Here is a 55,956-nt window from a genome sequence, read left to right on the forward strand (position 1 = left end):
GCTTTCTTAGCTGCAGTTTTTCTAGTAGCTTTTCTCTTTGGAGCTGCTTTTGTTGCTGCCTTTCTCTTTGGAGCTGCTTTCTTAGCTGCAGTTTTTCTAGTAGCTTTTCTCTTTGGAGCTGCACTGGTAGACTTTTTAGTTGATCTACGTTTAGTTGCAGCTTTTCTTTTTGTAGCCATAACTGAATCCGCATTTTCATCGTTTTTCAGTGGTTAAACTAAAGAAATTTACACAAATTGATTACTATTTATCGAGTAAATTTTTTTATTTTTTTTATTTTAGATCGTATTTTTTATTTCAATTTTTTATTTCAATTTTTTGATTTGATTTTTTATTTTTAGATCATATGTTTTTTTAAAAAATAGATTAACTGTGCCATATTTCATTCGTAAACGTGTCTTTTTTTAAACGCTGTTGTTTTATTTCATTTTTTTAAAATTTTAGATCTGATATTTTTTCTATTTCTTGATATCTTTAACTAAACACCACGTCTTTTGATGATTGTAAGTACGTCTTCATCAAGTAAAACATGATTCAAGCCTACTCTTTGACCTCCAAACTTTACACTCTTTCCCCAGACTAAACCATATCTGAACTCTTTTCTCAATCGTCTGTGCATTTTATTACAAATATCTTCTACAGTGTCTCCTTCTCTTGCAATAAATGGTTCTTTGAAATCTGTTTCACCTCCTTTTGGCCGCATGTAAATTCTAATGAATTTTAATTTTTCATAAATTTTCTCTTTTAGTATTTCAATATTTATGTCTGAATTTGCGGATACTTCTACCACGTCTGATTTAATTTTTGTTTTCAAATCTTTTAGAAATGCGTCATCAACCAAATCTATTTTGTTTAATACTGTAAGTGCTTTGGAATAACTAATGTTGCCTGCAATATGATCAGCTAGCTGTTCAGATGTTATGTCTTCTCTTATTACTACTCTGGCACTAACTAATCCATACAGATGTAAGATGTCCTTCAAATGTTTCTCTGTAATTTTTGTTAACTTTACTTGCTGTGCAATTGCAATTCCTCCCATTGATGCTTTTTCAATTGTTATGTTTGGCGGTAATTGGTTTAATCTAATTCCTATGTTTCCTAATTCATTTGTTAAAACATCTTCATGATATGGCTGAAACACATCTAATACTAATAGAACTAAGTCTGCGGTTCTGGCAACTGATAAAATTCTTTTTCCTAATCCTTTGCCCGTAGATGCACCTTTGATAATTCCTGGCAAATCCAATACCTGGATCTTCGCACCTCTGTATTCCATCATTCCTGGAACTACAGTTAATGTTGTAAACTGAAAAGCGCCTATTGTAGATTTGGCACCCGTCATTTTGTTTAATAGCGTTGATTTTCCTACACTTGGCAATCCTATGAAAACAACAGTTGCATCTCCTGTACGTCTAACATCGAATCCATCTTGCTTCATTCCTGATTTTTTTGCAACTTCTGATTCTTGCTCTCTTTTCAGTTTTGCAATCTTTGCCTTTAGTAATCCAATGTGGTGCTCAGTCGCTTTATTGATCTGAGTTTTTGCCATCTCGTCTTGAATTGCTTTGATTTTTTCAGGAATTCCCATCACTAGTCAAATCCGTTTACATTCTTTTCAAATAAAACCGTATTACTTGGGTTAGTAGCAAATATTATTCGGTTCTAAAAACAGTTTTTGTGAAAAAGAGAACGTTTGCAGTGGATATTGATGGTACTATTACTGAAAACGGTGGTGGTCGAATTCATCTGGATGCTCTAGAGGCATTACGACGTTTAACCGTCATGGGTCATAATGTCATTTATGTCACAGGACGTTCTTCTGTTGAAGGATTTCTACTTTCTGTTTTTGGTGGGACCACAAAAATTGCTGTGGGTGAAAATGGGGGTTGTATTACATTAGGTTCTAATGATCATATTTTGTTGGGTAAAATTGATGAATGTAAAAGTGCTTTTGATATGATAAAAAGTAATATTGACAATGTGAAAGAGAAGTGTGTCTTTCCTAGGATGACTGAAGTTGTTTTGGAACGGACTTTTGACTTAGATCTTGCTAGAAAACTGCTCTCCGAAAAAAATATTTCTGTAGAATTGTCTGATAGTCAATATGCATATCATATCAATTCTTCCGGTGTTAACAAAGGAACTGGTTTTACAAAGATTATGGAGAAATTATCTATTTCACGTGACGATGTAATTGCAATTGGTGACAGTGCAACTGACATTCCTCTGTTTAAAATAGCAAAAACTAGTATTGCTTTAGGGAATGCATCCGATCAGGTAAAATCTGAAGCAAATATGGTGGTGTCTGCAAGTGCAGGTGATGGTGTTCTTGAAGCATTAGATAAATTAGCACCTATACTATCTAAGATATAGTAATGACATTCAAATCAATACTGGATGAAATTGAGAATAATCTGAACAAAATACTATCTGATCTATTCTTGTCTGACGTACAGTTCTCCGTTGAACCTGCCAAACCTGGATTTGGTGATGTTAGCTCTAACATTGCTTTCTTGCTTGCAAAACAACTCAAAAAAAGCCCTCAAGAAATTGCTAAAATGCTCTCTGAAAAATATTCTTCTTGTAGAAATACTCTTGTTTTAAAATCTGAATCTCATCCATCTGGGTATCTTAATTTCTATGCAAATTGGGACAATCTAAACCAGTTGATTTTATCTGAATCTCATCTTGAAACTTGTGGTGATGTTGATATTGGAAATGGATCAACAATAGTGGTTGAACACACAAGTGTAAATCCAAACAAGGCGCTTCATATTGGACATGTCAGAAATATAATAATAGGAGATACTATTTCTCGAATTCTACAAAAAGCAAAATACAAAGTCAATGTGTTAAACTACATTGATGATTCTGGACTTCAAGTTGCAGATATCATAGTCGGATTCACACATTTTGATTATGATCAAGAACCTCCAAATGGAAAAAAATTTGATCATTACTGTGGTGATAATGTTTATGTTAAAACGACTGAAAAATACGAGGCTGATCCTGGTCTTGAAGATATTCGAAAAAATGTTCTAAAAGAACTTGAAGATGGAGATTCTGAAATTGCAAAATTTGCAGATACCATAACTAGGAGGGTATTGGCAGGACAACTTGAAACTTGTTGGAATCTTGATGTCACATATGATTGCCTAAATTTTGAATCTCAAATAATTCGTTCTGGTTTATGGGATAAAATATTTGAAAAACTAAAAGAAATGAAACTCATTGAATTTGAAAATGAGGGAAAAAACAAAGGCTGTTGGGTAATTCGTGGCGAAGGTAAGGAAGAGGACAAAGTAATTGTCCGTAGCAATGGGACTGCTACCTATATTGCCAAAGATATTCCATATGCTGCCTGGAAACTAGGCTTACTTGCAGATCCGTTCAATTATGAAAAATATCCCTCAGAACAGCCAAATTCACGTATTTTGTGGCAAACTACTTTGGATAAAACAAATCCCATCTCCAAAAATTTTACTGGAGAAAAAGTTGTCACTGTAATTGATTCTAGACAGGCTAGATTACAAAAAATAATCACTAGTTTGATGGGGAAATTTAAATCGACACCAGACGCATATAGTCATCTTGGGTATGAGTCAGTCACTCTAAGTTCTGAAACTGCAAAAACTCTTGGTTTGGACACTGATGGGAAACAAGCTCAAATGTCTGGACGTAAAGGATTGTATGTAAATGCCGATTCCGTATATGATATTCTAAAAGAGAAAACAAAAGACGAAACTAAAAAAAGACATCCTGAAATGAGTGATTCTGAAATTGATTCCATTGCTCATTTAGTATCTGTTGGAACTTTGAGATATGAAATGATAAAACAAGATTTAGATAAAATTATCACTTTTGATTTGACAAAATCTCTTAGCTTAGAAGGTGACACTGCACCTTACATTCAATATACTTATGCAAGAGCATCTCGAATTCTGGAAAAATCTAATCGTACTCCGACAATTGATGTGAATTTCTCTTTGTTGAAAGAAAAACATGAATTGGACCTGATCAAAAACATTGGGCTTTTTAATTTACAAGTTAGAGATGCTACAAACAATCTTTCGCCTAAAGTTATTGCAAGATATTGTCATGATCTGGCAGTGGCGTTTAATTCATTTTATGAAAAATCAAAAGTGTTGGATTTGAACAATGTTGATCTTGAAAATGCTCGGTTATGTTTGGTGACTTCTTTTAAAATCGTTTTAGAAAAAGCATTATCTCTTTTAGGAATCAAAGCTCCTGACAAAATGTAATGTTCTAGAGAGATAAGGATATTATCTCTCTAGGGATGCTTTACTGAGTCGAAACTCTGTAAAGTATCTTGGCGTGCAAACCAATTATTGTTTGGCAAGTTCAATTGAGCCATAAATGTTTGGTTTTAGTGCGTTATTTTCTGAAAATCCATATTTTACAATAATCATTATTATTTTTTTACAGAATTTTCATAGTTGGCTTATTGGCGCTAAAACCAGCCCTACTAAGTTCATAAAAAATATCTTGATTTACGTATGGATGATTTCAAATATGAAGACTAACATGACCCACTTTAAAATTCAATATTACGTCAATGATGATTCCAAATTATGCCCTTGTCTTCTTATCTTTGAACAATAACAAAATTTCAAAAAATTACCTACAGTTGCAGAATGTAGAATAGTTCCAACTAAAGAAAAACATGTGAAACCACAGAGAGATAATGCAAAAAGCACAGGCTGCAAAAAATAATGTTGGTCACATTCAAAAACTGTCTCAAATCGTTGAGTAGGTGATTATTTCCTGGGTTTTCGAGGGTTTTTCTCATAAAATTTCTCGATATTCTCATTCCATTCTTTGTTATCTGGAAGTTTTGTACGATCATGAGGTCTTTTTCCATTGATTGACAATGTCGTACTGTTATCTTGATAAAATCTGTCTGTTTCATTTATGAGGATTTCTAGAAATCCTGATGCCCCTTTGGCTTCTTCCCCTTTAGGTTCTCTATGATTCAAAATGAATTTTGCAAGTGTCTCGATCTTTGCTATTTTTATTCTGTATTCACTAAGAATTCTATGCTCTAAAGAAATCATTTCATTTTGATGGTATTTTACTAGTGTATCTTCATTTCGGTTTGGTTTTTCTTGAAAAATTGACTGTTTAACCATACATTGATTTGTCAATTGTAGCATCTGTTGTATTGCCTTGTGTTGAAAATCCACTAAAATTTGAACGAAGAATTTTTTGAATATGTGCTGAAACTCTTGCTACATTATCCCACGTATTGTGAAATGAAACTCTATCTAGAATCTCTTCATCCACATGAGAAAATATGGCCAATCCTGCAATGTTTTCACCCTCTTTGATCCATTGATGGCCTACGTGGCATATGGTGCAAATTTCACTTATCTCCATTATTGCTTTTGAAAATGATGGATTTTTAATTACTAATAATTTTGAATCCTGAGATGGAAAACGCATATTTACATTCACATGGATTCTATCCATTCTGTTTGCATTTTTACTAATTATCACATTTGCACCTACGTGAAATTGCCAGTCTATGATCTTACTTTTTTCTTGAATTTTCTTGGTTTGATCTTCATAATTGATGTTTGTTACTTTGATATATTCTTCAACTAGGTCTTTCATTTGTTCTGATGTTTTTGCCATAATCTTAATCATTATCCGCTGGATATGTGCATAGAAAAAAAGGAGTTAATGGCTGTGTCCACAACCACAGGAATCATGACCTTCATGTCCTTGGGATTCTTTTCCTGCGCATCTGGAACATTTGTCTGATCCCATTGGAGAGAAGAAACTAATCCCACATGACACACATTTCATGTTTGACATACTAAATCTAAAAAATTGCTGTATTTAATGAATACGTATTATTTGGAATAAGAAAAATGATGCCTTTTGAAATCTCTTGGGAAAATTATTCTTCTTTTTTCTGAAATACTCTGTATTCTCCAATGATGGAATTACATTTATGACAAGTATATTGCCCCCTTTCTATCAAAATCAATCCGTCTGCAACTGCCTCATTTGGTTTCTCCTCAATCTGTATTTGTGTTGCTCCTTCAAATTCTGAATTACATTGTTTGCAAAAATGCTTTGACATTTTTGTTGTATCTAGTTTTTCAAGTGATGACAAAAAATGTTTATCAATATTTGGAACAAGTTTTGATTTTGTTACTTGTTCGTCTGTTAGATCTGCATAAATCCATCCTCCTGAACCCTCTAGTTGAATTTCTGTCAATCTGTTCTATTGTTTTGATTGGCATTAAAAAACTGTTTGAATCTATCACTTCTAAAAACTGGTTTTCTTCTGGAAAAAAAGTCAGTCTCCTTTACTTTGGAGACTCTGTAATGCATTAACTAGTTTATGTGAGCATTGGGCTCTTCCAGCTAACGCCGCAAGATGTCTCTGACTCAATACATCAATTAGGGCAATGTTTTTGTTAAAAAACTAGAATCAAAAATTATTACTTTTAGGTTAAATTTCTAAACATCCGATCAATAACATTTAGAAACAACTAATTCTTCCATAATTTTCTCAAATTTGAAGAAATTTTAGAGAATCCCTCATAATAATTGTCAAAACAAAAATGTTCTATGCTCTGATTGAGATTGAATTCTATCATATGGGTAATTTCAGATGTCATATTGGTTATGATATTAATTTGAATGATCTGCTATCTTTTCTTTTGAATGATCATAAAGTATTCTTGCTTGTTGCCATGAATACCATACAAAACTCCATATCAAATCATCTATCTCTTGACGTTGTTTTTCTGTAATTTGCATATTTCGTAAATTATAGATTATTTTGCCTCTCATGGTGCCTAATCTGATTCCTAACATCATACACTCTCTATTGTTTTTGGGCAATGTTTTGCCTCTGAAATTTTCAGGAGCAGAATCAAATGACTTAAAATGTTCTGGTTTCCATTCAAATTTTGACTTATCAAAAACTTCAAGGATTAATGTTACTGTGTCGTAATCTAGTTTTTTCTTATTTAATTTTTCTTTAATTAATTCCTCTGAAATATTTTTAATTTCTCTATTGAGTTTTTTCTCTAATTCTTTGAAAGATTTTGATTTTTCACTCAATGATATGTTGCATGAAATTGTAAACTTAAGCGTATTGGTATCTTTTTGAATCTTGTTTTTTATTTTTTTCTTTTGTTATCTTTTTCATTAAACACAAGATCAGAATCGCCCTCCTTTTTTTTCCATTTCTCAAATTCTTTTTTCTGTTTAATCATTTTCTCTCTATATTCTTCTTCCATTTTGAACTATCTATGATGTTTGCAAACTTAAGCATATTGATACTATCTAAGAATTAATGAATACCTTTGAGTTTGAAACAGTCATCATTTCTACCATTGTAACTGGAATGCATGTCTTGTTGGACACTTCTTCCATTTCCTCTTTGTGTTTTTCTTTTAGATGTTTTAGAAATTCTTCCTCTTCTATGTTGTTTTGTTTGTAATTGCAAGATGGAAAAACACAATTGAAATTCAATGGTGTATTTTGACTATGTTTGTTTTTAAGAATTTACTATTATCTCATGGTGGTATATGAAACATACAAAATGACTGAAACTATGACTGAAATTCCTATGATAATCCCCATTTCTTTTCTTGAAAAGACACTTACTCTAAAACTCATGAATTCTTTTAAAATTTTGACCTTAATAATCTACATTTGAGAGACATTTGATTTTGATGTCTTGTTTTTGGCATGTACAAAAGATAAAGAAAAATCAGCAGGTTGCATAATTGGTTTTAACAACTAACTAGTTGTTGGAGTTTAGAATCTAATCGATATTTTATTTTGAACTTGAAAAACATATATCCAGTTTATTTGCAATTTGAAAAATGGATAGAATTGGATTAATTGAAGGATTAGAACAAGCAAAAGTCAGAGAAACACTAAACGTAATGCTTCGAGACAAAGGGCATGAATTTCAAGAGCTTGCAAAAACACTAAAAATCCCTGAAACCGCTGATGACTGGCAGGTAATTGTCTTAAAGTTCTGTCTTGACTTTGAAGACTGTCTGAAAATTTGGACAGATTCTGAAGAACCAAATTCTATCAAAAACACAAAATGTATGACAATCATGCGAGAGCTTGCAAAAGGCAAAAAGAATTTCTCTGAAATTATCAACATGCAAAACGTAGCTCAAACTTTATTCTCAGAGTTCCATGAGACATACAAAAGAGTGGCATGAAATATTTCTCAAAACTTTTTAGAATCTAGGGTGCACCACTAATTTCATCAAGAAATCCAATTACAAAAATTACTGCAACTACAGAGGCTATTCCCAAATTACGATGTAATTTCAGATTCATTTTCTTTTCTTGGGATGGGCTTGACTCATTACAAACTTAAGCGTATTGACGAGTTTAGAATCTAAGCAGTATAATAGACTTTTTTCATTTGTGACAATCGCAACTGCAACTATTTGGAATACGTCTGTGGTTAAGACATTCCATACAGTCTTTACTTCGTCCACTTTTTACCCTTAACCATTCTTTGTCCATTCTTTTCTAATCCTTGTTATTCCAAATTGTGTGAACTTAAGCATGTTGTCATTCTCAAATTTTTGAAAAATTAGTCGCCATATTGACTAAATCTGCTATTGGTTAAAAGGTCTAATCAGATCAGTAGATTCTTATCTAAAATTTTTAGGAAAAATGCATGGCAAAAATCAAACAAAATTCCCCGGTACTGTTCTTTTATAATAATTCAAAAAAATGGTTGACAAAAATTTCAAAAAATGAATCTTTTCATACTCATATAGGAATACTGAAACATTCTGATGCAATTGGAAAAGAATATGGCTCCAAGTTAATCACAAACAAGGACAAGTATGTCTATCTTCTTGAACCTACGATGTATGATTATGTAATGAGAATTCAACATGGGACTCAAATCGTGTATCCAAAAGATATTGGTTACATTATTGCAAGAGCTGGGATAGGTGATGGTCAAAAAATATTAGAAATTGGAACTGGTAGTGGCTCGTTGACTTCGTTTGTCGCAAGTGTTGTTAAACCTCGTGGACATGTATACACATTTGATGTGGATGAAAATTTTATGAAGATTGCTGAAAAAAATATCAAAAAAGCAGGAGTTTCAAAATATGTGACACAACATAATTTGGATTTGAAGACTGTTAAAAAAATGCCTCTGGAAAACATGGATGTTGCATTAATTGATTTAGGTGATCCTTGGGTTGTTATTCCTCAAGTTAGGCAGATGCTTAAAGGAAGCGGTAGCATATTTGCAATTTGTCCTACGATGAATCAATTGGAAAAATTAACTATGGCTTTAGTTGAAAATGAGTTTACTGATATTGAATCCACAGAACATATTATTCGAAATATTGAAGCTAGGGAAGGAAAAACAAGACATTCTTTCCAAGGTATTGGTCATACGACATACTTGTGCTTTGCAAGAAAGGCCTTTTTTGATAGGGATACTCAAATGTCTCCGGAAAACTCTTCATCTCGTGATACTAAAACAAGCTCAAAACCTGTAAAGAAATCTATCAAAACAACCAAAAAAATAACAAGCACCGTAAAGAAATCAAAAACAACCAAAAAATCCTCTAAAAAATAACTCTGGCTGTCTACATAAAACAAGATTTATTCGGCTATTTCTTAGAAGATAACACATGATAAGAAAGAATCTAACTTTATCCATTGTAAAAAAATTCATTCCTGCTAGAAAAGCAAAATCTAGAAAGGGAGATAATGGTATTGTCCTTGTTGTTGGTGGAAGCTATATCTATCACGGTGCTCCGATTTTATCTTCTATTGCTGCATTGAAATGTGGTACAGATCTTGTTTATACTTCAGTTCCCAAAGTTAACGTTACTCCTACTAGATCAATCTCTCCTAACTTGATTGTAATTCCATTAGTTGATCAAAAACTAACTCTTGGTGCTGTAAACAAGCTAATTGGTGCATTACCTCATAATTTGCATTCAGCTACAATAGGCATGGGTCTTGCAATCCAAGAAAAGAACTCTCTATTGCATTTTGTCAAATCCTTACTTGATAGAGATGTTAGGTTGTCGTTGGATGCAAGTGCATTAATTCCCGATGTGTTGCCTTTACTTGCAAACAAAAATGTTGTAGTTACTCCTCATGCTGGGGAGTTTAAACGATTATTTGGTGAATCTCCATCAAATGCTAAAAATGAAAGAATCAAACTAGTAGAGAATAAGGCTAAAGAGTTTGGAATTACTGTGTTGTTAAAAGGAGCTACTGATGTAATTTCTAATGGTTCTATCACTTATCTTAATGAGAAGAAAACTCCTGCAATGACTGTTGGTGGAACAGGTGATGTTTTGTCTGGATTAGTTGCTGGATTATTATCTGTTAATAGAAATCCTTTGGAATCTGCAGCAGCTGCTACATTTGTCAATGGTTTGGCAGGTAAATCTGCACAAAAAAAATTAGGATTACATATGACTTCTATGGATCTTTTAGATGAAATTCCCATTGTCATGAAGCCTTTTGACAGAATTGTGTGACTAGAATATGTCTTTCACAAAACATATTGATTCTCATATGGATGATCTTGTCGCTGATTTGCAAATGCTGATTCGTCAACCAAGTGTATCTGCAAAAAACGAGGGAATTGAAGAATGTGCAAAATTAGTGCAAAAATTATTAAAAAAATCAGGTGCTAAATCCGAAATTTTGAGATTGAGGAAAGGTGTTGCTCCAATTGTATATGGTGAAATAAAATCAAAACAAAATCCTGAAAAAACCCTGATGTTTTACAATCATTATGATGTGCAACCTGCTGAACCCTTTGATTTATGGGATGATCCTCCATTCAGTGGTGTCAAAAAAGGCAATAAAATTTTTGGAAGAGGAGCATCTGATGACAAAGGAGAACTAATTACTAGAATCAAAGCAGTTGAGGCATATCTTAAAACAACTGGTGATGTTCCATGCAATATTAAATTTGTAATTGAAGGTGAAGAAGAAACTGGTAGTGAACATATTGAAGATTATTTGAAAAAATACAAAAAGAAGTTTTCTTGTGATGGTGTAATTTGGGAATTTGGATATGTTGATGCAAAAAATAGGCCTATTGTTGGGCTTGGCATGAAAGGATTACTCTTTGTAGAACTATCTGTACAAGAATCCGTCCGTGATGCTCATTCAAGTTTGGCAGTTTTGATAAAAAACCCTGCATGGAGATTAATTGAAGCTATAAACACACTTCGAAATTCTGATGGTAAAATTCTCATTAAAGACTGGTACAAAGAAGTTTCATCTTTATCTAAAAATGATTTGGGCATTATTCAAAAAGAACCTTTTGATGAAAACGTATTTAAAAAAGAATTTGGAATCAAATCTTTCGTAGGTAACAAGAAGGGTTTGGAGGCAAAAAAAGCATTGGTTGGAGATGCAACTTGTAACATTGCAGGATTTGTTTCTGGTTACACAGGAGATGGTGCAAAGACGGTTCTTCCTGGAAATGCACTTGTAAAAATAGATTTTAGACTGATTCCTAAAATGGATCCAAAAAAACAAGTATCTAGATTAAAAAAACACCTAAAATCAAAAGGTTTCTCGGATATTCGAATCAAAGTATTTCATGGAGAGGCTGCTGCTAGAACAAAATCTTCACACCCTTTTGTTTCTCAAGTAAAGGCTGCTGCTGACAAATCTTTTGGTAAATCCATCCTAAATGTATCAAATGCAGGAACTGGGCCCATGCATCCTTTTGTAGAAATTCTAAAAGCTCCGTGTATCTCTATAGGAAGCACATACATGTTTTCAAGAATACACTCTCCAAACGAGTTTGCAAGAATTGATTTACTCAAGAAAACTACAAAATGCATGTGTATGATAATGGATAACTTTGGAAAAAACTAATGAAGACATCTAGGTAATTTCTTGATTACTTGTACAAGTGATATTCTGCCAGGACCTGCAATCATTATGAGTAATGCCGATGCAAGTAAAATCAAATCTAATTCTACTCCCCCTTTTCCAGTAATGCTTGATGCTCCTTTTACCATAAAAATTGCCCCCAACATAATGACTGAAATTAACGATGCTGATAATCTACTCAATACTCCAATAATTATCAAAATGCCCGGAATTAATTCTGCCAATGCAATAGGAATTTGCATTTCTGCTGGTAATCCCATGTTAGGTAGATTTTCTGCAAATCCTGGATTAAATTTTGAAATTCCGTGAAGAATGAAGATCACTCCTAAGGCTGATCTTAATCCCATAAAGACAATGTCGTTTAGAAATTTCTCCCTAATCTCTGCAGTTGTCAATGCGTTCTTCTTCAATTTTCAGTATAATTATTTTGCCCATGAATTACACGTTAAATGTAGAAAGCCCTTTATTATGCGGCAAAATTATTTCAAATATGTCAATGTATATGCCAGGAGCAACTGCTGTTGGAATTACTTTTGATGGTGGTGTAGTTTTTGCGAGTGAAAAAAGGATCGCATTTGGAAACTTTTTGGTAAGTAAAACTACAAAGAAAACATTCCCTATTACTCCTAAGGTTGGTGCAACTTGTGCTGGTCTTGTGGCTGACATGCAAATTTTGACATTACAAATTGCAGCACTTGCCAAAATTAGAAAGATGGAACTAAAAAGAGATGTTCCTCCAAATACTGTAGCCAAAATGATGTCAAATATGATGTATGAAAGAAGATACTTTCCACTATTGACTCAAGTGATCGTAGGTGGAGTTGTTGACAAACCTATCATGTATACTCTTGATCCTTTAGGTTCAGTACTTCCCGATGAATTTGCTGCAGTTGGAACTGGAGCTGAAATGGCGTTAGGTGTTTTAGATCCTCAATTCAAACCAAACATGACTAAAGATGAGGCAGTTGATTTAGCAAAACGTGCAGTTCGTGCAGCTGCTCTTAGAGATTCTGCAAGCGGTGATGGAATCGATATACTTGTAATCACTAAAGATGGCACCGAAGAATATTCAGAAGATATCAAGTAATCAAAATTTTTAAAAATTCTATTTAATCGTAAATTGTTTTACCTGTTTCCCAAAATCTGTCTGAGATATAATGTATATTTTTAATGACTTCTCCTTTTTCCATATTTTCTAATTCTGAGCTTGCGACTAATGACTTTCCAATTGCTAAAAATTTATGTTGTGATTCTTCAACAATACAAACAAGTTTATCTTTTTCAAACTCTGTAAATTTTTTAATGCCTGGTCTCATCACGTTTGCTCCTTTACACATGAATTTGACTGCTCCCATGTCTACAGTTACTGATGGAAATTTCTCCAATGTTTCTGTTTCTGATAGAAATGGAAGGTAATCATTATCTACCTTTAAAATTTTAATTCCACTACCTGTGATGATTTGTGCGTCATCCAGTATTTGATGAACTTTGACATTTTTAATTTTAGGGAATTCTATTCCCCATCTTTCTGAAACTGTTTTTAAAAGTGCAGATGTTTCACTTTTTGAAATTAAATTAGACTTCAATCTCTAGCAATCTCTTGTCTGATATCTAACAAATCTCTGAGAATTGAACTGGCAGTTTCCATTCCTCCTGCACCTTTTCCGATAATTGTTTGAGTTCCTGAATGTTCTGAAGTAAATGCAATTGCATTTAATGTTCCGTTAACACATAGGGGATCATCATTAGATACTTCCTTTGGTCCTACTATGAGATCTTTGTTACATGAAGCAATTAATTTGATTGAAGAATTATTTTTTGAGGCTTTTTTGATATCTTCAGAAGTGATTTTTCTGATTCCTGTACAGTTAATGTCTGGAAGTGTTACTTTCATTCCCATTACCCAGTTTGCTAAAATGACTAATTTTGCTGCTGCATCTAATCCATCTAAATCTAAAGATTCGTCAGCTTCGACATATCCTTTATCTTTTGCATCTTTTAGCGCATCATTATATGATATCCCTGTCCCCATATTTGTTAAAATGTAATTTGTGGTTCCATTGAGAATACCAGCAAATGATGTAATTCTTTCCCCTCTAAGGCTGTTTTTAGCATAATCTAGAATTGGCGTACCTCCTCCAACTGTACCGCTAAATTTGAACATGACTTGATTGTATGTTGCAAGTTCAAGCAATGAAGGAAATGCCAAAGCTAATGGTCCTTTGTTAACTGAAATCACATGCATTCCTTTTTTCATTGCAGTAGTAATGTGTGTCATTCCAGGCTCTGCATCTTTGTAGTTGCTTGCTGTGGTCTCGATGAGAACATCAGCTTCTATGTTTTTCAACATGTCTATTCCTGACATCGTATTTTTCTTGTCTGCATATTTTTTTACAGTTCCAAATTTTTTCTTCACATAAATCAATCTGTTAAAATCTAATCCTGATTGATCTACTGCACTTCCTTTACTATCAAACACTCCTACTATTCTTGGTTTTAATCCGTATTTTGCATAAAGATCTTCTGATCTAGAATCAAATAATTTTACTAAGCTTTGACCTACTACTCCAAAACCACATAATATGATTCTCAAACCATTTCATTCCTTTTTGTTATGTTATCTTGTGTCATTATGTTTCTCTTAATTTTCTTATCATTAATTGTGTTTTATTAATAATTTTTGAATATTATTTTACCTGTGGCATTTCTTTGATTATTTGTGGCTATTCTACATTATTGTCATTTTCATGTTGTAATGAAATAGAATTGATACAATATCTTTGATTTGTCGGATTTGGACCGTCATCAAACACATGACCTAGATGTGCCCCACATCTGTTACAATTAACTTCTGTACGAACCATCCCGTATGTTGAATCTGAAATATATTCAATTTTTTCTTCTGAGATGGGTTCCCAAAAACTTGGCCATCCTGAGCCTGAATCAAATTTGGTATCTGATGAAAAAAGTTCCTCTCCACAGCACACGCATTTGAAAATTCCTTTTAATTTGGTATTGTTATATTTTCCAGAAAAAGGCGGCTCTGTTCCATGATTGATGCAAATTTCGTACTGATCTGGAGTGAGTTGTTTTTTCCACTCTTCTTGGCTCTTCTCAATTTTCTCTATCATGACATTTTTTGTCGTTTCAATTATTAGAGTTTTTTCTATTTTTTCAATTTTTTTCTCTTTTCTTCGGTTCTTTTTTCAGACTCGAATCGTTCCAAATCATATTCTTTCATATCTACATACTTCATAATTTTGCTTAAATTTGGATGAACTTTGTTTATTTGTTTGAACATTTGCTGTGCAACTCTTCTGTAATCCACATGTCCTTGTGGAACTGTTCTTAACTCAATTAGATGACATGCTTCTCTGAGATTGAATTTCATAAAATATGGATAGTTGTATCCAAAGTTTACTACATATTGTCCTTGTTCTGGATATTTTGTTCTGATTTTATCAAATGTTTCTTTTGTTTTGTCCATACAATCTTTGAAGTCCTTCTCTATTCCTAAAATTTTTATTTCATTTGGCATGTTATATCCGTGATCTGTTGTAAGAAGCTGTCTCTGTAGAGTTAATGCTCTGTGTCTGTGGAAATCTCTGAACATTCCAAAATTGTTACACAAATCAAATGTATAGTAAATATTTTCAAATGCTCTTGATGGTCTGTGACGTCTGTTTGCTCTAATTTCTGTAAAATCTTTGATGATTAGAATTTTTTTCTCATTGGGCATTTTTTTTACTTGTTGCAGAATATTTTGGTATGATGTGCTAGGAGATTGATCATATATTATACTAGTGATGATCTTATCAATGGATTTTTTTTCTGGTTCATAATCTACAAGTTTCGTAATCATTCCTTTTTTTGGATTGGGTTTGATTTCTTTTGAAGAAATTGATTTTGATTTATTTTTAATGTCTTTGAGGTATTTCTGAAATGCTTTACCGTATTTGTCATCGGCTCTTCTTACGAATGATTTGATAGTGGTGTCTAGCTCTTTCTTGATTTTTGAGGCTAAATCTTGCTCTTCTTTTAGCTCAGATGCCCCTAAAACCGTTAAAAGATATTCAAACGCTCGTCCGTTTCCGGTAATGCCAACATTTGTTAAAGTTGATGCAGGTAATAATCCTCTTAGAATATCAAGTGCTTTAGCTTTAGTTGATCCACGATAAATCATGTTCGCTGATTTTATGTCTGATTTATTTTTTAATTTGTGAAATAATTTTTCTTTTCCATCTGTAGAATCTTTGAAGGTGTATTTTTCTATTGGATATTTTTCTCTTACATAGTTTACCATCGGTTCAATATTTTTTGAATAAATATCAAATGAAAAATTACAACTATCTTCATACATATCTGCAAAACGCGATTTCATTATTTCAGGATCTCTGTAAAATCTATACTTTCCTTTTTCTTTTTTGTTCCAAGCAACATATCTGGATGATTTTTCCAAATATGACAACCCTATTCTCCTATCTTCAATTTTTTTTACTGCAATGTTTGATAATCCTTCAATTGCAATTTGTGCTTCACCTAATTCTGCAACTGAGTCATCACCATATTCTAAAAGTACCCTATTGTAAAATTCATCTCCTCTGTTTTTATTTTTTAAAAATTCATCAAGAAATATTCGTCTCATACTTTTGTCAGTTCGACTATACCTTGACATTAATGCACCACGATCAACTTGACGTGGAGTAATTATTGCAAAGACATTGTCTTCTGTATTTGAAAAGTGATCTGATAGAATCTTTTTTTCTTTGATTGAGAATTCTGACAATAACGATATGTCAATTCACAATTATTAATAGTCTATTTCTTTTTTCCAATTTGAATTAGATCTGGACCTTTATCTCTGTCTTTATCTTGACCCTTTGCTTGCCATCTGAGTAATACTTGTTTGAATGCTTCAGCATCTTCTTCGCTTTCTGTATACATCAAAGTTGTAACCCAGTATCCTTTTTTGGCCGTTTTTCCACCGATGGAATTCATCCAAAAATCACTTGGAAGAGTCTCCGTCGCTTTATTGTTTGGATCCTTTGTGGCTTCAGTCCATCTACTTGCAACAAAATTCAAAATTTGTTCAAGTTCTTCTTTTTGAATCATAAGCCTGTTATTTTGTCTCTAGATTTTAAAATTACTAAAATTCAATCGATTTTCAGTTTAGTGAATTTAATCTTACTAAAACTAAAAACATTTCTTACACTTTGTCGGTTATACAAATCTCTAAACTATCACACATGACAAACAACGATATCGAAATTATCGGTAAAAATGTCAAAGACATGTACGGAACATTCATGGGCAAAGTCGTAGGAACAATAACTGATATTGACGGAAGTATACAATCCGTCGGCATTGACTGCGGTTCTCAAGGATTACAGCAAATCCAATATGAGCAATTAGTAGTTCAAGGCGAAGTTGTTATTTTTATTCCAAAATGGAGACTAGACTCACAAAGACTCATTAGAGAAAAACAATTAACTCTACGTCGATTGAAAGCATTGATTGACATTGTTTCAGAAAATGATGACATGAAAGCAGATGCAGAAATAATTCATGAAAAATACAAGTCAAAACTTGTATCATTAGATGAAACAGAACGTGAAATCAAAGCAATACTTGAGACAAGATTGAATGAGTTAAATGAACAAATGAAGTCAGCTAAAATGTTATCGTTTGATGCAAAAATACAATACAAGAGCAATGAAATCTCTGACACAACATTTGAGACCGTGAAATCATGCACAACTGAGGTAATTGAGCATGTAACTCACGAAACAGCAGAAATCGCAAATGTGCAGAATAGAATTGCAGATCTTAAATTGGAAGTGCACGAGATAACATCTCCTCCAACATCAGACATCCAAGAATCAGCCGTTTCATATCTGGAGACTTCTGAACCACAACAAGCAGTTCAGACAATACTTCCAGAAGTACCAGTCGAATCAACAGTAATATCTTCAGAACTCATTGAGGCCCCTAGTATCCCTATACCAGAACCTCCTACTGAATCTGAAACAACCTTTGCATTTCCAGAACCACCCCAACAGGTGACCGCAGAAACTTCAAAAGACAACAATGATAACGATTGGCTTGCAAGAATGGAAGCACAATAATTTTTTTATATTCTTTTTTAACATTTAGAAAGATCTAAATTCATACACTTTTTGATGTCTGAGACATATCTAATTGGATTAGGAAATAATGATGATGATTTAAGGAAAAAGGCTGATTGTGATTTTGTATCTTTTTGGGATAATCAAGCAAAACAATTGTCCTGGTTTTCTCCTTGGGAAAAAACACTTGATTGGAAGCCTCCTTTTGCAAAATGGTTTGTTGGAGGCACGATCAATGCATCATATAATGCTCTTGACATTCATCAGGAGAAAAAAGATGAAAAATCTGCCATTTTATGGGAGGGAGAAAATGGGGAATCTCGTAATGTCACATATGGTGAAATGTTCTCACAAGTAAAGAAATTTGCAAACGTCCTCAAATCTTTAGGTGTTCAAAAAGGTGACAGAGTCACAATATATCTACCAATGGTCCCAGAACTAATAGTTTCAATTCTTGGATGTGCAAGAATTGGCGCAATACACACTGTAATTTTTTCTGGTTTCAGTGCGACCTCGATTAAAGATAGAGTATTTGATTCAAAATCCAAAGTTATCATTACTGCTGATGGAGGCTATAGAAGAGGAAAAGTTGTAAAACTCAAAGATGTGATTGATGATGCAATAAAAAACATTGATTTTGTAGAACATGTAGTAGTTCTTGAAAGAACCAAAAATAAAATTTCAATGGCCTCTAAAGACAAATTTTGGAATGAGTTGATGAACAATGCTTCAGATTCATGCAATGCTGAAGAATTGTCCAGTGATCACCCTCTTTACATTTTGTATACTTCTGGTACTACTGGAAAGCCAAAAGGTGTGTTGCATGGAACTGGTGGATATTTGACTCATCTATATTCCACCTTCAAATGGGCTTTTGATATTAAGGACTCTGATGTCTTTTTTTGTACTGCTGACATTGGCTGGGTTACAGGACATAGCTATGTTGCATATGCTCCATTTCTACATGGTGCAACACAAGTGATGTATGAAGGTGCTCCTGATTTTCCAGATGCATCACGTATGTGGTCTATTTTACAAAAATACAAAGTAACAATTTTTTACACAACTCCTACTGCTTTGAGAATGTTTATGAAATTTGGAGATGCAATTCCAAATTCATTTGATCTTTCAAATTTAAGATTACTTGGAACCGTGGGAGAGCCAATTAATCCAGAAGTTTGGAAATGGTATTTTAAAACAATTGGAAAAGAAAAATGCCCTATAATTGACACTTGGTGGCAAACTGAAACTGGTGGTATGCTTATATCTCCGCTTCCTGGATTGGATACTATTCCTCTTAAACCCGGTTCTGGAACCCGTCCGATTCCTGGTGTGAATGTCTCTGTAGTTGATGAAAATGGGGATGATCTTCCTGCAAACACAAAAGGCTATCTTGTAATCAAAGATCCATGGCCCGGAATGCTCTTAACATTGTGGAATGACGATGAGAAATACAAAACAGTATACTGGTCAAAATATGAAAATCGCTATTATCCTGGTGACTATGCTCTAAAAGACGATGATGGATACTTTTGGCTTTTGGGACGTGCAGATGATGTTCTAAAAGTCGCAGGTCACAGAATTGGAACTGCTGAACTTGAGAGCTGCATTGTGTCTCATTCTGTTGTGGCTGAATCCGCAGTGTGTGGAATCCCAGATGAAGTTAAGGGAGAAGTCATAATTGCATTTGTGGTTTTAAAACAGGGTGTAAATTATGATTCTAAAGAATTGGCGAAGGAAATTTCTAATAAAATTAGAACTGACATTGGATCAATTGCAACTCCTAAACAAATCTACTTTGTTTCGAAATTGCCTAAAACTCGCAGTGGAAAAATAATGAGAAGATTACTGAAAGCAATTGGAAATAACGAAAAAATAGGTGATGTAAGTACTTTGGAAGATGGAGCTGCAGTAACAGAAGTTCAACAAGTTTTTGATGAATTTCAAAAATCTATAAAATCTAATTTAAACTGATTTCCTTTTCATAAAGTTCATAATCCTTCTTCAAAATACTTGTTTTTTCATGTATTGACATGATGTCTCTTTCAATATTTCTTACAACTTATCTCTATGCTTCTTTGGATATCTTGATACTTTTTGGTTTTATGCCTAATTTCCTATATGTAACTTGATGATTCTATAAATTATTAGGCATAAATAGATATTATTGTTAATTTGCTATATGAATATGGCTGGATATCTAGGAAACAAATCTGATAACGTGGTTCATCATTTAGCAGAAATGACACCTGATTGTAAAATTGTTCAGATTAAAAAATCTGAAAAAACCTATTTTATTCCTGATACTCTAGAAGAGGCAATAAAAGAAAAGTTCATCCGTTGCAAATATTGTATCCAATCTTGACATTCATTATATCTTATATTCATTAAAAATATTTTTTAATTTTTAGAAATTTTCACCAGTAAACCCTGATCTGTTTTTTTGAATATTATGTTCTCGAGAATTTACCAAAGTGACTATATGTTTGATTGAAAATTTATTTTTAAGACTATGTTGTGATGGATATATTTTACAATCATTATATATTTTGTTTAATATACGATTATCTGTGTTTTTGATGAATTTAATCTATTTTTTTAACTCGTTAAAATCAATCCTAGATAACATCTCAAACATCTCTTTTAATCCGTCATATTCTGATTTTGAATTTTTATCTAACTGATCATATTCTTTAACTTTGATTTCATCTAACTTGGAATTTGATTCTTTGAAGAATTTTTGATATTCATTTATTTTTTCATCCGTCATTTGTTTTAAATCAAAGATGACTGTATTGCTTCCAAGTAAATTTTTGTTCTCGTCATACAAACTAGTGGCTTGTAATAATCCTGAAAAAGTTTCTCCGTTTTGTTTTTTAAAAGTAATTTTTCTATCGCTCACTTTTCCAGTATCGAACCAAATCTTTAATGAATTGTTCATATCCTCCCAAGATTCTTTTGGAACGTGCTCGAAAATTGACTTTCCTATGATTTCTGATTTCACATATCCAAGATTTGCCGCATAAGTGGAATTACAGTCTAAAATCACGCCTATGGAGTTTATTCTTCTCCACATTATGGGTGCATCTTTGAGCGTCTTTCTGGCTTCTGTCTGTGGCATTTTTTTTAAATTGCATTGACTAGTTATTAAATTGAAATCTTAGAACCACTGGTTAGGGTTGAAAAACACCTTTTTTCTTCACAAGTTGACTTTTCATTTCTGACTGCCTAAGTTTAATTTTGTATCCGCAAAGTGACTAGTAAATTCGTCACTCTTGATATGTCTTAGGAATTATTGATAATTAAAAATAGTTGATTTTGGAATTGATTTTTTAGAACTTTGTAATGTTGCTTGACCACAAGATTAGTCAAACTCTGAAGTATAAAAGATGAATTTGTGAGCTAAAACCACTGATCGAGATTTTGACTCTTTTTTTCCAAGGCCTTTTTTAATCGATTCAATGTTGACTGAATTCTGTCTTCAGAAAAACTTCTTTCTTTAACTAAATAATTTGTTACTCCTTCATAATCTACTTCGTTAAACACAATTTCATCGACCTGTGCCACTTCTGGATTTAAGAATATTTTTCTGATTTGCTCAAAATCTATCTCCTTTAGTTGTTCTTGAATCTGTGGAATGTCTTCTAATCTTGAATGTTGTTTGATTAATTTCATTGCTGTTTTTGGGCCAATTCTTTCAAATCCGTTTGGATTAAAATCAGTCCCAATCAAAATACCTACGTCAATTAATTCTTCTCTTGTCATTCCGATTACGTCTAATGTCTTTTGGGTTTCAATAATTTCTGGCAATATGTCTATGTAGGTATTTCTGTTTGGAATTTTTCTCCGTCCGCTTGTTGTAAAATTTCTTACCAGTCTTTTTGCTCCACATAAAATTGAGTCGTAATCTTGACTAGCTGAAGCGTATGCTTGTCCAGTATTTGTTAAATGTGCTGCAGTAGCTTCACCTTCGGATGGTGCTTCAATGTATGGAATTCCAAAATATGTCAGAAATTGTTTTGATTCTTTTACCATTCCATCTTTCATGCTAGTTGTTTGCTGTGCAAATTTTCTTGCTTCTTCCATATTTCCTTCAGCAACTGCCTTTTCATATTTCACTGTGGCGTCCTTTTTGATTTGTTTTCTGCGCTCAATTTCGGCCGTCTTTAATGATGGTGGCTTTCCATCAAAAACATAGACTGGCTTGATTCCAAGAGACAAAAAATTTACGTTTCTGTAGAGCAAACCGCTTAGATGGCTGGTAATTCTACCTTCTGAGTCTGATAATTGTAATCCGTCTGGTCCTCTAATGCTTGCTAAAAATTGATAAATTGCATTGTATGCATCAATTGCAATCACCCTGTTTGAAAATGCCTCAAGTGTTGTTTTCTCTCTGACTACCAGTTCTTTTAGGTTTAATCCCATGGATTTTCTTTCATCTTTCAGGTATTTTGTGTTTATCTCTTCAAATTGATCGATATTTCAGATGTGTCTTGAAATCGATTTTAATATAGAAATGACCTATTCAAACTATTGCCTTCACTGAAATTACCATTACATTTACAGGATAAAATTTTTGAAATCAAGTATAATTCTGACGATGCCATATCAAGAATAATCTCTTATTTTCCTTTTTCTGACTCTGAACGACAAGAAATTCGTTCTATTTTAGCAGATACTGTTTTTAACGAATTTCATTCTATTTTCACAGATTTTGTAAGTGATGATGAATGGAACAGAACTAAAGATCAAATAAAAAAGAAATTCAGAGGTGAATTATTTGATATTGGCAAAATCTAATTTCAGCAATTCGCTTTATTATGGTGAATATATCAGAATAGTTGCCGAGATAGCCAAGTAGTACGGCGGCCGTCTCGAAAACGGCTACGCGCAAGCGTGCGGGGGTTCGAATCCCTCTCTCGGCGTTGACTTTTCCCCTTTATACCCTCTATTTACAACATATTGGTAATGAATCAGACAACCTTACATGAAATCCATCATATGAAATCATGATACAATAACCAATCCCTCTTAAGCCAATCTTACAAACCATTCTTACAAGTCATCATGATCATCGCCTGCACCTTATGCAAGAGGCAACTTCCGTTTGATGAATGCAGGGTCATGTGTGATCACTGGAATCATCACAAGTGCATCTGGTTAGGCTGAAGATGTTTTGTTGATTAAATCTTGTTCAAAAAATATACTGTGGATAAACAAATGTTTGATATGTCTTCAAATCTCTTTTTATTCCACAATTACACACAATATATGACAGTAATCAAGTAATTCCAAACATTACAAAAGTATCTGTATTGTTGTAGTGATTAGTTGCTATATGCAACAAAGTGGTTTTGGTTTCTGTCATGCTTTTTCACAATAACCAACACTCGATATAAAATTCAGTCCAGAAAAATAGGATCTAACAACTCTAACTAGTTCTAGAAATCAATTCATGTTATGATTAAAGGAATCTTGGATGTCTTTGCAATACCAGTTGGAGTTTGGGGGTCAAATTAATTCAAATCCTTTCAGTTTAGGTTCAATTCCACAAGGATTCAATCATCAAATTGAGGATAGAATTGACGCAGATATGGATGGCGCCAGACTTTCCATACTGTTCACTCTTGATAAATTTACACTGAATTATTATTTCAAAAAATAATAAAAATAGAATGATATTAATTTACAGTCGTAATAAACCGATTAAATGCCATTTCGTAAAGTAGCTGTTGCAATAATCACCCCCACACATACCAAGAAATCATTTGAACTTGGTCTTGAAATGGCTAAAAAATTTGATTCAGAATTAACTGTGATAGAATGTATGTATAAAACCCCTCCAAAGTTTTATTTTTTTGAAACAAAGTCCGATAAAAAAACAACCCAAAATCAGGTTACAAAACTTGAAAAAGAATTAAAAAATTGGAAGTCTATTGCTCAGAAACAAGGAGTACCTATCAAAACAAAATTAGCATTGACTGACAATATTTCACATTGGGTAGTTGACTATGTTAAAGATAATAAAATTGATTTATTGATTGTAGATTATCCAAAACTATCCATGGAAGAAATAACTCTTTTTGATGATATCATAAATGTAATTCATCATAAATCTCATTGTCATATTTTAACGACAAAACATTCATAGGCTATATCTTAATGCCTTTCAAAAGCAAACTGTTAGAATGTGGGTTTACAAAATGTTTAAACTAACATGACCCTTGAAACTTGTTATGACTAATGAAATCGAATCAAAAATTCATGAATCTAATGTTTCTACTGCTGAATTAATTTCCCATTTTAGAGAAAAATGCAAAATTTGTGGACATCACAGAATAATGCATAACGAACTAGGTGTGTGTGAGGGTGTTATGAACAAACCATGTACTTCTGGCTGTGATCATTTTGAAGCAGAATAAGTACTCTTTTCATTTCTAAGGCTTTCTAATTCTTTAATAGGATATTTTTTTTACTGTTATTATGAATTCAGAAAAAGATGGGGAAAAAATCTATCCGTTGGGGTATGAACCCGAAATAACCACTGATGCTCCAGATGACAATGTACGAAATAATTTGTTGAATTTTATTTTAAAATCTGGCCCTACTGAAGTTGTTGATACTGATTTGTTTGCCGTAATGGCAAAGAGACGTTCCACAAGAAAGTTCAAAGACAAACCTGTTGAAACCACAAAAATTGATAAAATTATTGCAGCCGCTGATACTGCTCCAACTGCTGGCAATTTTCAAGGATTTGAAATATTTTACATTAAAAGCCCTGAAAAGAAAAAACTTTTGGTTGGTGCTTGTAATAAACAACCATATGTTGATGCTCCTGTTGTATTGGTTTTCTGCAAAAACCCATCCAGAGTGAAGCTTGATTTTCCAGAATCTGTTTTAAAAAAGTTTGCTATACAGGATGCAACTCTTGCAGCAGGCTATTCTCAATTGGCAGCTCAGGCCTTGGGTTTGAGTTCAATTTGGATTGGAATGTTTGATGAACAAAAAGTAATGGATATCATAGGAACTGATCTTGTTCCTTCTTCTGTGCTGTGTATTGGATATCCTGAACAAACAAAATTCCCAAAGCCAAGACGAAATCTAAAAGATTTGGTCCATGTTTCATGGTAGATTACAGAAAATTATCCATCTTTAAATAATGTTGGATTCTTGATTATTTTATGACAGATGCATATGTTATGTTGAATTGTGAGTTGGGTGCTGAAGCTGAAATTATTGAGCAGTTAAAAGAACTAGAACAGGTGGTAGATGTTTTTGAAACAATTGGAACACATGACATGATGGTGAAACTACAAGCAGAAAACTTTGAAAAGATTCGTGAGATTGTATCCTGGAATATTCAAAAACTGAAAAATGTTCGTTCAACTGCAACCCTGATAAAAAAAGATAATTAAGATTAGGCCTTATCTCAATTAAATGATTGATGAAAAAAACGAAATTGAGAAATTAATAGATAATATGATTACTAGTGGCGATGAATTAGTAAATAATCTCAAAACTGTTTTGCCTAATTCTTTGTCAGAATCTATGGTGATGTTTCATGAATCAAATGTGGCAAACCTCAAGAAAATCAAAAGGTTTTTGAATAAATAGACCCGTATCTTTGATTCATGTGATTTCTACTATATCCTTTTTAATCCTTGTTTGAAATTCATACTATGGGTAGGTCTAGGACAATTACAATGACTGTGAAAAAGAAAACAGGTGATGCATTTGACGCAATTTTGAACATGCCTTCTAAGATGATGCCTGATGCAAAAATCAACGATTCTGGATGGTGGTCATTTACTGGCCCTCATGGAAAATCCAAACTAAAATTTAACGAAAACAAATCTTTGGGAATTTTAGATCATAAATTTATTGATGAGGAATCTTCATGGGATGTTCCAATGAGAGTTGTTTCCAATGGTGATTTTTCTGAAGTTATTATCACCTTGAATAAACCTGATGAAATAACTGATGAACAATTTGATCAAAGAATGGATGAACTCAACGAAATGTTTGATTCGATGAAAAATATTTTAGAGTCCCAACCTTGATGTCTTAGATATTTGTGACTAGTTAAAATACACATTATTCTTCAAGATTAAATGCAAATTTGGTTATGTTATACTGAGAAAAAATGCCCTATGAAGAATATATTTTCAAAGATTAAAAGAAAAAAGTCCTGAATAATATAAAAAATTAGAATCTAAAAAATAGTCCTAATCCGAATCATCTGAGTTTTGGTTATTTCCTGGACCTACCATATCTTTTGGTTTAACTCTATTGTCCCAATCTCCACGTGTACCTTTAATCAATGATATGATCCCTACACCAATCAATACTATGACAACTCCAAAAAACATAGTCTGATCAAATATCTTAAATGAACAATTGATTTCTATTGGTGGTGAATTATCTGAATATTCATAACATGTGCCGAATTGATTTGATTCAAGAGTTGCTGCTTGATAATTCTGACCAAATCCTCCCAGAATTACAAATCCTGCAAAAACTAACACGATCCCAATGATGATAAATCTCATGTCGCTCATGACTTTTTTCTTAATTAATCATATTTACATATTGACTAGGATGAAATCTAGTGTTATTTTTCAAGAGATGCTTTGAGATTTTCAAGCGATGCTTCGTAAAATGCACCTAAAAATACCACAAAATCCAAGAATTGTTTTTCAGACATTTTCTTGCTATTTAGATATGATTGCCATGTTAATTCAACAAGGTTTTTGGATTTTGACTTTATTGAAATTGTTGCAACATACGCTCTTAGTGGCAATCCTTCTGTTGCAATATATGTGAAATATTCTCCTTTTTTCCATGCCACTATGTGTTCCTCAATTTTGTTTCCATCTTCAAATGTGATTAATCTTATTGCTCCTACATCCTTTTTCCTTTTAGATAGATATGTTGTTTTTTTAACATCTACAACCCATGTTGGCAATCCTGCAATGTTGCTAATTTTTTTCCATACTTTGTCTTTTGATGCTTTGATTTTGATTGTTTTTTTGACTGTCCCTGTATGAAATGTTTTTTTTGCAATTTTTACCATGCATTTCTACAAAATATGCTGAATTTTAAATTTTAATTGTACAACCATTTTTAATCCCCTGAAGGAAAAGATAACAAATGGTCTTTGGATGGGTTAAAAAGAAAGAAGAAGAAAAATCTATTGAAGAAATTCCTCAAAATAAAGAAATTTTGCTTGCGGATGTACCTAAAATAATCTCTAAAATTGGAGAATTACGCAAATCTCAAACTCTGAATGAAATAAACGGTTTGAGAAATAGTACCGAACCTCTAATCAAAGATTTGATAAAAATTGGTAATGCTCTTGAAAAAGACAATTTGAACATTGATGATATAGACAAACATCTTGCAATCATTGTAGTGCGTGGTAAAAAACAGGTTATTGACATGATCAAAAAGGATGTAATCTCATTACCTAAAATCTCTTCTTTTGATGATGCTGAAAAATTAAACTCGGTTTTGAGTCTAATTCTCAAAAAAGTAGGAGATGTTTTGGGAAGACAAACTAGAGTCATACACATTTTTGCAAAAAAATATGCTTCACAATTAAAAGAAAATCTCGAGGTAATGAATGCAAATCGTTCTGAAATTAATAAAATATTAAAAAATTATGACTCTACAAAATCTCTTTCTGATGAGATAAATGATGCAATAAAACAAATAAAAAATTTAAGTAATTTACATGAAGAAAAATTGCAAAAAATTACAGATGCTAATGAAAATGCCAAGTCAACTCAAGAAAAAATAAATGATATTCAAAATTCGATTGATCATATCAAATCGTCTGAAGATTACAAAAAATATCTTGATTTGAAAAATACTTTGAATAAATTTGCAACACAAAAATCAAAAATCAAAGATCAAATTAACACTCAATTTACTAAAATCTCTAGACCTTTGAGTAGATACGAATATGCTTCATCTTTAGATAAAGATGAAAAGAATATCTTGTCTATTTTGGTGACCGAACCGTTTGATGTATTGTCTTTTGATAATAAAGATTCTATTATTGTGATTCTTGAAAATGTACGAAAAGGTGTTTCATCTGGTTCTATATCTGTCAAAGATGTCGATAAAACATTTTCTCAAATTACTGAGCTTGAAGAGTCTTTGGATGGCTTTATCAAACAAGTTTTAGAATATAATGAAAAATACCAAGAAATGAAAAATAATGTAAATTTCCTAATGCCTGATAATCTGGGTTCTTTGGAAGATGATCTTGAAAAAAACACTTTATTGTTTGATGAATATAGACTCAAATCTAAAACTTTTCAAGATGAAATAGATGAAATAGATTCAAAAATTCCTGAACTTGTGTCTAAAATTGAACAAAAACTGCGACAGTTTTCTAACACTCGGTATACTGTTTTACTATCTCAAAATTAAATTAGTTCCAAACCTATGTTCTATTATGTTCTTCAAAAAGAAAAAATTTGAACGTAAAGTAATGTTGAAAAAAGATGTTCATGATAGTATTCTGTCATTTTGTCAAATGAAGCACCCAAATGAAGGAATTTTGATTTTAAAAGGAAAATCAAAAAATGGCGAGGTAAAAATAGATGGACTTGTGATTCCTCCTTTCAGTGAAACAGGTCCTACTTTTGCAGGTTTTCCTCATTCTTTCTTACCTTTTGACATGAGTTATGTTGGAATTGTTCATTCACATCCAAGTGGTTCTGCAGAGCCTTCTGTAACTGATTTACATAATTTTTTTGGTTTGGTATCAATGATTGTAAAGTCTCCATATGATGATGATTCTATTTTTGCATGGGATAGTAGCGGCAATCCTATTCCTCTATCCATTGAATGATTTGAGAAATATGCTGATAATGCAGAACAAAAATGAAGAAACTTTATATCCGTTTTAACGATACTTTTAATGACTTGAATCCTCAACTCAAGAGATATTATATTTTCTTAGGCGCATCTTTGGTATTTAGTATCGGATTGCAAATAGGACTATCAGCTCTTGGCGTTCCGTGGTTTATCAGCATAGGATTAGTTATGGCAATTTTCATCTTGTTGCCAATGATTATGCGAAGACGTCAAATGAGTAAAATGGGCAGCTATGGAAGTGATTCTGGGACTGGTGGAGGATTCTTTGGAATGGGTTCACAAGGTGGTTCTGGCGGTGTTAGATACGTATGTCTTGTATGCAATAACAAACACAAAGGCGGAACTTGTCCACGATGTGGTTCTAAAATGCAAAGAGCCGATTTTTAGATGAAAAGATATGTCATTGGATGAACTTCGTAAAAAAGTGATTTTCCATAATTCAGTTGATGTATGGATTGCAATATGTTCAGAAAAAAATGTTAATTGGACAAATCCTGAAGAATACAAAAAATTCATTGCGCATTTATTAAAAAATAATCTGAATCTAAAGGCGTTTAATCTCTGTGCTCATGAAGCAGGTGCTACTGAGGACGAAAAAGTAAAATTTACAGAAACTTTGGCCGAGACAAAAGAAGATCCTAATTCTCTAACATATACCATCAAACTAAATGATGCCGCTTTAGATATAATTCGCAGTTATTCTACATGATTATCTTTTAAGTTTAGGATTAATTATTGCATCTAAAGCATTGCCGATAAACACAAAGGCTAATCCTGTTATTGCTATCATGACTCCTGGTGGCATGATCCACCACCACATTCCTCTTGCTGCTGCTCCAAACGTATTTGCATCATGTAAGATTTGGCCCCATGTTGGAAATGTTGGGTCTCCTAATCCTAGAAAACTTAATCCTGCCTCTGTGGTTATTGCAGCTGGAACTGAAATTGCAATACTTGCAAATGCATATGGTAATAATTGAGGCACAATATGTTTTAGAATTATTTTAGAATCTTTTTGACCCATCATATTTGCTGCATCAACATAGCCTCGAGTTTTAATTTGAAGTGACATGCTTCTTGATACTTTTGCTATGCCCACCCACCCAAATACCATCAAAAATCCTACCATCACAAATATGCTATTACTGATTGTTACTGAAAGAATTATGAGAAATGGTAGTGCTGGCAATGCATAGATGACATCATTAAATCTCATCATTACTTCATCTGTTTTTTTGCCTTTGTAACCTGCATATACTCCATAAAGCAATCCTGCAACAACTGATGCAATTGATACTGCTAGACCTATGAACAATGCTAGAGGAGTTCCCCAAAGCAATCCTATTGCCAAATCGCGTCTTAATTCATCTGTGCCCATTATCCCAAATGCCTTACCTCCTACAATCAGTTTTGATTCATAAATTCGGTTTTCTGAATTTATTCCATACAGATCTATCAAAAAAATATAGTCTCCTTTCAGTGGCTCATTTACATGGGTTTTTGAAAACACAATATCTTCTGCAGATAGTCTTTTGAATTCAAATTCAAAATTCTCTGATTGTAATGACAAGTTTTTCTTTATTGCTTGTTCAGTTGAAAAAATCCTTTCACTGTGAACGGTTTTCTCATTTGAATAAGGAAGTGCTGTTGTAAGTAAATTCAATTTAACTCCGTCTGGTCGTATGACTGACATTTGTAGGAGCGGATTGCCTGAATATTCTGATGAGAATTCATAGATGAAATCATTTGGAAAATCAACATAATCGAAATTTAATCCAAACTGATGCGATATTAATTCTATTTCCTCACTTGTTATTTTTTTTATGTTAGGCTCATTCAAAATTTTATGTTCTGGAATTTTTTCACTCAAAAATATGTTAATCCAAATAGGAATCGCTACTTTTGGATTTTCAATCCAGTTACTTGGATTGTTCCATTCTTGAAATGTTTCTATTGGGATGGCAATTATTGCTATGATTGAAACTATTCCAAGTGTCAAAAGAATTACTATTCCTGCAATTCCCATCTTGCTTTTGAGAAATTCTTGTTTGATTTCTTGTGGAGCAATGTTATTCAATTATCTGTCCTCACTCTAGGATCAAAATATCCATAAAGCAAATCTGCAATGAATATGCTGATTAAGAAAAACACTGTTAGTAGATATGTTGCACCTATAATTACTGGAAGATCCATTACTGTAATTGCCTCAAAATACAATCTTCCCATTCCTGGCCAATCAAAAACAGCTTCTGTTATTATCGCACCTCCCAATGATCCTGACAAACTTAATGCCAAAATTGTCACGATTGGTGGTGCTGCATTTTTTAATGCATGTGTATAGATAATTTTCTTTTGAGTGATTCCAATTGTTTTCTTTGCTATGATGAAATCCTCTTGCATGATTCCTACCATGAAATTTCTCACAAGATATGCCCATGACCCAAAACCAATCATCACAATTGTGATTAATGGTAATGCCATGTGGTATAGTAGTGATCCAATATATTCAGGATCAGACGATGGGATATCCGGTGTTGCCCTAGGTGGAAATACTTGCCATGTAAATGCAAATAAAAATATCATCAACATTCCTATCCACCATACTGGAAAGCTAGAACTGATAATTGCAAAACTTGATGTTATTCTATCTATACCCGAACCTACTTTACTGCTAGAAAAAGCTCCTAGAAATATCCCAATAATTGAAATGATAATTGTTGCAGTTGTAAATAGTAACACTGTTCTAGGTAATTTTTCAAATAGTATGTCTTTAACATCTGAAGATCCCTCATCACTAGTTAGAAAGGTAGCATGGCCAAAATCTAACAATATGATCTTATACATTGTTACTCCTATTCTTTGAGGAGAATACCATGGCTCGTCTAATCCCAAAATTTGAATTCTTTGATTAATTTGGGTTTGAATAAATCCTTCAAATTCTTCTACTGATGAAAAACTTTCTGCGATAGAAGGGTTTTCTGTAATTTCTGATCTAACTTGAAACACAATGCCTTGTTTTAAAATCGTGTCCATATTTGAGCCCACAAGCGCAATTGTGATTAATAGAGTAATCATCAATACTCCAAACATAGTGATTATTCTGGTGGCAACATATTTTTTCATGCCCAATAATCTCAAAGAAGATAATCAGTTTATAACAATAGTTGTTTTTCCCACAGTTTATTACTACATGAGATTACTGAGATTTAGAAAGACATGTCCTTTGATAGAGAAAGAGAAATGCATACCACAACATGTGGTGACTGTGGAAATGAATGTCAAGTGCCATTCAAGCCAAAAGAAGACCGACCTGTTTATTGCAGGGAATGCTTCCAAAACCACAAACCAGCTCCAAGACAAGGTGGCGGTAGATTTGGTGGAAGATTTGGCGGTGATCGCGGCTCTAGATTTGGTAGAAGAGACGACAGACCACGTGAAATGCATGATGCAAAATGTGGTGACTGTGGAAATGATTGCCAAGTGCCATTCCAACCAAAAGAAGACCGACCTGTTTATTGCAGGGAATGCTTCCAAAACCACAAAAATTAGAACAATCGTTTTGAGTAATTTTCAAAACTCTTTTATTTTATAAAACAAAGATTTAGAATCTTCAATGGTTGCCAAATATTGTTGAATAATATTCCCTCTAGAGAAAAAATCAAACCTGGATTATCAGTTAGTATCATACAAAAACATGATCAAAGAACAGGAAATTTGACTATGGGTAAAGTTAAACGAATTTTAACTTCAAGTGAATTTCACCCTCATGGAATCAAAGTTGAATTAGATTCTGGTAAGATAGGTAGGGTCCAACATATAATTTAAAATCAGACGAGAGTGAAACGAACTCTAGGCTTTACTAAGGAAGAAAAGCAAGTCTCTCGTCTGCAACATATAGGCTACCAAATAATATAAACATTTTATGAACTTATGAAAAATAACAGATAAAACTTTGGTGTTTTCTTGATTTTGTATGAGTGCCAACACCATTCGAAAAGCTAAGAAATTAGTTGAAAGTGGGGGCGTAGTAAAAATTGAAGATGATTTATTTCAAATCAAATCTTCATCTGATCCTGAAAAATCTTATTTCGTAACTTCTGATTCTTGTGAATGTTCTGGATTCAAAAATTTCTATAAATTTCACCATGGAAAAGGTCTAAAGGCAAATTGCTCTCATTTAGAAGCTGTCCGAATATTCAAAGATAAAAATTCTGAATAATTCATTTCAAATTTTTTACATCTACTTTTCCAACAATTGCCTTATTTTTTATTATAATTATTGGGCGTAAAATCAATCCTGGGTATTTTATCATCAGTTTGATCAGTTGTGTGTCTGTTTTCTTACTCTTTTCTAAGTTTAATTCTTTGTACATTTTGTCTCTTTTTCTTAGAAGTTCTGATGGTTTTTTACCGGCCATTTTTAAGATTTTTTTGAACTCCACCTCGGAGAATGGATCTTTGAAAAAATCTCTTTTCTCGATATCTTTTCCCATTCGTTCGATTTCTGAAATTGTCTTTTTACATGTGATACATGTTGGTTTGTGAAATACTTTCAATCTGAATATTTTTTCTATGTCTAATTAAAAATTGTTTGGAGGCATTTTAGAACAATAATAAAATCTGTGTTTCTTTGTTTTTTAATATTTTTTGAATATATGACCCTTGACATTTAGCAAATGATTATTCTTCATTTGTTTGATTTTCTTCTGTCGTTTCTTCTAAATGTTCTTGATTAAATTTTTCAATACTTTCTTTTGGTGTTGAAAGCATTTTTAGATATACTTGCATGGCTTCCTCATACGTACTACCATTGACTAACATTTCTTGTTTAATCTTATTTGCTTCTATGAAATTATTTTTTGTAAAGTTCAATTGTTGTGCAATAAGGTCTTGAATTTCTGGATTCACGCTTTTAATATATTGATCATATTGCCATCCTTCAAAAATTCCTGCTCTTGGGTTGTGTTCTTCAATGGCCTGCACTCTTAGTTTTTCTGAGATTATTCTTTGTTTTTCTATGTGGATTCGATCCTCATTTGATTCTCTTGCCTCTGCTTGTTCTTGAATTAATTCATCTAATAGTTTGTGATAATATTTGAATAAAGTTTGACCTATTGGATTTTTTTCAAAATCACTTTCATTTGAACTCAGATATTTTATTGCTTCTTCAGTGGATAACTTTTCTTGTAATATTGAAATTGGTGAAACATCTCCTTTTACTTGAAATTCTGTACTTGTTAATCCTGTCATTCCATACCATGATGCAATAACGTTAACAGTGTATGTTCCTGGAATCCTCTGAAAATTCTCAAATTCTCCTTTAAAATGACCATCGGGGGTCGTGTATATTTTGGTGGTGTCTGATCCTGTTCTGATTAGAACTTCTACTCCTCTGGTTGGCTCATATGCGTGATTGACTACTCTTCCTGTAACCACGACAGTATCTCCTTGAAATACTACTGCGTTCTCAACATTTGCTTCCACTATGAATTGCCATAGTTCTGCTTGGGATGTTGGAATGAATGAAAATATCATCAAAAATGCAAATAATCCTATGAATACAGCCTTGTAATTGTACACATCAGATACTTTTGATTTTTGCAGTTAAGACAATGTATGAATAAAAATTCGCTATTTTTCAACTTTTATTGAGCAATTTTCCATCTGGAGACTCAATTTCATTACTTATCGTCACCACCGACTCTTAAACTATGAGAACAATGTTATCCTAAATCATGGATTTGGAAAAATTCCGAAACGATGTTTCTGAGATGACTGATAAGCTCTCAAAAAATCTTAAAGAAAACGATGTCTCCAAACTTCAGTATGTCCGACAACAGTTAATCGAAATGTATAGAAAAAACCTAGTTAAAATCAACCACTCTATTTTGGAATTGATTTGTGCTAGCACTTTAATTTCACGGGGTTATGCTGTTGAGGTTGAAAAAGATATCACTGACATTCTTGTGTGTGATATTTTTGCAAAGAAGGGCGGCGGTAACACGATAATTGAAATTGAAACGGGTTTTACTCCTCCAGAACATGCAATGGATACTATAGATTATTTCTCTGCAAGAATCATGAGCAAGATTGCAAGATATAGCCAATATTGTTCAAAATTTTCATTGGCTACCCCCGTGGTTGGAATTTTACCTATATCCAAAATTTTCTTGTTGCCGCCAAATGCAAGAAAAAAAGAAGATGTACAGAAAATCAAAGATTTATGTGATCGTTATTACAAAAATCCTTCAATAAAATATGATGATATCTTAAATGCTCATCTTCATTCTATTTACTTGATTAATATCGATAAAGGATTTGCCAAAGAACTTGATCCTCAAGGATATGTTGATTTAACTGATCGTCTTCTAAATAGAAGCGAAGTAAACTATTAAATTCTATATGTGGAGAAAAAATTCAAATTCTCCTTTTATTTTACTCAAACTAAGATGATATGTGCTGCATGTGAGACAAGAAAACATTTTGAATGTATTGATTGCATGAATAATCATAAGACGCATCTTTGTAGTTGTGATTGTCATGATGAAAATACAGAACCACATGAAGTTGGCAAAACTCATTAAATTTAGTTTTTGAATTTTTTTTCTATTTCTTGGGCTCTGATTTCTAATTGACTTGTACTTCCTAATTTTCTATATGTTAATTTTTCAAGTGTTTTGATTATGCTAATGGATGATCTATATTGTGGAATTTCAGGCTCATTTAGTTCTCCATACATGCCGATACCTTGTATGTTATTTTTCTTTGCAAAACCTAAAATCAACCCGTTAAATCCTGTAATGATTGATTTTTGTGGGGTTACTTCAACATCTAATCCTTCTATTTGTTTTGTCAATTCCTGTGATGTCGTAGTGATGTATGTCTTTGGTTTATTGTCAAAAATTCGATTTGTATGAAAACCACCCAATGTATAGATAAATTTTGCAGAATATTTCTTTGCAATATCTATGACATCTTGACATAAAGCATTCAATTCATTGTTGCTTTGTGGTTGACCCTTGCCTCCACCAAATATTATTAAATCATCTGTGTATCTATATTCCCATTTTTCATCTGGAAGATCGATATATCCACCCCTGTCAACTATGTATGTTGGAAATGGTGTTTTTGCAGTTCTGAATGTTTTTGTTTGAAGTGACTCATTGATGAAATTTATGACTATACTTCCAACGTTTCCCATGTCTTGCATAGCTGCAATTATTATTGGTTTTTTTATATCTGGTTGTTTGTTTTGAATGAATTCCACCTATATTCTAAAATTTGATGAATTTTAAACTTATGTTGTAATCAAAAATATTGATTTTTGTATACTTGGATTTTGATTTTTCAAATTATTGGTTTTTATTCCGATAATTTTTCTGAAAAATTTAAATTCATTTAATAATTGTCTTATTTCTTGAAAAGAAAATTTTTCAAAATTTAATTGAAAATATGATTTGATCTATTTTCAGAATTTTGTTATTTCTGTTCTTGTTTCTGGGCGTAAAAATTTCTTTAAAGTTTAATCATTTGTCTAATTTGAGCCTAGGTTCTACTGAAAATTTCCCCTAAAAATTGAAACTAGTATCATATTTTAACTCTTGTAGATTTTTCATTCTTTTTTGATGATCGAGAAAAAATATGAAGATTCATAAGGCAATAAAACTTTCTGTCGACAAATTATGGAAACATCCATGGAAAACATTGGCACATTGGAATATGTCCTTGATAAATATTCCAAAATCTGGAGCTGGAAAGTCACAGGTGATCGTGCAGTGAGTATGATTTCTCGACTTGTCTCTGAGGCATGGTATGGCGAAAATGTAAACGAAATAATCATTCCTGATAACATCGAAACTGTAAAACAACTGAAATTAATTATGGATCGCTATCCTCTTGAAATTCTATCTAAATCAATATGGCAAAGAAAAATTGTAAAAACATATGCTCCAAAACCTACATTGCCTCCTGTTAAACTTAAACTAAAACGAGCAAAAACTGGTGAACAATTCCGAGGCAAATTACTTAATTTCCAAAAGGAAGGATTGGATTTTCTGTTAAAATCTTCTGGCAATGCTTTATTGGCCGATGAAATGGGTCTTGGAAAAACTGTTCAAACACTATCTTATGCTGCAACTGAAAAACAAACATTCCCTCTTTTGGTTGTTGCGCCATTAGTTACTCTAAATAATTGGGAAAGGGAAATTGAGAAATTCCTGAAAAAGAAAAGTCGAAATGGAAGAATTGTCGAATCAGAGTCCCCCAGTGTTACTCTTATTAGAACTGGTAAATCTCAGGAATTACCAAAAACTGACATTTACATAATTAATTATGAATTACTTCTCAAAAGAAATGATGATTTATCTAAAGTAGGACTAAAAACAATTGTTTGTGATGAAGTACATAACTTAAGATCAAAAACAACTCAAAAATACAAAGCAGTAAAAAAACTAGCAGCATTACCTTCAGTTCTTTATAGAATTGGATTATCTGGAACTCCAATTTATAATCGTGGTTCAGAAATTTGGCCCATTATTGATATCCTAAAACCTGGATTGCTTGGTAGTTTTAAGGAGTTCTGTGAGTACTTTTGCTATGTCAATGAAAAAGGAAAAGCAATTGTTTTGGAAAATAAACGTGCTTCACTAAGAAATGAATTACAAAAACATGTGATGCTTCGCAGGAAAAAAGCTGATGTCTTAAAGGAACTTAAAGATAAAGTACGCTACAAGGAGGTTATTGCAGCAGATACTGATTACTATCTTGAGGAATTGGATAAAATTTGGAAGAAAGTTGAGACAGAACAGAAAGACGCTGATAGTGAATTTTCCAAATCTGCATCATATAACAGAGCAATTCAAAGTGAAAGACAAATTGCAGGTATTGCAAAACTTCCACACGTAATCAATTTTGTTAAAAATATTATGGAAATTGAGGAAAGTGTTGTTGTCTTTTGCCATCACAAGGTAATTCACAAACTATTGCATGATAGTCTTCAGGAATTTTCTCCTGTATCTATTATTGGTGGGCAATCCGATTCAACTCGTCAAGAACAAATAGACAAATTCCAAAGAGGAGAATCAAAACTGATGATTGCAGGTATCCGTGCTGGAAATGTTGGTATCAATTTGACTAGGGCAAAATATGTTATTTTTGCAGAATTAGATTGGAGTCCTGCAATTCATAGACAAGCTGAGGATAGGTTGCATAGAATTGGTCAGAAAAATACTGTATTTGCATATTATTTGATTGGAAATGGCACTTTGGATGATCATGTAGCTAATGTCTTAGTTGACAAAAGTTATGAGATTGATGAAATCATGGATGAATCAAAAGAGAATTATGAAAATAAAGACAAGGCTGAACTCATTCTAGCTCAGATTCAAGACAAGGTTCGCTCAAAATAACTAGATTTCTAACTTGTCTTTTATCTTTGATAATTTTTCTACAATTGTATTTTTCTTTGTTTGTTCTAACTGAGAATCTTGAATTTCTTTTCTAATTTCATCTATGATGCTCAAAATTTCTATTTCTGATTTTGGTTCTCCAAATTTTACGTTTTCAAATCCATCCGTGTCTGTTTTGTCTATTGTCTCAATACCTTCTGGGAGAATTTCATACACTTTGATTATTCTTTCTCCAATCCTTTGTGGTGACATTAATACAAATTGATTTTTTCGTAATTTTTCAATTTCGTCGAATAGTTTTTCTTTTGAAACTTTTAGAATGTCTTCAATTTGTTCTATGTTACATGATTTGATTTGTAACAACCGTAATATTTTTGCCCATATTGGAATGCTATTGGCCCAAAGAATTTCTCTTGCTAATTGTGTAATTGTAAATGATCCGTCACTGTTTAGGGAAATCATTTTTCTGTCTTTTAATGTAGCAAGAGCATCTAAAAGTTTACCGACTCCTAACCTTTTCAATTCTGAATTTTCTAGATTATTTTCATTAAATGTTCCATTCTTATTAATTGCTAAATGCAAAATTTCTAAATCCACTGTACCTAGTTTTCTCATACTGACATCTCTTTTTCAAGATTTATCATTCTTTGCACTTGAAGAATATATGTGGATTACACTGTTCTGAATTATGGTTCAATATGATCTTCCAAAATTGCCTTATGGATACGATGAACTGGAACCATTTATTGATACTGAGACTATGAAAATCCATCATCAAAAACATCATCAGGCATATGTTGATGGTTTAAACAAAGCACTTGCAGATGTTGGAAGTGCATCTCACCCCCAATACATTTCATCTATACTATCTGATTTGAAATCAATTCCTGAATATGGTAGAGGTACAATCAACTTTTTTGGTGGAGGTTTTGAAAATCATAGATTGTTTTGGGAAACGATGATCCCTGACAGTGATGGAATCCCTGGTGGGCAATTAGAGGATCAAATTGATGTTTATTATGACAGTTTTGATAACTTCAAAAAAATTTTTTCAGAAAGAGCAATTGCCATTCAAGGAAGTGGCTGGTGCTGGTTGGTTTTTAATTCGACATATCATAAAATTGAAATCATTACAACTGAAAACCAAACTAGTCCTTGGACCCTTGGAAAATTCCCTTTGTTGGGGTTGGATGTTTGGGAGCACTCATACTATTTGAAATATCAAAATAAAAGGCCGGACTATGTTAAAGCCTGGTGGAATGTTGTTAATTGGGATTATGTGGGAAATAGATTTTCAGAACTTGCTAGTTAAAATTTTTAATTTGGACAAATTCTTTTAAACAAACATTTAACTTCAATCATATGAACAAGAGTCTAAGATACATTGCACTTCTAGCAATTTTACCCTTGTTTACAGCAGGAATGACTGCAGATTACTTTTCAGATGCTGAAGCACTGAAGAGTAAAGGTACCGGAACTTCCAAATACGGTTCTGCTACTGGAATCTGTGGATTACAACTCTGTTCTGAAATTCCAGGTGGCAAAGCATCTTGGGAAGCAGGACAAGAACAAGATATTCCTGTAGCTCCAGTTGAAGAAACTAAAATGGAAAAAACCCCTGAGGATGAAATGACTGAAGCTGACATGGGTTCTGTACTTAGATTATCAAGAGCGAATGTTCCAGCAACAATCCCTATGCATCAAGGTTACTATGATGGTGAGGATGTTTATTTCATCATCACTGACTCTAGTGATCCAACACATGCAGATATGATTACTGCAAATCAAGGATGGCAAGTAGAACTTGCTCCTTTGTTAAAGAACACTCCTGCAGCAGCACTTTCAAAAACATACATGTTCACAAATGGCATTGAAGGAGACGGTGTACATAGTTTCCAAGGTGAGGTCTTTACAAGCACCCCTGCACAAGCAGATGTGTACAGTGCATTGACTTCACATGTCCATGTAACATGGAATGAAGGTACTACTCCGAGAATACTTGATTCTGAAACAATGATTCTTGCAGCAGCTGAGAATGACGAAATTACATTGACATCGATTGATGTAGTTTTGAATATGCCACAAATCATTTGGCCTGAAGGTCAGATGATGATAAAAGATGTGGATTTAACAGATACTACACCTTATGGTGGCGGTCAGGTTCTTGATATAGATACAGAAGAGATGAATGTGACTTTCATAGCTCATCGTGGATGGGGTCCAGATGGTAGAACCATCTATTACATTGTAACAGATGCTACTCCAAGTGGTCCTGCTAAAATGATGGGCGTTGCAAACTCACCAACATCTGCAAAATTGATTGCAAATTCAGCAGCAGTAGATTTGTATCAATTCAAAAATGGTTTATCAGGTACTGGTCCATTAGGATTTCAACCTGGAATTGCAGCAGGAGCTCCCGGTGATGATAACTATTCTCCAATGTGGAGAATCTTTGTGATTGGTTGGGATGATCCTGAAAATGCACAGTTACTTGAAACTATTGATGATGTGAACGCCTACAAAGAAGCTGGCTTGATTGATATTGGTATTGCGCGTCCAATGAATAGTGACCATGTTGTTAACTGTCCATTCATTGACCCATTCCAATGATTCTCTTTTTTTAACTAAACATTTGTTAATTTTTTTTTACTTTTTTTTAATATATTTTCAGAAAATCATCTACCTAGTTTATCTTTGATAGTGAGTAAATACAATCATGAGTATAGCCGGAATGTATATGTTAAATTCAGGAGTATATAGACCAGAAAAAATTCAGCAAGCTCTAGATATGTTATATCTAGACCGGAAAAATGAATTCCGTGAATTGTCTAAGATCCTTCTCACTGAAAAAGCTCTTAATGCAATGCCTAGATGGAAAGAATTTGTTTTAAATTTCAGTCTAGATGTTGAGGATGCTTTTAAAACATGGTCTGGTCAAAGTCCTTTGGCTTCAAGCTCTCCACAAAAAGCTTTGACTTTGTTAAGACAATTAGGACGTGGTAAGACATCGATGAATCAACTTGCTCACCTACTAAATATCTCATACAATCTATCATGTGAGTTCAAAGAGATTTACAAACGTCTAAAATAATTTTTTTTATTTTGAATACCTAAATTTGGCTTTGTTTTAGTTATTTGTAATGGATTTCATGTTGGAGGTCAAATTATCTCATGGACTTTACAAACCTGAGTCTTGATATTTCCTAATATTGTTCAGATTTTTTTAATTCAAACCAATACTCGGTAAACCGTATTTGGCGTGCAAACTAATCTCTTACTCATGAAATGATGCTATTTGTGTGATAAAAGATGGCACTTGCGATGTTTATGAATGTGAAAAATACGAATCGTTTTTGTGTGAAATAAGAAATGATTAATTTTCAATGATGAAGAACATAGTATACTTTTGATAATGCACAAGAACATGAAAAAATTCATCAGGTAAAAAATGAAAAATATCTATTATTACAAAGTTTGCTATAAGTTAAAAATTATAAACCAACTGGCAAATTCTGATGATGGGTGGGAATGCAAAACATGTGAAAATTTAATTAATATACATGGTCATGTGATTATATCATGATCTTGCACATTTTATCTAGATTTTAAATTCTGCAAAGTTAGTATGTACTAATTTTACATGCCTTTAATACAAACAACAACATAACCTAATTGATGAACTCTTGTAGAAAGTGTGGATGTGGAATGGAAGTATACCAAAATTGTCATGTTTGTAAAAAACCCATTGAGTTTGTTTGCCACAAATGCAATCGAAATACTGATAAAGAAATCCATTCTGATTGTATTGTTAAAAAAATATCTGTTTCAGCTTAGTGAATATTTTTGCCAATTTTACAAAAAATTACGAAAGAAAAAGCATTTTGCAATTTTTGCCATGCTTCCAAATTTGTGACTGATGATGTTACAGGTGAGATTGCATGTTCTAATTGCGGATATGTTATTTTGGAAAATACAGAAGATCGAGGCCGAGAATGTAGACTCATTTCAGATACAGCAGACACCACTAGAACGGGTCCTGGATTGACACTAAAAAGACACGATCAAGGATTAAACACGGTAATTGGAATTCAAAATAAAGATGCAGTGGGAAAACCACTCTCTTCAAAAACCACTCAAATGTTTGGCAGATTGCGAAAATGGGATAGTAGATCACAAACAAAAAATTCTGCAGACAGAAATCTTCGATTTGCACTACAAGAATTTGACAAAGTGCAATCAAAATTAGGTCTTTCAGACACAGTGATTGAACGAGCATGTTTTTTTTATAGAAAGGCGATTGAGAGAAATATTATTCGTGGCAGAAGTGTAAAATCAATTGCTGCGGCATGTTTGTATGCGTCATGTAGAGATTTAGAACACAATAGAACTCTAATGGAAATTGCCAATCCGTTTGCAGTTCATAGAAAAGAAATTGCCAGAGCATACCGTGTATTGTTTAGAGAATTAAGATTTGAAGTGTCAATTGCAGATCCAATTAAATCCATTACCAAGCTTGCAAGCAAGCTTGGGATATCTGAAAAAACAATTCGAAAAGCAGTACAAATTTTAGATGCGGCCCAAGATGCAGGAATTGTAGCTGGTAAAAATCCAGAAATCATTGCAGCTGCTGTAATTTATGCTGCATGTGTAATTACAAATGAACCCATATCTCAAGTTGCAATATCTGAGGTAGCAGGAACTAGTACAGTTTCAATAAGAAACAGGATTATAGAGTTTAAAACAAAACTAGATTTGTTTTCAACAATAAACTAGGATACATGACTTTGTTCAAAAAGAATGCCACATTACAAGCAAATAAGAATAATCTGTTAATTGCACCCAAAGCCACTAACATTCCCGGATCATATAGAGAATGTCAACAAGGAGATTGCCTTAGATTAATTCCAGGTCTTTTCGTTAGATGTCAGGATCATAGAACAGATATGGCGTTTACAGGATTGGACTGTCTCACATGTGAAATCATAAGAAAAATGCTTTTGCATATCTACAGAGAGTTGCATTGTAAAGATGTATTTGGAGAAATAATGGGGATGTATTTTGGTAAAAGATCATAATAACTCAAATGTCTCAAAAGATAAGGAATTCAAGATAACACTATCCATAGAAGACATTGACAAAATTGATGAAGAAATTAAAAACATTGAGAAAAATTCAAAAAAATCTCTTGAAGATTCAAAGATAGTAGAGATGAATCAAATGGATATTAAAAGAAATCAAAATACGATAAAGGGGGTAAGTTTACTTAACACCTGCATAAATTGTGATGATGATTTTATACCAATAAACAGTATGATTAATGAAAAAATTTGTAAACTCTGTTTAGAAAAACAACCTCTCAAAGATCCATAATTTCACGTATCTGAATAGTTAATTCAGTCCTTACTTACAGATATGCCAACTCACACCACTACGTTACTGCTATTATGTCTTAATGAGCTTCATTTTATTCTGGTTAAGTAGAATGAACATCCCACAGTTACAAGATACTAAAATCAAACTAAATTCTAGGCACAGTAGAACTCAAAAAAGAACCGTCATAGGGCCAATTCCAATTCACTTTACACTTTGACATTCTTTTAAAAAACATTTTTAGGCAAACTGAAGTCTACTGATTTTATGGATTTCATGTTGGAAGAAGAATTGATTGATCTGATGACTTTTTGTCTCCAGAATCCAAATTCTATAGAAATTTCTAATAAACACAAAAGAATTACTGAAATTGGTCATGAGTTATTTGTTGATGGGGGCGTTGATGCCTTGGAAAATTTCTTTTTTGTATTGAAAAATAGGATTACTGAAGAAATAGAAAAAGATCCATCCCCAATGCGTTCGCTATGGAATGGTCTTACTGATAAATGGCAGTACTAAATCTCTCTAGTGAAAAATTTATCCTCTACCGATTCTGAAAATGGCTGTACTGCATTTTGGGCATGTGCCTTTGATTGCAGGTTTACCATTTTTCATGGTGTATGGCTTAGGGCCGCCGATTTCTCGTTTGTCTCGACACTTCACACAATATCCTATTGTCATATTGTCTTTAGGCTCAAGGTCATATTAGCGAGAACTTGTTGAATTTTTTTCACTATTAGACAAATCTCCGATCCTATTTATCATGTTGCAGACCAATTTTTTCACATCTGATGTTTTTTTGATAATTCTATGAACAATTGATTAGAACTTTTTAAATAATTATATTTTTTTTCGTAAAAATTTAACTTATGCTGATTTGTATGTTGACAGATTCTGCCAACGCCTTGTGATTTACTGGAAATCCCTCCCATAGAAAAATTTCTGCAGTAAATTCTCCTGCATCTTGAGGTACCCAAAATACAGAGGTGTTCCACTTCTGATGCGGATTTAATTCACCACTAAACCATGCTATCTTTACAATCATGTCTTCAGAATTTTTGATTTGAACAAGATAATTAAATTTCTGAGACTTTTCTTGATTGTTTGTTATATCTGCGGCAATCTGAATTTGTTGATCAACATTTATTTTATTTCCAATAGGTGCTCCGAACGCATTTACTAATTTTGGGTCTCCAATTGACGCTCTTTCTAATTCTGTCAGGGCAAATACTGGGGTGATACTTGGAATGATCATAAGTAATACTAGTACTATGCCCCTGCCTAACACGATTTTTTGGACATTTTTTAGTTACAAAAGCGTTTCTGCACACGTTTTTTCTTGTTGATTCTGATTTTTTTAAAATTCTTCTAGATTTTGCATGATTGTGCTCTTTGTGGTAATGATTTTGCCTGGATTGAGGATATTATCCGGATCAAAATATTTTTTGATTTTTTTAAAAACTTCGTAATTTTTTACCCCGTACTGCTTTTTGATGAATTCTGATCTTGCCAATCCATCTCCGTGCTCTGCAGTAATAGTTCCTCCCAACTTCAAGACCTCGTTGAAATATTCTTTTGCTATGTTTTTTACAATTATTCTTTTTTTTCTGTTAGAAATTAGTCTTACATGCACATTTCCATTTCCTGCATGACCATAAACGATTGATTGTGTATTGTACTTTTCATTTATTTTATTCAAAATTAAAAATACTTTTGGGAGATTTTTTAATGGCACTGCGGCATCTTCTATTATGTGAGGAATGCGGTTTTCTTTTTTAATTGATTTTAAACTATAGTGTAATGATGAATCTCTATACTTCCACCATTTTTCAATATTTTTACATATGTGTATTTCTTTAACAATTTTACCTGTTGTAATTTGATTAATTTTTTTCACATTTGTTATAATTTTATTATCATATTCTACAAATAATAGACACATACTGTTCTTATCAAATTTATAATTTATTTGATCAAATGTACTCTTATCTACAAATTCAAGTGCAGACGGGTTTGTTTTATTGATTATGTTGCAGTTTATTGCAGCTTTGATTATTGAATCATATTGAATTACAAAAAGAACTCTTTTCTTTGGGTTGTTTTTAATTTTTAATTTTGCAGATAATATTATTCCTAATGTTCCTTCTGAACCTATTATTACTTTATGTGTGTCTTTTATTGTTTTTATCTTATCTAATCTATATCCTGAAGAATTTTTTGTCACGTTTGGAAATTTTTTACGCTCTATACTGTTTGTTATTTTGATAATCTCTTTAGATTTTTTATTATTTTTTGGAAGAGTCATTTTCCACCCACTTCCATCAATAAACGTTATTTCCTCAACATTGTCTATCATACTTCCGTATTTCAAACTTCTACTTCCACTTGAATTATTTCCCAACATCCCTCCTACTGAACAAAATGATCCGATTGATGGGTTGGGAGGGAAAAATTTTTTAGATTTTTTCAATACTTTATCCAAATTCCCTTTTAGTACTCCTGCACCGGCATTGACATGATTTTTGTTTATTACAACCGAATCAAAATTTTTCATATCTAATATTATTCCTGTATTCAATGCACTCCCCACAAGACCTGTTCCTGCACCTCTTACAGTAACAGACATGTTCATTTTTTTCGCAATTTTTACAGTATTGATAACATCTTTTTCATTTTTTGGAATCACTATTATTTTTGGAACAATTTTGTAAGAACTTGCATCGACTGAATAATACTCTTTGAACTCATCTGTAGAATGGATGTTTCCTAGAATTTTTGATCTTAATATTTCTAAAATTGATTCTTTCATATGGTAATTTTATATTTCGATTCTATAGTAATCCCATCTCTCTGGATCAAATAAGGTTACAAATTCTGCTCGTTCCTTAGTTATTCTGGATCTGATTACATCTCGTAATGCAAAACTCGTCATATACTTGAATTTCATTGAATGAGCCTGCATGATAAACATGTGACGCATTTCACTTCCTCCTTTCAATCCCCAGTAACCCATTTTCAATGCTAAAGGCTCTAAAAATATTGTATTTTCTAAACCATAATTTTCGTCTCTGATTTCTTCACGTAATTTGTAATTCTCCAGCGGCCCTCCTTTTGCAAATCCTATTACTTCCCCCTCTTTGTCATTTAATCTCAAAGTGTTGATAATTACTCTGGGGTCTTTGACTGTTTTTTCAAAATTGTCTCTTTCAAATTGCAACGGTCTTGGCAATTCCATGAATATCTCGTACAATGAATCAATAAACTTTGGATCATTTCTTGTTGTCATTGACTCAATTGTTGGAATCAATTTTAAATTATCATATGAATAATTTGCTTGAATCGATATCTCTTGCTGTCTGATTCTCATAAATGACAGTACTGTGTCAAAGAAATTTTTCCTCATCTCCTTTGGCAGTACCTTGAGAATTGCTTTTGCCATGTCTGTCTCTTTGTTTAATAATTCTTCAAAATATGCCACTGCACTCCTGACAATTAATGATGGTTTCCATGCCAATGCATGTGCATTCATTTTTGCCATCTCCATGGCTTTTGCAAAATCTCCTAATGCATAACCACTAACTCTATCTACTACGGAAAGATACCGTCCTATTTCCATTATGTGTTTTTGATACTGCAAGTTGTTTCTTGTTAAATCTGAATTGTTAAAACATTCTTTGATTTGTTCTTCTGCATTTTGTTTTAGCTTTCCACTCCAAGGATAAGTGGTTCTCAAAATTAACACCTTGATAATCTCCAGGTCTAAATTTGCTACCTTGATTAGATTACGTAGCTTTTTGTCCATTGAAATAAACTTTAAAACACTTTCTTCGTGAGGTTTGTCTACATTTTTTTGAGGATCAAAATCATGAAATAAAGCTGAAACATAAAGATATTTTATATCTTCATCTGTGAATTGGATTTGATTTTGTTTAGCTGCTAAAAGTGAAACATACATGACTTCTAATTCGTGATTGATGTTATGGTACCCGTAATATTCTGTTCCCAGTCCCTGGCTTTCAAATAGGTCGATGGTATAATCTAACATCTCGACATAACAATCCTCTTCTAACTTGCTCTCTACCATTAAACTAAGAATTTCGTTTTTCATCGAATGGGTATTTGCAAATTGCTGCAATATTCTTTGAACTGGTTTCGAGTTTTTAAAGATGATCTCTTGTGGTTTTCATGCTAATGTTAGAAAGATTCAATAGAATTACGATTTGGAACTTTTGTATGTCATTTAATATGCAATTATTGGAAAATCTGATGGCTTTTATTGAAAAAAATTCTCCAACATTTACGCTGTATGTGAATAATCAGACTTTTCCGATCGCCAGTACATCAATTTCAAATTCCCCAATACCTGTTAATGAACCAACTACTCGTGGTGGGGTATATTTTTCAGACAAATTTGCCTATAAAATGAAATGTGTTGTTGAGGATCTTTCTGTTGTTCCATTATTGACAAAAAAAATGCTTGGTCCTAATACTGAATTTGGAGAACTCAAAATTACCACTCAGATTGAATCTGACGGTAAACCTGTCTCTGTTGAGATTTTTACTAATTTGACAAACAGTGTTCAGACTCCTGAATCTATTGAACTCAGTATGATTATTGTAAAATTGGAATCTGTTTAACCTATTTTTAGATATCTGTCATACTTTTCTCTGCTTTCTTTATCTGATAGCACTTCGTATGCTTTGTTGAGTTTAGCCATTTCTTCTTCGGAATCTTCTCTTGTTTTATCAGGATGGGTTTTTTTTGCTAACTCTCTGAATTTTTTTTTGATTTCTTCTGGAGTGGCATTGTTGGGAACTCCTATGATTTCATAATAATTTGGTAATTCATCATTATTTACTGCATCTCTGAATTCTTTGTCTTCTTTTGTATTTCTACGTTGACCTAGTTCTTCATAATCATCTCCCCAATCTGAGTGGTATTTTTCAAACGTCTTGTCTTTTTTAGATTCCAACTCTTCTTTATCATATGATGTTTTTTTCCTAAGAATGATGTCTCTTGCAAGAAACAGAAATACTCCTAAAACTGCAATCGCAAAACCTGAAAACAAAATAATTTTTTCTTCATCTGAGACTTCCAATTCCATGTCCAGATTTCCATTTTGGGCATGTCCTGTTTGTGATACTCCAAAGACTATTGCAAAAATCATAAAAATTATAATTTTTTTCATTTTTATCCCTATGATAATCTAAAATCTTCTTTTGTGGTGTTGAGTACTACGTGAGTTATCGTATTTTCCACATTTGTAATAGATGCTAAGCCCTTTACAAACCTGCTCAATTCATCTCTTGCCTTGAATTTTGCAATGACTATGGTGTCTGTTGAACCTGTAATATCGTATACTCCGCAAACATTTTCAAATTTTGCTATCTCATCTTCTATGTCCACAATTTTATCGTTTTTGGCAATAATCTCTATTATTGCAGTTAATGAATATCCTATTTTTTCATGGTCAATTATTGCAGAATATCTTTGAATTACTTTCTCTTTTTCTAATTTTTTGATTCTGGATAGAACGGTAACTGTTGACAACCCAAGCTTTAGCGCTAACTGTCTTGCTGATTGCCTTGCATCTACTAGTAGATGATTGATGATTTTTTCATCTGTTTTATCTAAGACCATGCTCTGTAATTGTGAAAAATATATTTAAAATTTCACTAAATTCGTATAAATTTGTTTAATTTTATCTGTTTATCTACTATGACCTATTTTCAAATTTAATACTCATGAAATGCGTATTGATTTATGGATGACATTGAGGTTCTTGTCAAAAAAGGACAATCTTTAATGAACGAGATGAAATTTGATGATGCTCTTGGGTTCTTTGAGCAAGCTTTGCTTCTAAATCAAAATGATCCTGATCTCTGGAATCATAAAGGAGTTGCTCTACGCAGTTTGGGAAGGTATGAGGAATCTATGGATTGCTTTAACAAGTCTCTTGAAATTGAACCTCGAGACAAAAATGCATCTTGAAATTTTATGATTATTGCATTATGTCGTATTCCGGTTGAAATGCTATTTACTATAAGTCAATCTATATTATTAACAAAATATTATCAAAGACGATGGGTAGTAAAACAGAGAAGATGCTTGCACAAGCTTTTGAATATACTGAGGATGGAAACTATTCTGATGCCTTGAAATTATATGATTTGGCATTACAAGAAGAACCTGAGAATTCTAGTATACTAATTGACAAAGGGGTGACTTTGCAAAATTTGGGAAAACTAAAGCTTGCAATTAAACAATATGATAAAGCTCTTGAAATTTCACCCACAAATCTTGACGCACTGCTAAACAAAGGTGCAGTATTGCATTCTCAAGAAAAATATCTTGAAGCTATTGATTGCTATGATCTCGCATTAAAAATTGATAAAAAATGTGCCATGGCTCTTGCTTACAAAGGCCTCTCTATGGGAGAAATGGGTGAATTGCAAGATGCAATCAAACTTTTCAAAAAAGCACTGTCTATTGACAAACACTATGATTTAGCAAGCATTTCCAAAGACACAGCGCAAGAATTACTAAAATCGATTAATGAAAAAAAGTCTAGAATACAGTGACGTCTCCAGGTGCTGGTTCTCTTTTATTCTGCTTTTCATTTTTTTCAAAGAAATCAACATGTGTCAAATTTTGATGTTCCCGTAATTTGTCTATGTTTTCAAACCCTTCATGACAAAGATAGCATTTTGGTTTGTGTTCATCAATTAGAGGAAGTACCATGATTGATACTGTGTGATTGCCTACTTATTTCTTGAGAATATGAGGTTCTGGGCATGTTAAAACAAAATAACCCTAATTCCAATCATAAATATACAAACTTTCACTCTAAATTCATCTGTATTTGATCTAGAATGAGTATCTGAAATTCATGTAGTTTATAGGATGAAAAAAACTATCTCTTGTAGAATGAAGGTATTCTAGAGCTTGATAATGAAAAATGATTAAAGAAAAATGCGATCGTTGTGGTGCCAACTTGGGAACAGAAAGTAAAAAAACTAAACAGAGGTTTTGCGGAAACTGCAAAAAGAAATTTGACTTGTATCGGTGACGATTTACTGTATTTTGACATATATTCTCAAAAAATGACTGGGTTTTAGAAATTGGAAAAACCTGTGGTAATATTTGATTTTGATGGAACTATTGCCAATACTTTGGATTCTCTAATATCTATAATGAATGATCTTTCTGATGAATTTGGGTTCAAAAAGATCAAAGAAAGTGATGTGGAATATCTACGAGGAAAAAAATCACGTGAAATTCTAAAACATCTTGGGATTTCAATATTCAAACTTCCTTTTGTAATTAGAAAGGTTAGACGAGAAATCAATTCTCATATTGCACTTTTATCTCCTTCTGTAGATTTACTTCCAGTATTGAAATTACTTAAGGCAAATGGTTGTCATGTGGGGATTGTCACAACAAATATTGAAGAAAACGTGAGAAAATTTCTACACGCAAATAACTTGGATTTCTTTGATTTCTTTTACACTGCAAAGAAAGTTTTTGGCAAAGATCGAACTATCTCTAAAATCATTAAAGAAATGAATGTTGAAAAATCTAATGTTTATTTTATTGGTGATGAAGTTCGTGATATTGAAGCTGGCAAAAAGGTTGGCATCAAAACAATTGGTGTGAGTTGGGGATATAATACAAAAAATGCCCTTGAAAAAGAACGTCCTGATTATCTGATTGATTCTCCTCTGGAACTCGAAAAAATCCTTCTTTCTTGACAAATTAGCCTCAAAACTATTGGAATTCATATTATTTCACTAAGGAATATATCATGATGGGAAAACAAATCATCATGCTAGAACAACTAGTTGGAGATTCCCAGGCATTAGATCGTGCCTTATCTGGAGAAGAACTGTCGTATAATGATGGTCTTGAATTAATGAACTATGATAATTTGCATTTACTTGGTGCTGTTGCAGATAATGCTAGAAAAAACTTGGTTGGTGATACTGTTACTTTTGCAGCATCCTATTACATGAACTATACCAATGTGTGTGCAGCTAGCTGTCAGATGTGTGCATTTTATCGTAAAGACGGTGCTGATGATGCGTATACTCTAACTCCCCAAGAAATTGAACAGCGCGTTGGAATTGCAAAACAGATGGGTGCAACTGAAGTTCATATCGTAGGAGGATTTCATCCTAAACTTCCTTTGGAATACTATGAGGATATGATGAGAACGATTAAAAAAAATCATCCTCAGTTAAACATCAAAGCATTAACTGCAGCTGAGATTTACTATTTATCGAAATTGACAAAAAATTCTACAAAAGAAATCTTGTCTCGTCTCAGGGCTGCAGGACTTGATTCAATGCCTGGAGGCGGTGCTGAACTATTTCATCCAGACATTAGGGGAAAAATTGTCAGAGGAAAATGTACTGGACAACAATGGCTTGATGTCATAGAAGAAGCTCATAATATGGGTATCAAAAGTAATGTTACGATGCTTTATGGACATATTGAAAAGCCTGAACACGTCGTTGATCATCTAATCAAAATCCGTGAATTACAAAAGAAAACAAATGGTTTTCTGACTATGATTCCTTTGAAATTCAGTTTGGATAATACAGAATTAGAACAAGAACATTTGGTCAATAATGAATGCTCATCTGTTTATGATTTGAGGATTATTGCATTATCTAGATTGATGCTTGCAAACGTCTTGAACAACATCTCTGTTTATTGGGTCGCATATGGGAAAAAGCTCGCACAAGTAGCTTTGTCTAATGGTGGAAATGATTTGGTAGGAACTGCATTCTCTGAGGAAATCTATAAGGCTGCTGGAAAATCTACCTCTTCTTCAGTTGAAGAACTAGCAACAATGGTCAAAGAAATAGGCCGTATGCCTGCTCAAAGAAATACTCATTTTGATATTTTGAAAAAATTCTAACTCATCTGTTTTTTAATAGATTCTAGTTTTTCCTCCATTTTGAGATGTTTGTCTCTCCTTGAATCTATTTTGATTATCACTTCAACTCTTGCAATTCCTAAATTATGAACAGTTTCCATCATTTGTTTTGTCGCAGAGTTTATCGTCTCTATGTTATCTGATTCTAGAATTGTCCCCATTGCATTGATTTCGTATCTGAGATTCTCAATTTTTTGAATGGATTCTATTGCTTTTGCAATGTAAAAACTAGCACTGGTGGTTTTTGTTGCCATGGGATAAATGCTGATTTCTGCCTGAATCAATGATATGTCTGTTAGATTATTTGAGATTAAAAGTTTTGAATCATTCTGCAGGCTTTTTCTCTTTTCTTTTAACACTGTCTTTTTTCCGTCTTGCTCCAAAACTAATCAATACTAGTAAGAATCCAATCCCAATTAAAATCCCTGACAACATTTGGTAAGCTTGATTTTGATCTTCAGATATCATCAAATGAATAATTTCTTCCTCACTCATTCCTGCTTGGCCTGTTGGTTGATCAGCAGATATTATTGTTACAATTATTCCTACAACAATCATCACAATGCCTCCTGCTAGAATTTTTTTATCCACTAAGACCAATTCAAAATATTATAAATTTTCATCATATATTAGGTATTTCCAAATAATCTTTTTTGGCACTATGCAAAATATTATCACTAGGCTATATACAACGTTTGAACTTTTTTAATTATTGAACTCAAAAATTGAATCTTTGATTGTTTTTGCAATAATGGGTGGTGTCTTGCTGCCTGCACGGCTGTTGTTTACAGAATTTGTATCTGATGATTGGCTTGGCTCTTTGGGTGTAATTTCTGCAATTTCTCTTGCTGTAATTGTGCTTGCAAAGAAGAATAAGCTTTGGTTTTTTGGACCTATGCTTGAAAGACAAATTTTCAAATTTCAAAAAGGTAAACGTGGAATATTGATCTTTGCCGAATCTGCATTTCTACTAGTTGTTTTGGGAACCATGGTTTTTGCAATTGATCAAGGCTATTCCCAACATTCAGAACAAAAGAATATGCCCATTTCAGAAACCGTGTATCAGTCAAACCATGTCCTAGAATCTGCCAAAAAAATGACTCCGTCCGATTGGATATTTGGAACTTTGATGGCTCCTGTTGGCTTTGTTACGGCATTTCCTCAAATGAGTGCTGCAATGGCATCAATTGATCAAAGCATGGATGGGTGGCTGATGCATTTTTACACTGTGGGATTTGTAGAATACCTTGAACTCGTAGGAATTTTGCTATATTATAGAATCTTATACAGAGGAAAAACCATGAATTTGAAATTAAAAACTCCGGTTCAGTAATTTGAATATTTTTGTTGACTGTCCTTGTTTTCAAATTAGTTGAATGATTCTTTTGAAATCTTCTAGTTTTTTAAAACCCTTCAGGAGGTCTTTGGACAAAAACATTGCAAACTAGGGCATCTGTTTTTTCATCTCTATACTGAACATTACATGAAACAAATTTTCCTTCAAGTGCTCTTTCTAAATCTTCTTTGGTCTTCTCTTCATATTGTGGTTGGTCTGGATCATCAATCTTGCTCATGATGATTTTCTCAACTTTGCCGTATTGTTCCTGATTGTCTTTTCTTGTATGGCTGATTAACAATTCAAAAGCATTGTTTGTAAGAATGTTGAGAACTGCGCCCCCGATCCCATCTCCCATGTCTTCTAAACTTTTTTTGTTCTATAATTACTTGCTGGCAATACTGATTTTAAAATCTGGGACAAGTTCTTTTTCTTTTGCCATTCTGAACAGTCTTCTTATGGATTCTTCTCCTGCATCTCCCATGTTGACAGTTACGCTGTTTACGTACATTTTTACAAATTTCTCAATCAAACTCCTTTCTTTTCCTCTCGCATATTGCATGGCGTAATCTATCGCATCATCAAAATGCTCAATTCCAAATTCAATTGATGATTGCAGGTATTTGTCAAATTTCACTATTGTATCCATGCCAAGATCTGCTCTCATGACATTAATTCCTAGTGGCACGGGTAACCCCCCTGTTGTTTTATCCCACCACTCCCCCACGTCTAAAATTTTGACATTTCCTTCTTGCTCATAAGACAACTGAGTTTCATGAATTACTAGTCCAACATCCACTTTGCCTGATTTGACTGCTTCTGGAATATCACTAAAATTCATTTCAACATAATCGAATTTCCCAATCATTAATTGCAATAGTAAAAATGCCGAAGTCATTTTTCCTGGAATTGCAATTTTACATTTTTTAATCTCATCAATTGTCATCATTTTTCTAGCTGTAACTATGGGGCCGTAATTAATTCCAAAACTTCCCCCACTTCTCAAAATTACATATCCTGGAATGTATGCACATGCATGTACTGAAACTGCTGTCACATCTAGTTTTGGATCTGTTGCTTTCTGATTTAATTTCTCAATGTCCTCAATGACATGATTTACCTTAAAATCTGGTGATGGAATTTTTCCTGTAAACATTCCATAAAACATGAATGCATCATCAGAATCAGGAGTGTGTCCTACAGAAATTTCCATATGTTTTTGCTTAATTTTGGTAATAAATACCAAAACCTATGATGATAGTTTTTCTAATATATGGCAAAAATAAATCTTCATTATGAACTCAATAGATGCTTTTGAAGAAGATATTAAATTACAAACAAATTTTCTAAAATCATTCAAAAAACAAAAAACAATTTCTCTCAAAAAACAAAAAAATGTTCTCTTTACTGGGAGTGGTGATTCACTAGTTTCTTCTCTGCTTGCAGAATCATTTTCAGGGGGATTAGTAAAAGCAATGGACCCTCTTGACCTATATCAAAATAAAGAAATAGCAAAATCAAAACACGTGTATTTTGTATCCATTTCTGGAAATACAATTACAAATATCAAAGTTGCAAAGATTGCAAAAAAATCCACTGCAATCACATCCCAATCTCAGAGTAGGCTTGCAAAAGCATCTGATTGTTTAATCTTACTTGATTCTCCAAATAGTGGAATTTTTACTGCTGGTAGTATTTCTTTTTTGGAAAGTGCCTTAACGTGCATTTCTTTAGTAAAAAATATCAAAATTCCAGATACTTCTCTATTTAGAACTGCCCAGAGATCTGCTCAAAAAGTCAAAGTTTCAAATCGTATTTTTGTTTTGGGAAATCTTTATACTTTTCCTGTAGCAATGTATTGCGCTGCAAAATTTTATGAAATTTTAGGCTATGATGTACATTATTCCAGAACAGAACAGTTTTCTCATATGGAGTTGTTTTCTATAAAAAAAGGCGACACTGTGATAATTTTT

Annotated in this window: 73 protein-coding genes and 1 tRNA gene (1 of these 74 only partly in view); 41 read left to right on the forward strand and 33 right to left on the reverse strand. The window is 32.8% G+C overall.

Going from position 1 to position 55,956, the window contains the following annotated elements:
* Positions 1-478 precede the first annotated feature (478 nt).
* Complete coding sequence (locus OEW78_RS00005) at positions 479-1,588, reverse strand: GTP-binding protein (protein WP_300322508.1); 1,110 nt, start codon at positions 1,586-1,588, stop codon at positions 479-481.
* An 89-nt stretch (positions 1,589-1,677) separates the two neighbouring features.
* On the opposite strand from OEW78_RS00005, the gene OEW78_RS00010 reads away from it, so the two are divergent.
* Both OEW78_RS00010 and argS read left to right on the forward strand, forming a co-directional pair.
* Positions 1,678-2,373 (forward strand): phosphoglycolate phosphatase, encoded by a 696-nt coding sequence (locus OEW78_RS00010; RefSeq protein WP_300322510.1) that lies wholly within the window; start codon positions 1,678-1,680, stop codon positions 2,371-2,373.
* A 2-nt stretch (positions 2,374-2,375) separates the two neighbouring features.
* Positions 2,376-4,262, forward strand: coding sequence for an arginine--tRNA ligase (gene argS / locus OEW78_RS00015; protein ID WP_300322512.1), 1,887 nt, complete (start codon positions 2,376-2,378; stop codon positions 4,260-4,262).
* Between the two features lie 516 nt (positions 4,263-4,778).
* On the opposite strand, the gene OEW78_RS00020 is transcribed toward argS, so the two are convergent.
* The 5 genes from OEW78_RS00020 to OEW78_RS00040 all read right to left on the reverse strand — a co-directional run bounded on the left by OEW78_RS00020 (position 4,779) and on the right by OEW78_RS00040 (position 7,515).
* Positions 4,779-5,150, reverse strand: a complete 372-nt coding sequence (locus tag OEW78_RS00020) for a hypothetical protein (protein WP_300322514.1) — start codon at positions 5,148-5,150, stop codon at positions 4,779-4,781.
* Complete coding sequence (locus tag OEW78_RS00025; RefSeq protein WP_300322516.1) at positions 5,143-5,655, reverse strand: hypothetical protein; 513 nt, start codon at positions 5,653-5,655, stop codon at positions 5,143-5,145. The genes OEW78_RS00020 and OEW78_RS00025 overlap by 8 nt, the downstream gene beginning before the upstream one ends.
* 268 nt (positions 5,656-5,923) lie before the next feature.
* Positions 5,924-6,247, reverse strand: a complete 324-nt coding sequence (locus tag OEW78_RS00030) for a hypothetical protein (RefSeq protein ID WP_300322518.1) — start codon at positions 6,245-6,247, stop codon at positions 5,924-5,926.
* Positions 6,248-6,666: 419 nt separating this feature from the next.
* Positions 6,667-7,101, reverse strand: a complete 435-nt coding sequence (locus OEW78_RS00035; RefSeq protein WP_300322520.1) for a hypothetical protein — start codon at positions 7,099-7,101, stop codon at positions 6,667-6,669.
* 225 nt (positions 7,102-7,326) lie between these two features.
* Positions 7,327-7,515: a hypothetical protein gene (locus tag OEW78_RS00040; protein ID WP_300322522.1), complete on the reverse strand. Its 189-nt coding sequence runs from the start codon at positions 7,513-7,515 to the stop codon at positions 7,327-7,329.
* Positions 7,516-7,871: 356 nt separating this feature from the next.
* Between OEW78_RS00040 and OEW78_RS00045 the strand changes: the two genes are divergently transcribed.
* The 4 genes from OEW78_RS00045 to OEW78_RS00060 all read left to right on the forward strand — a co-directional run bounded on the left by OEW78_RS00045 (position 7,872) and on the right by OEW78_RS00060 (position 11,898).
* On the forward strand, positions 7,872-8,225 hold the full coding sequence (locus OEW78_RS00045; protein ID WP_300322524.1) for a hypothetical protein: 354 nt from the start codon (positions 7,872-7,874) through the stop codon (positions 8,223-8,225).
* Positions 8,226-8,695: 470 nt separating this feature from the next.
* Entirely contained in the window at positions 8,696-9,619 is a 924-nt protein-coding gene (locus tag OEW78_RS00050; RefSeq protein WP_300322526.1) for a tRNA (adenine-N1)-methyltransferase, read from the forward strand.
* Between the two features lie 55 nt (positions 9,620-9,674).
* Complete coding sequence (locus tag OEW78_RS00055; protein WP_300322528.1) at positions 9,675-10,538, forward strand: NAD(P)H-hydrate dehydratase; 864 nt, start codon at positions 9,675-9,677, stop codon at positions 10,536-10,538.
* 7 nt (positions 10,539-10,545) lie between these two features.
* Positions 10,546-11,898: a M20/M25/M40 family metallo-hydrolase gene (locus OEW78_RS00060; protein ID WP_300322530.1), complete on the forward strand. Its 1,353-nt coding sequence runs from the start codon at positions 10,546-10,548 to the stop codon at positions 11,896-11,898.
* Here OEW78_RS00060 and OEW78_RS00065 read toward each other — a convergent pair.
* Complete coding sequence (locus OEW78_RS00065; protein WP_300322532.1) at positions 11,895-12,311, reverse strand: DoxX family protein; 417 nt, start codon at positions 12,309-12,311, stop codon at positions 11,895-11,897. The two genes, OEW78_RS00060 and OEW78_RS00065, sit on opposite strands and share 4 nt — an antisense overlap.
* A 95-nt stretch (positions 12,312-12,406) precedes the next feature.
* On the opposite strand from OEW78_RS00065, the gene OEW78_RS00070 reads away from it, so the two are divergent.
* Positions 12,407-13,003: a proteasome subunit beta gene (locus tag OEW78_RS00070; protein ID WP_300322534.1), complete on the forward strand. Its 597-nt coding sequence runs from the start codon at positions 12,407-12,409 to the stop codon at positions 13,001-13,003.
* Between the two features lie 22 nt (positions 13,004-13,025).
* On the opposite strand, the gene OEW78_RS00075 is transcribed toward OEW78_RS00070, so the two are convergent.
* From OEW78_RS00075 to OEW78_RS00095, 5 genes are all read right to left on the reverse strand, one after another.
* Positions 13,026-13,502, reverse strand: coding sequence for a PUA domain-containing protein (locus OEW78_RS00075; RefSeq protein WP_300322535.1), 477 nt, complete (start codon positions 13,500-13,502; stop codon positions 13,026-13,028).
* Positions 13,499-14,509 carry a homoserine dehydrogenase gene (locus OEW78_RS00080; protein WP_300322537.1) on the reverse strand — a complete coding sequence of 337 codons (1,011 nt, stop codon included), beginning with the start codon at positions 14,507-14,509 and terminating at the stop codon, positions 13,499-13,501. The genes OEW78_RS00075 and OEW78_RS00080 overlap by 4 nt, the downstream gene beginning before the upstream one ends.
* Positions 14,510-14,639: 130 nt before the next feature.
* A complete protein-coding gene (gene msrB, locus OEW78_RS00085; protein ID WP_300322539.1) occupies positions 14,640-15,047 on the reverse strand; it encodes a peptide-methionine (R)-S-oxide reductase MsrB in 408 nt (135 codons plus the stop codon).
* A 35-nt stretch (positions 15,048-15,082) separates the two neighbouring features.
* Positions 15,083-16,702, reverse strand: coding sequence for an FAD-dependent thymidylate synthase (locus OEW78_RS00090; RefSeq protein ID WP_300322541.1), 1,620 nt, complete (start codon positions 16,700-16,702; stop codon positions 15,083-15,085).
* Positions 16,703-16,734: 32 nt separating this feature from the next.
* Positions 16,735-17,028, reverse strand: coding sequence for a hypothetical protein (locus OEW78_RS00095; protein ID WP_300322543.1), 294 nt, complete (start codon positions 17,026-17,028; stop codon positions 16,735-16,737).
* Between the two features lie 134 nt (positions 17,029-17,162).
* On the opposite strand from OEW78_RS00095, the gene OEW78_RS00100 reads away from it, so the two are divergent.
* The 3 genes from OEW78_RS00100 (at position 17,163) to OEW78_RS00110 (ending at position 20,406) form a co-directional block, all read left to right on the forward strand.
* Positions 17,163-18,041, forward strand: coding sequence for a CdvA-like protein (locus tag OEW78_RS00100; RefSeq protein ID WP_300322828.1), 879 nt, complete (start codon positions 17,163-17,165; stop codon positions 18,039-18,041).
* A 54-nt stretch (positions 18,042-18,095) separates the two neighbouring features.
* Positions 18,096-20,015, forward strand: coding sequence for an acetate--CoA ligase (gene acs, locus OEW78_RS00105; protein WP_300322545.1), 1,920 nt, complete (start codon positions 18,096-18,098; stop codon positions 20,013-20,015).
* Between the two features lie 214 nt (positions 20,016-20,229).
* Positions 20,230-20,406, forward strand: coding sequence for a hypothetical protein (locus OEW78_RS00110; RefSeq protein WP_300322547.1), 177 nt, complete (start codon positions 20,230-20,232; stop codon positions 20,404-20,406).
* A 225-nt stretch (positions 20,407-20,631) separates the two neighbouring features.
* On the opposite strand, the gene OEW78_RS00115 is transcribed toward OEW78_RS00110, so the two are convergent.
* The gene (locus OEW78_RS00115; protein ID WP_300322548.1) at positions 20,632-21,162 is read right to left on the reverse strand and encodes a PAS domain-containing protein; all 531 of its coding nucleotides are present in this window, start codon (positions 21,160-21,162) and stop codon (positions 20,632-20,634) included.
* 281 nt (positions 21,163-21,443) lie between these two features.
* Positions 21,444-22,466, reverse strand: a complete 1,023-nt coding sequence (gene fen, locus OEW78_RS00120; protein ID WP_300322549.1) for a flap endonuclease-1 — start codon at positions 22,464-22,466, stop codon at positions 21,444-21,446.
* Between the two features lie 108 nt (positions 22,467-22,574).
* Between fen and OEW78_RS00125 the strand changes: the two genes are divergently transcribed.
* From OEW78_RS00125 to OEW78_RS00160, 8 genes are all read left to right on the forward strand, one after another.
* Positions 22,575-22,841 (forward strand): hypothetical protein, encoded by a 267-nt coding sequence (locus OEW78_RS00125; RefSeq protein ID WP_300322551.1) that lies wholly within the window; start codon positions 22,575-22,577, stop codon positions 22,839-22,841.
* A gap of 43 nt (positions 22,842-22,884) precedes the next feature.
* Positions 22,885-22,966: transfer RNA gene (locus OEW78_RS00130), tRNA-Ser, on the forward strand.
* Between the two features lie 785 nt (positions 22,967-23,751).
* On the forward strand, positions 23,752-24,192 hold the full coding sequence (locus tag OEW78_RS00135) for a universal stress protein (RefSeq protein WP_300322553.1): 441 nt from the start codon (positions 23,752-23,754) through the stop codon (positions 24,190-24,192).
* A gap of 85 nt (positions 24,193-24,277) precedes the next feature.
* Positions 24,278-24,463 carry a hypothetical protein gene (locus OEW78_RS00140; protein WP_300322555.1) on the forward strand — a complete coding sequence of 62 codons (186 nt, stop codon included), beginning with the start codon at positions 24,278-24,280 and terminating at the stop codon, positions 24,461-24,463.
* Positions 24,464-24,524: 61 nt separating this feature from the next.
* A complete protein-coding gene (locus tag OEW78_RS00145; RefSeq protein WP_300322557.1) occupies positions 24,525-25,172 on the forward strand; it encodes a nitroreductase family protein in 648 nt (215 codons plus the stop codon).
* 50 nt (positions 25,173-25,222) lie between these two features.
* A complete protein-coding gene (locus OEW78_RS00150) occupies positions 25,223-25,456 on the forward strand; it encodes an Lrp/AsnC ligand binding domain-containing protein (protein WP_300322559.1) in 234 nt (77 codons plus the stop codon).
* 22 nt (positions 25,457-25,478) lie between these two features.
* Positions 25,479-25,655: a hypothetical protein gene (locus tag OEW78_RS00155; protein ID WP_300322561.1), complete on the forward strand. Its 177-nt coding sequence runs from the start codon at positions 25,479-25,481 to the stop codon at positions 25,653-25,655.
* Positions 25,656-25,720: 65 nt separating this feature from the next.
* Positions 25,721-26,101, forward strand: coding sequence for a hypothetical protein (locus OEW78_RS00160; protein ID WP_300322563.1), 381 nt, complete (start codon positions 25,721-25,723; stop codon positions 26,099-26,101).
* A gap of 165 nt (positions 26,102-26,266) precedes the next feature.
* On the opposite strand, the gene OEW78_RS00165 is transcribed toward OEW78_RS00160, so the two are convergent.
* Both OEW78_RS00165 and OEW78_RS00170 read right to left on the reverse strand, forming a co-directional pair.
* Positions 26,267-26,590 (reverse strand): hypothetical protein, encoded by a 324-nt coding sequence (locus OEW78_RS00165; RefSeq protein WP_300322565.1) that lies wholly within the window; start codon positions 26,588-26,590, stop codon positions 26,267-26,269.
* A gap of 62 nt (positions 26,591-26,652) precedes the next feature.
* Positions 26,653-27,114: an SRPBCC family protein gene (locus OEW78_RS00170; protein ID WP_300322567.1), complete on the reverse strand. Its 462-nt coding sequence runs from the start codon at positions 27,112-27,114 to the stop codon at positions 26,653-26,655.
* A gap of 77 nt (positions 27,115-27,191) precedes the next feature.
* Here OEW78_RS00170 and OEW78_RS00175 point away from each other — a divergent pair, with 77 nt between their 5' ends.
* From OEW78_RS00175 to OEW78_RS00190, 4 genes are all read left to right on the forward strand, one after another.
* Entirely contained in the window at positions 27,192-28,478 is a 1,287-nt protein-coding gene (locus tag OEW78_RS00175) for an exonuclease SbcC (protein WP_300322569.1), read from the forward strand.
* Positions 28,479-28,503: 25 nt separating this feature from the next.
* Positions 28,504-28,902 (forward strand): Mov34/MPN/PAD-1 family protein, encoded by a 399-nt coding sequence (locus OEW78_RS00180; RefSeq protein WP_300322571.1) that lies wholly within the window; start codon positions 28,504-28,506, stop codon positions 28,900-28,902.
* A 74-nt stretch (positions 28,903-28,976) separates the two neighbouring features.
* Positions 28,977-29,315: a hypothetical protein gene (locus tag OEW78_RS00185; protein ID WP_300322573.1), complete on the forward strand. Its 339-nt coding sequence runs from the start codon at positions 28,977-28,979 to the stop codon at positions 29,313-29,315.
* 10 nt (positions 29,316-29,325) lie between these two features.
* On the forward strand, positions 29,326-29,637 hold the full coding sequence (locus OEW78_RS00190; protein WP_300322575.1) for a hypothetical protein: 312 nt from the start codon (positions 29,326-29,328) through the stop codon (positions 29,635-29,637).
* Here OEW78_RS00190 and OEW78_RS00195 read toward each other — a convergent pair whose 3' ends face one another.
* Together OEW78_RS00195 and OEW78_RS00200 are read right to left on the reverse strand one after the other, a co-directional pair.
* Positions 29,638-31,005, reverse strand: coding sequence for an ABC transporter permease (locus tag OEW78_RS00195; RefSeq protein WP_300322577.1), 1,368 nt, complete (start codon positions 31,003-31,005; stop codon positions 29,638-29,640). It abuts the gene before it with no gap.
* Complete coding sequence (locus tag OEW78_RS00200) at positions 31,002-32,051, reverse strand: ABC transporter permease (protein WP_300322579.1); 1,050 nt, start codon at positions 32,049-32,051, stop codon at positions 31,002-31,004. Before OEW78_RS00200 ends, OEW78_RS00195 begins: the two co-directional genes overlap by 4 nt.
* 93 nt (positions 32,052-32,144) lie before the next feature.
* On the opposite strand from OEW78_RS00200, the gene OEW78_RS00205 reads away from it, so the two are divergent.
* The 3 genes from OEW78_RS00205 to OEW78_RS00215 all read left to right on the forward strand — a co-directional run bounded on the left by OEW78_RS00205 (position 32,145) and on the right by OEW78_RS00215 (position 33,147).
* The gene (locus OEW78_RS00205) at positions 32,145-32,477 is read left to right on the forward strand and encodes a CxxC-x17-CxxC domain-containing protein (RefSeq protein WP_300322581.1); all 333 of its coding nucleotides are present in this window, start codon (positions 32,145-32,147) and stop codon (positions 32,475-32,477) included.
* An 81-nt stretch (positions 32,478-32,558) separates the two neighbouring features.
* Positions 32,559-32,753: a YwbE family protein gene (locus OEW78_RS00210; RefSeq protein WP_300322583.1), complete on the forward strand. Its 195-nt coding sequence runs from the start codon at positions 32,559-32,561 to the stop codon at positions 32,751-32,753.
* Positions 32,754-32,901: 148 nt separating this feature from the next.
* Positions 32,902-33,147, forward strand: coding sequence for a hypothetical protein (locus OEW78_RS00215; protein WP_300322585.1), 246 nt, complete (start codon positions 32,902-32,904; stop codon positions 33,145-33,147).
* A 1-nt stretch (position 33,148) separates the two neighbouring features.
* Here OEW78_RS00215 and OEW78_RS00220 read toward each other — a convergent pair whose 3' ends face one another.
* On the reverse strand, positions 33,149-33,484 hold the full coding sequence (locus OEW78_RS00220) for an ArsC/Spx/MgsR family protein (RefSeq protein WP_300322587.1): 336 nt from the start codon (positions 33,482-33,484) through the stop codon (positions 33,149-33,151).
* Between the two features lie 124 nt (positions 33,485-33,608).
* Positions 33,609-34,508, reverse strand: coding sequence for a carboxypeptidase regulatory-like domain-containing protein (locus OEW78_RS00225; RefSeq protein WP_300322589.1), 900 nt, complete (start codon positions 34,506-34,508; stop codon positions 33,609-33,611).
* A gap of 155 nt (positions 34,509-34,663) precedes the next feature.
* On the opposite strand from OEW78_RS00225, the gene OEW78_RS00230 reads away from it, so the two are divergent.
* Positions 34,664-35,323, forward strand: coding sequence for a hypothetical protein (locus OEW78_RS00230; protein ID WP_300322591.1), 660 nt, complete (start codon positions 34,664-34,666; stop codon positions 35,321-35,323).
* Between the two features lie 191 nt (positions 35,324-35,514).
* Here the strand turns inward: OEW78_RS00230 and OEW78_RS00235 are convergent, their stop codons facing one another.
* Positions 35,515-36,195: a PAC2 family protein gene (locus OEW78_RS00235; protein ID WP_300322593.1), complete on the reverse strand. Its 681-nt coding sequence runs from the start codon at positions 36,193-36,195 to the stop codon at positions 35,515-35,517.
* 415 nt (positions 36,196-36,610) lie between these two features.
* Between OEW78_RS00235 and OEW78_RS00240 the strand changes: the two genes are divergently transcribed.
* Positions 36,611-38,335, forward strand: a complete 1,725-nt coding sequence (locus tag OEW78_RS00240; protein ID WP_300322596.1) for a DEAD/DEAH box helicase — start codon at positions 36,611-36,613, stop codon at positions 38,333-38,335.
* On the opposite strand, the gene OEW78_RS00245 is transcribed toward OEW78_RS00240, so the two are convergent.
* The gene (locus OEW78_RS00245; RefSeq protein WP_300322598.1) at positions 38,336-38,950 is read right to left on the reverse strand and encodes a hypothetical protein; all 615 of its coding nucleotides are present in this window, start codon (positions 38,948-38,950) and stop codon (positions 38,336-38,338) included.
* 73 nt (positions 38,951-39,023) lie between these two features.
* Between OEW78_RS00245 and OEW78_RS00250 the strand changes: the two genes are divergently transcribed.
* The 7 genes from OEW78_RS00250 to OEW78_RS00280 all read left to right on the forward strand — a co-directional run bounded on the left by OEW78_RS00250 (position 39,024) and on the right by OEW78_RS00280 (position 44,224).
* Positions 39,024-39,647 carry a superoxide dismutase gene (locus OEW78_RS00250; RefSeq protein ID WP_300322600.1) on the forward strand — a complete coding sequence of 208 codons (624 nt, stop codon included), beginning with the start codon at positions 39,024-39,026 and terminating at the stop codon, positions 39,645-39,647.
* 50 nt (positions 39,648-39,697) lie between these two features.
* Positions 39,698-40,945, forward strand: coding sequence for a hypothetical protein (locus OEW78_RS00255; protein WP_300322602.1), 1,248 nt, complete (start codon positions 39,698-39,700; stop codon positions 40,943-40,945).
* Between the two features lie 106 nt (positions 40,946-41,051).
* Positions 41,052-41,426, forward strand: a complete 375-nt coding sequence (locus tag OEW78_RS00260; RefSeq protein ID WP_300322604.1) for a hypothetical protein — start codon at positions 41,052-41,054, stop codon at positions 41,424-41,426.
* Between the two features lie 752 nt (positions 41,427-42,178).
* Complete coding sequence (gene tfb / locus OEW78_RS00265; RefSeq protein ID WP_300322606.1) at positions 42,179-43,108, forward strand: transcription initiation factor IIB; 930 nt, start codon at positions 42,179-42,181, stop codon at positions 43,106-43,108.
* A 5-nt stretch (positions 43,109-43,113) separates the two neighbouring features.
* Positions 43,114-43,410, forward strand: coding sequence for a hypothetical protein (locus OEW78_RS00270; protein WP_300322608.1), 297 nt, complete (start codon positions 43,114-43,116; stop codon positions 43,408-43,410).
* Positions 43,394-43,705 carry a hypothetical protein gene (locus tag OEW78_RS00275; RefSeq protein ID WP_300322610.1) on the forward strand — a complete coding sequence of 104 codons (312 nt, stop codon included), beginning with the start codon at positions 43,394-43,396 and terminating at the stop codon, positions 43,703-43,705. Before OEW78_RS00270 ends, OEW78_RS00275 begins: the two co-directional genes overlap by 17 nt.
* A gap of 267 nt (positions 43,706-43,972) precedes the next feature.
* Entirely contained in the window at positions 43,973-44,224 is a 252-nt protein-coding gene (locus OEW78_RS00280) for a hypothetical protein (protein WP_300322612.1), read from the forward strand.
* An 18-nt stretch (positions 44,225-44,242) separates the two neighbouring features.
* Here OEW78_RS00280 and OEW78_RS00285 read toward each other — a convergent pair whose 3' ends face one another.
* The 4 genes from OEW78_RS00285 to OEW78_RS00300 all read right to left on the reverse strand — a co-directional run bounded on the left by OEW78_RS00285 (position 44,243) and on the right by OEW78_RS00300 (position 47,813).
* Positions 44,243-44,386, reverse strand: coding sequence for a DUF5679 domain-containing protein (locus tag OEW78_RS00285; protein WP_300322614.1), 144 nt, complete (start codon positions 44,384-44,386; stop codon positions 44,243-44,245).
* 181 nt (positions 44,387-44,567) lie between these two features.
* A complete protein-coding gene (locus OEW78_RS00290; RefSeq protein WP_300322616.1) occupies positions 44,568-44,993 on the reverse strand; it encodes a hypothetical protein in 426 nt (141 codons plus the stop codon).
* A 69-nt stretch (positions 44,994-45,062) separates the two neighbouring features.
* Complete coding sequence (locus OEW78_RS00295; RefSeq protein ID WP_300322618.1) at positions 45,063-46,514, reverse strand: FAD-binding oxidoreductase; 1,452 nt, start codon at positions 46,512-46,514, stop codon at positions 45,063-45,065.
* Between the two features lie 9 nt (positions 46,515-46,523).
* Complete coding sequence (locus OEW78_RS00300) at positions 46,524-47,813, reverse strand: HD domain-containing protein (protein ID WP_300322620.1); 1,290 nt, start codon at positions 47,811-47,813, stop codon at positions 46,524-46,526.
* 137 nt (positions 47,814-47,950) lie between these two features.
* Here OEW78_RS00300 and OEW78_RS00305 point away from each other — a divergent pair, with 137 nt between their 5' ends.
* Positions 47,951-48,343: a hypothetical protein gene (locus OEW78_RS00305; protein WP_300322830.1), complete on the forward strand. Its 393-nt coding sequence runs from the start codon at positions 47,951-47,953 to the stop codon at positions 48,341-48,343.
* On the opposite strand, the gene OEW78_RS00310 is transcribed toward OEW78_RS00305, so the two are convergent.
* Together OEW78_RS00310 and OEW78_RS00315 are read right to left on the reverse strand one after the other, a co-directional pair.
* The gene (locus OEW78_RS00310; RefSeq protein WP_300322622.1) at positions 48,340-48,894 is read right to left on the reverse strand and encodes a DnaJ domain-containing protein; all 555 of its coding nucleotides are present in this window, start codon (positions 48,892-48,894) and stop codon (positions 48,340-48,342) included. The two genes, OEW78_RS00305 and OEW78_RS00310, sit on opposite strands and share 4 nt — an antisense overlap.
* A gap of 8 nt (positions 48,895-48,902) precedes the next feature.
* On the reverse strand, positions 48,903-49,346 hold the full coding sequence (locus OEW78_RS00315; RefSeq protein WP_300322624.1) for an Lrp/AsnC family transcriptional regulator: 444 nt from the start codon (positions 49,344-49,346) through the stop codon (positions 48,903-48,905).
* A 123-nt stretch (positions 49,347-49,469) separates the two neighbouring features.
* On the opposite strand from OEW78_RS00315, the gene OEW78_RS00320 reads away from it, so the two are divergent.
* Positions 49,470-49,697, forward strand: coding sequence for a tetratricopeptide repeat protein (locus tag OEW78_RS00320; protein WP_300322626.1), 228 nt, complete (start codon positions 49,470-49,472; stop codon positions 49,695-49,697).
* 92 nt (positions 49,698-49,789) lie between these two features.
* Positions 49,790-50,287, forward strand: a complete 498-nt coding sequence (locus OEW78_RS00325; RefSeq protein ID WP_300322628.1) for a tetratricopeptide repeat protein — start codon at positions 49,790-49,792, stop codon at positions 50,285-50,287.
* Here the strand turns inward: OEW78_RS00325 and OEW78_RS00330 are convergent.
* A complete protein-coding gene (locus OEW78_RS00330; RefSeq protein WP_300322630.1) occupies positions 50,274-50,447 on the reverse strand; it encodes a hypothetical protein in 174 nt (57 codons plus the stop codon). The genes OEW78_RS00325 and OEW78_RS00330 overlap by 14 nt on opposite strands.
* Positions 50,448-50,827: 380 nt before the next feature.
* Between OEW78_RS00330 and OEW78_RS00335 the strand changes: the two genes are divergently transcribed.
* Both OEW78_RS00335 and OEW78_RS00340 read left to right on the forward strand, forming a co-directional pair.
* Positions 50,828-51,457: an HAD-IA family hydrolase gene (locus OEW78_RS00335; protein ID WP_300322632.1), complete on the forward strand. Its 630-nt coding sequence runs from the start codon at positions 50,828-50,830 to the stop codon at positions 51,455-51,457.
* A gap of 74 nt (positions 51,458-51,531) precedes the next feature.
* Positions 51,532-52,629 carry a radical SAM protein gene (locus OEW78_RS00340; protein WP_300322634.1) on the forward strand — a complete coding sequence of 366 codons (1,098 nt, stop codon included), beginning with the start codon at positions 51,532-51,534 and terminating at the stop codon, positions 52,627-52,629.
* Here OEW78_RS00340 and OEW78_RS00345 read toward each other — a convergent pair.
* Both OEW78_RS00345 and OEW78_RS00350 read right to left on the reverse strand, forming a co-directional pair.
* Entirely contained in the window at positions 52,626-52,931 is a 306-nt protein-coding gene (locus OEW78_RS00345) for an MTH1187 family thiamine-binding protein (protein ID WP_300322636.1), read from the reverse strand. The genes OEW78_RS00340 and OEW78_RS00345 overlap by 4 nt on opposite strands.
* Positions 52,932-52,971: 40 nt before the next feature.
* Entirely contained in the window at positions 52,972-53,247 is a 276-nt protein-coding gene (locus OEW78_RS00350) for a hypothetical protein (RefSeq protein WP_300322638.1), read from the reverse strand.
* 112 nt (positions 53,248-53,359) lie between these two features.
* Between OEW78_RS00350 and OEW78_RS00355 the strand changes: the two genes are divergently transcribed.
* On the forward strand, positions 53,360-53,980 hold the full coding sequence (locus OEW78_RS00355) for a hypothetical protein (RefSeq protein ID WP_300322640.1): 621 nt from the start codon (positions 53,360-53,362) through the stop codon (positions 53,978-53,980).
* Positions 53,981-54,050: 70 nt separating this feature from the next.
* Here OEW78_RS00355 and OEW78_RS00360 read toward each other — a convergent pair whose 3' ends face one another.
* Both OEW78_RS00360 and OEW78_RS00365 read right to left on the reverse strand, forming a co-directional pair.
* The gene (locus OEW78_RS00360) at positions 54,051-54,341 is read right to left on the reverse strand and encodes a hypothetical protein (protein ID WP_300322642.1); all 291 of its coding nucleotides are present in this window, start codon (positions 54,339-54,341) and stop codon (positions 54,051-54,053) included.
* 27 nt (positions 54,342-54,368) lie between these two features.
* On the reverse strand, positions 54,369-55,196 hold the full coding sequence (locus OEW78_RS00365; RefSeq protein WP_300322644.1) for an MqnA/MqnD/SBP family protein: 828 nt from the start codon (positions 55,194-55,196) through the stop codon (positions 54,369-54,371).
* Positions 55,197-55,278: 82 nt separating this feature from the next.
* Between OEW78_RS00365 and OEW78_RS00370 the strand changes: the two genes are divergently transcribed.
* A protein-coding gene (locus OEW78_RS00370; RefSeq protein WP_300322646.1) for an SIS domain-containing protein crosses the window boundary here: on the forward strand, positions 55,279-55,956 show its 5' portion. It continues 225 nt past the right edge of the window; the window shows 678 of its 903 coding nt (coding positions 1-678); it begins with the start codon at positions 55,279-55,281; the stop codon falls past the right edge of the window.

Origin of the sequence: Candidatus Nitrosopumilus sp., from assembly GCF_029882185.1 — an archaeon.
Classification (GTDB): domain Archaea; phylum Thermoproteota; class Nitrososphaeria; order Nitrososphaerales; family Nitrosopumilaceae; genus Nitrosopumilus.

Excerpts from the sequence above, each read along its gene's own strand:
- OEW78_RS00005 (WP_300322508.1), bottom strand. The coding sequence starts at position 1,588 with ATGGGAATTCCTGAAAAAATCAAAGCAATTCAAGACGAGATGGCAAAA.
- argS (WP_300322512.1), top strand. The coding sequence starts at position 2,376 with ATGACATTCAAATCAATACTGGATGAAATTGAGAATAATCTGAACAAA.
- OEW78_RS00020 (WP_300322514.1), bottom strand. The coding sequence starts at position 5,150 with ATGGTTAAACAGTCAATTTTTCAAGAAAAACCAAACCGAAATGAAGAT.
- OEW78_RS00025 (WP_300322516.1), bottom strand. The coding sequence starts at position 5,655 with ATGGCAAAAACATCAGAACAAATGAAAGACCTAGTTGAAGAATATATC.
- OEW78_RS00045 (WP_300322524.1), top strand. The coding sequence starts at position 7,872 with ATGGATAGAATTGGATTAATTGAAGGATTAGAACAAGCAAAAGTCAGA.
- OEW78_RS00050 (WP_300322526.1), top strand. The coding sequence starts at position 8,696 with ATGGCAAAAATCAAACAAAATTCCCCGGTACTGTTCTTTTATAATAAT.
- OEW78_RS00055 (WP_300322528.1), top strand. The coding sequence starts at position 9,675 with ATGATAAGAAAGAATCTAACTTTATCCATTGTAAAAAAATTCATTCCT.
- OEW78_RS00060 (WP_300322530.1), top strand. The coding sequence starts at position 10,546 with ATGTCTTTCACAAAACATATTGATTCTCATATGGATGATCTTGTCGCT.
- OEW78_RS00070 (WP_300322534.1), top strand. The coding sequence starts at position 12,407 with ATGTCAATGTATATGCCAGGAGCAACTGCTGTTGGAATTACTTTTGAT.
- msrB (WP_300322539.1), bottom strand. The coding sequence starts at position 15,047 with ATGATAGAGAAAATTGAGAAGAGCCAAGAAGAGTGGAAAAAACAACTC.
- OEW78_RS00095 (WP_300322543.1), bottom strand. The coding sequence starts at position 17,028 with ATGATTCAAAAAGAAGAACTTGAACAAATTTTGAATTTTGTTGCAAGT.
- OEW78_RS00100 (WP_300322828.1), top strand. The coding sequence starts at position 17,163 with ATGACAAACAACGATATCGAAATTATCGGTAAAAATGTCAAAGACATG.
- acs (WP_300322545.1), top strand. The coding sequence starts at position 18,096 with ATGTCTGAGACATATCTAATTGGATTAGGAAATAATGATGATGATTTA.
- OEW78_RS00110 (WP_300322547.1), top strand. The coding sequence starts at position 20,230 with ATGGCTGGATATCTAGGAAACAAATCTGATAACGTGGTTCATCATTTA.
- OEW78_RS00115 (WP_300322548.1), bottom strand. The coding sequence starts at position 21,162 with ATGCCACAGACAGAAGCCAGAAAGACGCTCAAAGATGCACCCATAATG.
- fen (WP_300322549.1), bottom strand. The coding sequence starts at position 22,466 with ATGGGATTAAACCTAAAAGAACTGGTAGTCAGAGAGAAAACAACACTT.
- OEW78_RS00135 (WP_300322553.1), top strand. The coding sequence starts at position 23,752 with ATGCCATTTCGTAAAGTAGCTGTTGCAATAATCACCCCCACACATACC.
- OEW78_RS00140 (WP_300322555.1), top strand. The coding sequence starts at position 24,278 with ATGACTAATGAAATCGAATCAAAAATTCATGAATCTAATGTTTCTACT.
- OEW78_RS00145 (WP_300322557.1), top strand. The coding sequence starts at position 24,525 with ATGAATTCAGAAAAAGATGGGGAAAAAATCTATCCGTTGGGGTATGAA.
- OEW78_RS00150 (WP_300322559.1), top strand. The coding sequence starts at position 25,223 with ATGACAGATGCATATGTTATGTTGAATTGTGAGTTGGGTGCTGAAGCT.
- OEW78_RS00155 (WP_300322561.1), top strand. The coding sequence starts at position 25,479 with ATGATTGATGAAAAAAACGAAATTGAGAAATTAATAGATAATATGATT.
- OEW78_RS00160 (WP_300322563.1), top strand. The coding sequence starts at position 25,721 with ATGGGTAGGTCTAGGACAATTACAATGACTGTGAAAAAGAAAACAGGT.
- OEW78_RS00165 (WP_300322565.1), bottom strand. The coding sequence starts at position 26,590 with ATGAGATTTATCATCATTGGGATCGTGTTAGTTTTTGCAGGATTTGTA.
- OEW78_RS00170 (WP_300322567.1), bottom strand. The coding sequence starts at position 27,114 with ATGGTAAAAATTGCAAAAAAAACATTTCATACAGGGACAGTCAAAAAA.
- OEW78_RS00175 (WP_300322569.1), top strand. The coding sequence starts at position 27,192 with ATGGTCTTTGGATGGGTTAAAAAGAAAGAAGAAGAAAAATCTATTGAA.
- OEW78_RS00180 (WP_300322571.1), top strand. The coding sequence starts at position 28,504 with ATGTTCTTCAAAAAGAAAAAATTTGAACGTAAAGTAATGTTGAAAAAA.
- OEW78_RS00190 (WP_300322575.1), top strand. The coding sequence starts at position 29,326 with ATGTCATTGGATGAACTTCGTAAAAAAGTGATTTTCCATAATTCAGTT.
- OEW78_RS00200 (WP_300322579.1), bottom strand. The coding sequence starts at position 32,051 with ATGAAAAAATATGTTGCCACCAGAATAATCACTATGTTTGGAGTATTG.
- OEW78_RS00205 (WP_300322581.1), top strand. The coding sequence starts at position 32,145 with ATGTCCTTTGATAGAGAAAGAGAAATGCATACCACAACATGTGGTGAC.
- OEW78_RS00215 (WP_300322585.1), top strand. The coding sequence starts at position 32,902 with ATGAGTGCCAACACCATTCGAAAAGCTAAGAAATTAGTTGAAAGTGGG.
- OEW78_RS00230 (WP_300322591.1), top strand. The coding sequence starts at position 34,664 with ATGGATTTGGAAAAATTCCGAAACGATGTTTCTGAGATGACTGATAAG.
- OEW78_RS00240 (WP_300322596.1), top strand. The coding sequence starts at position 36,611 with ATGGAAACATCCATGGAAAACATTGGCACATTGGAATATGTCCTTGAT.
- OEW78_RS00245 (WP_300322598.1), bottom strand. The coding sequence starts at position 38,950 with ATGAGAAAACTAGGTACAGTGGATTTAGAAATTTTGCATTTAGCAATT.
- OEW78_RS00250 (WP_300322600.1), top strand. The coding sequence starts at position 39,024 with ATGGTTCAATATGATCTTCCAAAATTGCCTTATGGATACGATGAACTG.
- OEW78_RS00255 (WP_300322602.1), top strand. The coding sequence starts at position 39,698 with ATGAACAAGAGTCTAAGATACATTGCACTTCTAGCAATTTTACCCTTG.
- OEW78_RS00260 (WP_300322604.1), top strand. The coding sequence starts at position 41,052 with ATGAGTATAGCCGGAATGTATATGTTAAATTCAGGAGTATATAGACCA.
- OEW78_RS00270 (WP_300322608.1), top strand. The coding sequence starts at position 43,114 with ATGACTTTGTTCAAAAAGAATGCCACATTACAAGCAAATAAGAATAAT.
- OEW78_RS00280 (WP_300322612.1), top strand. The coding sequence starts at position 43,973 with ATGGATTTCATGTTGGAAGAAGAATTGATTGATCTGATGACTTTTTGT.
- OEW78_RS00285 (WP_300322614.1), bottom strand. The coding sequence starts at position 44,386 with ATGACAATAGGATATTGTGTGAAGTGTCGAGACAAACGAGAAATCGGC.
- OEW78_RS00295 (WP_300322618.1), bottom strand. The coding sequence starts at position 46,514 with ATGAAAGAATCAATTTTAGAAATATTAAGATCAAAAATTCTAGGAAAC.
- OEW78_RS00300 (WP_300322620.1), bottom strand. The coding sequence starts at position 47,813 with ATGAAAAACGAAATTCTTAGTTTAATGGTAGAGAGCAAGTTAGAAGAG.
- OEW78_RS00305 (WP_300322830.1), top strand. The coding sequence starts at position 47,951 with ATGCAATTATTGGAAAATCTGATGGCTTTTATTGAAAAAAATTCTCCA.
- OEW78_RS00310 (WP_300322622.1), bottom strand. The coding sequence starts at position 48,894 with ATGAAAAAAATTATAATTTTTATGATTTTTGCAATAGTCTTTGGAGTA.
- OEW78_RS00315 (WP_300322624.1), bottom strand. The coding sequence starts at position 49,346 with ATGGTCTTAGATAAAACAGATGAAAAAATCATCAATCATCTACTAGTA.
- OEW78_RS00320 (WP_300322626.1), top strand. The coding sequence starts at position 49,470 with ATGGATGACATTGAGGTTCTTGTCAAAAAAGGACAATCTTTAATGAAC.
- OEW78_RS00325 (WP_300322628.1), top strand. The coding sequence starts at position 49,790 with ATGGGTAGTAAAACAGAGAAGATGCTTGCACAAGCTTTTGAATATACT.
- OEW78_RS00330 (WP_300322630.1), bottom strand. The coding sequence starts at position 50,447 with ATGGTACTTCCTCTAATTGATGAACACAAACCAAAATGCTATCTTTGT.
- OEW78_RS00340 (WP_300322634.1), top strand. The coding sequence starts at position 51,532 with ATGCTAGAACAACTAGTTGGAGATTCCCAGGCATTAGATCGTGCCTTA.
- OEW78_RS00360 (WP_300322642.1), bottom strand. The coding sequence starts at position 54,341 with ATGGGAGATGGGATCGGGGGCGCAGTTCTCAACATTCTTACAAACAAT.
- OEW78_RS00365 (WP_300322644.1), bottom strand. The coding sequence starts at position 55,196 with ATGGAAATTTCTGTAGGACACACTCCTGATTCTGATGATGCATTCATG.